The sequence below is a fragment of the Arthrobacter sp. 10N418 genome (assembly GCF_056394725.1).
Genome location: NZ_JBFTIK010000004.1, coordinates 114014 through 169926, shown reverse-complemented (window position 1 = coordinate 169926; position 55913 = coordinate 114014). Strand labels below are relative to the sequence as shown.

Genomic DNA, 55913 nt, shown 5'->3' with positions numbered 1-55913 from the left:
CGAGGTTGAAGCCGGCGACATCCTGGTCGGAAAGGTCACGCCCAAGGGCGAGACCGAGCTGACCCCGGAAGAGCGCCTGCTGCGCGCCATCTTCGGCGAGAAGTCCCGCGAAGTGCGCGACACCTCCCTGAAGGTTCCGCACGGCGAGTCCGGCACCGTCATCGGCGTCCGCGTCTTCGACCGCGACAACGACGACGAGCTGCCCCCGGGCGTCAACCAGCTGGTGCGCGTGTACGTGGCCGCCAAGCGCAAGATCACCGACGGCGACAAGCTCGCCGGCCGTCACGGCAACAAGGGTGTTATCTCCAAGATCCTCCCGATCGAGGACATGCCCTTCCTTGCCGACGGCACCCCCGTTGATATCGTCCTGAACCCGCTGGGTGTTCCGGGCCGTATGAATGTCGGCCAGGTGCTGGAAACGCACCTCGGCTGGGTTGCCAAGACCGGCTGGAAGATCGAAGGCGAGCCCGAGTGGGTCAAGCAGCTGCCGAACCTGCCGCGCGAGAGTGGCTCGACCACTGTTGCAACGCCGGTCTTCGACGGTGCGCGTGAAGAGGAAATCACTGGTCTCCTCGACTCCACCAACGTCACCCGCGACGGTGTCCGCCTGATCAACTCCTCAGGCAAGACCCGCCTGTTCGACGGCCGCTCCGGCGAGCCGTTCCCGGATCCGATCTCGGTCGGCTACATGTACATCCTGAAGCTCCACCACCTGGTGGACGACAAGATCCACGCTCGCTCAACCGGCCCGTACTCCATGATCACGCAGCAGCCGCTGGGTGGTAAGGCACAGTTCGGTGGCCAGCGCTTCGGTGAAATGGAAGTGTGGGCGCTCGAAGCTTACGGCGCGGCTTACACGCTCCAGGAACTCCTCACGATCAAGTCCGATGATATCCACGGTCGTGTGAAGGTCTACGAAGCCATCGTCAAGGGCGAGAACATCCCCGAGCCGGGCGTTCCTGAGTCCTTCAAGGTCTTGATCAAGGAAATGCAGTCGCTGTGCCTGAACGTGGAAGTGCTTTCCACGGACGGAACCACAATTGAAATGCGTGACTCTGATGACGCAGTCTTCACGGCTGCGGAAGAACTGGGCATCGATCTGTCTCGTGCAGAGCCCAGTTCCGTAGAAGAGGTTTAGCAGGTGACGTTCGGGGAAAAGCAAGCGGCCCCGCCGCGCTGCCTTTTCCCCGGGCATCACCTCCCTCTTCCCGTAACCCAAGACTTCAGAATTTAGAGAACAAGAGAGAACAGGGACCATATGTCCAGCGAATCCTCCTTCGGCCTCATGCAGATCGGCCTCGCCACCGCGGAAGACATCCGTGGCTGGTCTTACGGCGAGGTTAAGAAGCCGGAAACCATCAACTACCGCACGCTCAAGCCTGAGAAGGACGGCCTCTTCTGCGAGAAGATCTTCGGCCCGTCCCGCGACTGGGAGTGCTACTGCGGTAAATACAAGCGCGTGCGCTTCAAGGGCATCATCTGCGAGCGGTGTGGCGTTGAGGTCACCCGTGCAAAGGTGCGCCGTGAGCGCATGGGCCACATCGAGCTGGCCGCCCCCGTCACGCACATCTGGTACTTCAAGGGTGTTCCGTCCCGCCTGGGCTACCTCCTTGACCTGGCGCCGAAGGACCTCGAAAAGGTCATCTACTTCGCTGCCTACATGATCACGAGCGTCGACGCCGACAGCCGCCACGAAGAACTGCCCAACCTCCAGGTTGAGCACGACATCGAGAAGAAGCAGCTGATCGACAACCGCGACTCCGACATCGCCACGATCGCCCGCGACCTTGAGAACGAGCTTGCCCGTCTCGAAGGCGAAGGCGCCAAGGCTGCCGACAAGAAGAAGGCCCGCGACTCCGCTGACCGCCAGATGGCGAACGTCCGCAAGCGTGCCGACGCTGAAATCGAGCGCCTCGAGCAGGTCTGGGACCGCTTCAAGAACCTCAAGGTCGCTGACCTTGAAGGTGACGAAGGCCTGTACCGCGAACTGCGCGACCGCTACGGCATGTACTTCGAAGGCTCCATGGGTGCCGAGGCCATCAAGAAGCGTCTTGAGAACTTCGACATGCAGGCCGAGTCGGACATGTTGCGCGACATCATTGCCAACGGCAAGGGCCAGCGCAAGACCCGCGCCCTGAAGCGGCTCAAGGTGGTCAATGCGTTCCTGACGACCAACAACAGCCCGCTCGGCATGGTGCTGGACGCCGTCCCGGTGATCCCGCCGGAACTGCGCCCGATGGTCCAGCTGGACGGCGGCCGCTTCGCGACCTCCGACCTCAACGACCTCTACCGCCGCGTGATCAACCGCAACAACCGCCTCAAGCGACTGCTTGACCTCGGTGCCCCGGAGATCATCGTCAACAACGAGAAGCGCATGCTTCAGGAAGCTGTTGACAGCCTCTTCGACAACGGCCGCCGCGGCCGTCCGGTCACCGGACCGGGCAACCGTCCGCTGAAGTCCCTGAGCGACATGCTCAAGGGCAAGCAAGGCCGTTTCCGCCAGAACCTCCTCGGCAAGCGCGTTGACTACTCGGGCCGTTCGGTCATCGTCGTCGGCCCGCAGCTGAAGCTGCACCAGTGTGGCCTGCCGAAGCAGATGGCCCTGGAGCTCTTCAAGCCGTTCGTGATGAAGCGCCTGGTTGACCTCAACCACGCCCAGAACATCAAGTCGGCCAAGCGGATGGTCGAGCGTTACCGCCCGCAGGTCTGGGACGTCCTCGAAGAGATCATCACCGAGCACCCCGTGCTGCTGAACCGTGCACCCACCCTGCACCGTCTCGGCATCCAGGCGTTCGAACCGCAGCTTGTTGAAGGTAAGGCAATCCAGCTTCACCCGCTGGTTTGTGGCGCCTTCAACGCTGACTTCGACGGCGACCAGATGGCAGTCCACCTGCCGCTGAGCCCCGAAGCTCAGGCTGAGGCACGCATCCTGATGCTGTCCTCGAACAACATCCTGAAGCCCTCTGACGGCCGTCCGGTGACCCTGCCGTCGCAGGATATGATCATCGGCCTCTACCACCTGACCACCAAGCGTGTCGGTTCAGCCGGCGAGGGCCGGATCTTCTCCTCGGTGTCGGAAGCCATCATGGCGTACGACCTGCACGAGCTGCACCTGAACTCCCAGGTCAAGATCCGGCTGAAGGGCTTTGTCCCTTACGCCGGCTGGGAAGCCCCGGAAGGCTACGAGCCGGGTCAGACCGTGCTCGTCCAGACCTCCCTGGGCCAGGTCCTCTTCAACGAGACCCTGCCCGCGGACTACCCCTGGGTTGAGAACGTTGCGGACAAGGGCGAACTGTCGACGATCGTCAACGACCTCGCCGAGCGCTACCCCAAGGTGATCACGGCGGCAACGCTGGACAACCTGAAGGATGCCGGTTTCTACTGGGCCACCCGGTCCGGCGTTACCGTCGCCATCTCCGACATCGAGGTGCCCAAGGACAAGCCGCGGATCCTCGCCGGCTACGAGACCATGGCCGCCAAGATCCAGGGCCAGTACGACAAGGGCCTGATCGACGACGACGAGCGTCGCCAGGAACTCATCGAGATCTGGAACAAGGCAACGAACGAGATCGCCCAGGCGATGCGTGACAGCCTGTCCCCGATGAACACGATCAACCGCATGGTGTCCTCCGGTGCCCGTGGTAACTGGATGCAGGTCCGTCAGATCGCGGGTATCCGTGGCCTCGTGGCCAACCCTAAGGGCGAGATCATCCCGCGTCCGATCAAGTCCTCCTACCGCGAGGGCCTGTCGGTGCTGGAATACTTCATCGCCACGCACGGTGCCCGTAAGGGTCTGGCCGACACCGCGCTGCGTACCGCCAACTCGGGTTACCTGACCCGTCGCCTGGTGGACGTGTCGCAGGACGTCATCGTCCGTGAAGAGGACTGCGGCACCGAGCGCGGCCTCATGACGGCGATCGCTGTGGCTGACGCCAACGGCGAGCTGGTCCTGGACGAGAACGTCGAGAACAGCGCGTACGCCCGTACCCTGGCCGTGGATGTCGTTGACTCCAAGGGCAAGGTCCTGGCAGCAGCCGGCACTGACTGCGGCGACGTTGTCATTGCCGAACTGTTCGCAGCGGGCATCACCGAGGTCAAGGTCCGCTCCGTACTCACCTGTGAGTCCAGCGTCGGCACCTGCGCCCTGTGCTATGGCCGTTCACTGGCCACGGGTAAGACCGTCGACATCGGTGAGGCCGTGGGCATCATCGCCGCACAGTCCATCGGTGAGCCGGGTACCCAGCTGACCATGCGTACGTTCCACACCGGTGGTGCTGTTTCCTCCAGCGGCGGCGACGACATCACCCAGGGTCTGCCCCGTATCCAGGAGCTCTTCGAAGCCCGTACTCCGAAGGGTGTTGCGCCGATTGCTGAAGCAGCCGGCCGCATCGCCATCGAAGAGTCCGAGCGCCAGATGCGCCTGGTCATCACCCCGGACGACGGATCCGAAGAGATCGCCTACCCGGTGCTGCGCCGTTCACGTCTCCTCATCGAAGACGGCGATCACGTCAGCGTCGGACAGAAGCTCATCAACGGTCCGGTCGACCCCAAGCAGGTTCTGCGCATCATGGGCCCCCGTGCCGCGCAGAAGTTCCTGGTGGACGAAGTCCAGGGCGTTTACCGCAGCCAGGGCATCGGTATCCACGACAAGCACGTCGAGGTTATCGTCCGCCAGATGCTGCGCCGCGTCACGGTCATCGAGTCCGGCGAATCGGATCTGCTGCCCGGCGAGCTCGCCGAGCGCAGCCGCTTCGAGGATGCCAACCGCCGTGTTGTCTCCGAGGGCAAGACGCCGGCTTCCGGCCGTCCTGAGCTCATGGGTATCACCAAGGCGTCCCTGGCGACCGAGTCCTGGCTGTCCGCAGCTTCCTTCCAGGAGACCACCCGCGTCCTGACGCAGGCGGCCATGGAAGGCAAGAGCGATCCGCTGCTCGGCCTCAAGGAAAACGTCATCATCGGTAAGCTCATCCCGGCCGGCACGGGTCTCCCGCGCTACACCGAGGTCACCGTGGAGCCCACTGAGGAAGCAAAGGCCAACCTGTTCACCGGCCCCAGCGCATTCAGTGACTTCTCCTACGACAGCCTGGGCGGCGACGGGGCTCCCGAGTTCCACGCCATCCCGCTGGATGACTACGACCTGGGCAGCGACTTCCGCTAACGGGCAGGGCGGGTCCTTAGGTGTGGCGTTCCCCGCCACGTAGGGACCCGGCCGCTCTGCCCTGGCAGTCACAGGCGCCGAAGGAATGGTCCCGCACCGCAAGGTGGGGGACCGTCCCCGTTTAACGCGACGATTGCTCCCCGCCGGCCCCTCGCCTCCCAAGCTCGACCTGGGCACCCGTCGGTTGCTCCGTTGTCGCCCTTTTGAGTACCCACAACGGCGATAACGGAGCAATCGATGGGGAGGAGAGCCCGATTAAGGGCTGGGGGCTGCCCGTGTTAGACTAGAGACTAATTGTTATTGTGGCAGTGGATGAGTGCGCCGGTAGAAGCTGAAAGGCTGAACCAGGACGACGTTTCCGGTTTGCAGGGTTCTTGTGCAACGTATGCCACATTTTCGCATGCCTAGGGGCAATTCGGGACGCAAGTCCTTGAGAACCTGGTGTGCGGCCCGACTATTAAGGCTTCGCCTCAGCTGCTCTGGAGAGATCTTCAAAGCTCGAGCGGCGGGGCGCAGCGACAAGAGAGCGGCTGCCAACGGCCGCTCCGGATAAAACGGAGAACACGAGAGTGCCTACGATTAACCAGCTGGTCCGCAAGGGCCGCACGCCTAAGGTCAAAAAGACCAAGGCTCCCGCACTTAACGGCAGCCCGATGCGCCGCGGTGTTTGCACCCGCGTCTACACCACCACCCCGAAGAAGCCGAACTCGGCTCTGCGTAAGGTTGCACGTGTGCGCCTCAACGGCGGCGTTGAAGTCACCGCTTACATCCCCGGTGTAGGCCACAACCTGCAGGAGCACTCCATTGTGCTCGTACGTGGCGGCCGCGTGAAGGACCTTCCGGGTGTCCGTTACAAGATCGTCCGTGGCGCCCTCGATACCCAGGGTGTCAAGAACCGTAAGCAGGCCCGCAGCCGCTACGGCGCAAAGATGGAGAAGAAGTAATATGCCTCGCAAGGGTCCGGCCCCCAAGCGGCCGCTAGTTCTAGATCCCGTTTACGGCTCCCCGCTGGTCACCCAGCTGATCAACAAGGTGCTGGTTGACGGCAAGAAGTCCACCGCAGAGCGCATCGTTTACGGTGCCCTCGAAGGTGCTCGCGCCAAGTCCGGCGGCGACCCGGTTGCAGCCCTCAAGAAGGCCATGGAGAACGTCAAGCCTTCCCTCGAGGTCCGCTCCCGCCGCGTCGGTGGCGCCACCTACCAGGTCCCGGTTGAGGTCAAGCCGGGCCGCTCCACGGCACTCGCCCTCCGCTGGCTGGTCGGCTACTCCAAGGCCCGCCGCGAGAAGACCATGACCGAACGCCTCCAGAACGAAATCCTGGATGCCTCTAACGGTCTCGGTGCCGCTGTGAAGCGTCGCGAAGACACCCACAAGATGGCCGAGTCCAACAAGGCCTTCGCACACTACCGCTGGTAAAACTTCCCGGACGCCGCCGGCTCTACCGAGCCGGCGGCGAACGTGCAGTCCATCCGAAAGGGAGACACCGTGGCACAGGACGTGCTTACCGACCTTAGCAAGGTCCGCAATATCGGCATCATGGCCCACATCGACGCCGGCAAGACCACTACTACCGAGCGCATTCTGTTCTACACAGGTGTGAACCACAAGATCGGCGAAACGCACGACGGCGCTTCGACGACTGACTGGATGGAACAGGAAAAGGAACGCGGCATCACCATCACGTCTGCCGCCGTGACCTGCTTCTGGGAAAACAACCAGATCAACATCATCGACACCCCCGGCCACGTTGACTTCACGGTTGAGGTTGAGCGCTCCCTGCGCGTCCTCGACGGTGCAGTTGCCGTGTTCGATGGCAAGGAAGGCGTGGAGCCGCAGTCTGAGACTGTCTGGCGCCAGGCTGACAAGTACAACGTCCCGCGCATCTGCTTCGTCAACAAGATGGACAAGCTCGGCGCTGACTTCTACTTCACCGTCGACACCATCATCAGCCGCCTCGGTGCCAAGCCGCTCGTCATGCAGCTGCCGATCGGCGCCGAGAACGACTTCATCGGCGTCGTCGACCTGCTTTACATGCGCGCACTGGTCTGGCCCGGCGACTCCAAGGGTGACGTCACCATGGGTGCCAAGTACGAGATCCAGGAGATCCCGGCTGACCTCAAGGAAAAGGCTGAAGAGTACCGCGCAACGCTCGTTGAGACCGTTGCTGAGTCCTCCGAAGAGCTCATGGAGAAGTACCTCGAAGGTGAAGAAATCACCACCGACGAGCTCAAGGCCGGCATCCGCAAGATGACGATCAACTCCGAGCTCTACCCGGTCTTCTGTGGCTCCGCATTCAAGAACCGCGGCGTCCAGCCGATGCTTGACGCTGTCGTGGACTACCTGCCGAACCCGCTCGACGTCCCGCCGATGATCGGTCACGATCCCCGCGACGAAGAAAAGGAACTGACGCGCAAGCCCTCCGCCGATGAGCCGTTCTCGGCTCTGGCGTTCAAGATTGCCACGCACCCGTTCTTCGGTCAGCTCACCTTCATCCGCGTGTACTCCGGTCACGTGGAAGCAGGCTCCCAGGTGGTCAACTCCACCAAGGGCAAGAAGGAGCGCATCGGCAAGCTGTTCCAGATGCACGCCAACAAGGAAATGCCCGTTGACGGCGCTACCGCCGGCCACATCTACGCAGCGATCGGTCTGAAGGACACCACCACGGGCGACACCCTGTGTGATCCGAGCAACCAGATCGTCCTCGAGTCCATGAGCTTCCCGGAGCCCGTGATCTCTGTTGCGATCGAGCCGAACACCAAGGGTGACCAGGAGAAGCTCTCCACGGCCATCCAGAAGCTCTCCGCTGAGGACCCGACCTTCCAGGTCTCCCTCAACGAGGACACCGGTCAGACCATCATCGCCGGCATGGGCGAGCTCCACCTGGACATCCTGGTGGACCGCATGCGCCGCGAATTCAAGGTCGAGGCAAACGTGGGCAAGCCCCAGGTTGCCTACCGCGAAACCATCAAGCGTGCTGTAGAGCGTCACGACTACACGCACAAGAAGCAGACCGGTGGTTCCGGCCAGTTCGCAAAGATCCAGATCGCGATCGAGCCGCTGGACACGTCCGAGGGCGAGCTGTACGAGTTCTCGAACAAGGTCACCGGTGGGCGTATTCCGCGGGAATACATCCCCTCGGTCGACGCCGGTATCCAGGATGCGCTGAACGACGGCGTCCTCGCCGGCTACCCGGTTGTCGGCATCAAGGCCACGCTGATTGACGGCGCGTACCACGATGTTGACTCTTCGGAAATGGCGTTCAAGATCGCCGGGCGTATGGCTTTCAAGGAAGCCGCACGCAAGGCGAACCCCATCCTGCTCGAACCGCTGATGGATGTCGAGGTCCGCACCCCTGAGGAATACATGGGTGAAGTAATCGGTGACCTCAACTCCCGCCGTGGCCAGATGCAGTCCATGGAAGATGCCCAGGGCGTCAAGGTCATCCGCGCGCACGTCCCGCTGTCCGGCATGTTCGGCTACATCGGTGACCTGCGCTCGAAGACCCAGGGCCGCGCTGTGTATTCCATGACGTTCCACAGCTACGCCGAGGTCCCGAAGGCATTTGCCGACGAGATCATCCAGAAGAACCGCGGCGAGTAGTCCCTAAGGCTATCGCAGCAACAAACTCGGGTGCGTTTCCGATCCCGGAGATTCACCTGGTGTAGATGGCCGGCTTCCGGTCTGACCGAAATCCGGCCATCTGCGCGAACAGGCTCGAGGGACTAGTATTAGTTCCTGAATCTGCAATTTCACCAATCCAAAGCCCCCCAAGTAGACTTACTGAAGTTTCTGCCGCGACAAGCGCGGCCGGAGGGTAAGTCATTTGAAAACGTTCTAGGAGGAACCTGTGGCAAAGGCAAAGTTCGAGCGGACTAAGCCGCACGTTAACATCGGCACCATTGGTCACGTTGACCACGGTAAGACGACGTTGACGGCCGCGATTTCCAAGGTGCTGTACGACAAGTACCCGACACTCAACGAGCAGCGCGACTTCGCGTCCATTGACTCTGCTCCCGAAGAGCGTCAGCGCGGCATTACCATCAACATCTCCCACGTTGAGTACCAGACCGAGAAGCGCCACTACGCACACGTAGACGCCCCCGGTCACGCTGACTACATCAAGAACATGATCACCGGTGCTGCACAGATGGACGGTGCAATCCTCGTGGTTGCCGCCACTGACGGCCCGATGGCTCAGACCCGTGAGCACGTTCTGCTCGCCCGCCAGGTTGGTGTTCCCTACCTGCTGGTCGCACTGAACAAGTCGGACATGGTTGACGACGAAGAGCTCCTCGACCTCGTCGAAATGGAAGTCCGCGAGCTGCTTTCGGCTCAGGGCTTCGACGGCGACAACGCTCCGGTTGTGCGCGTTTCCGGTCTGAAGGCTCTCGAAGGCGACCCGGTTTGGGTCAAGTCCGTCGAGGACCTCATGGAAGCTGTCGACGAGTCCGTTCCGGACCCCGTACGTGACCGTGACAAGCCGTTCCTGATGCCGATCGAAGACGTCTTCACGATCACCGGCCGTGGCACCGTTGTAACGGGCCGCGCCGAGCGTGGAACCCTCGCCATCAACTCCGAGGTCGAGATCGTCGGCATCCGCCCGGTCCAGAAGACCACGGTTACCGGTATCGAGATGTTCCACAAGCAGCTCGACGAAGCATGGGCCGGCGAGAACTGTGGCCTCCTGCTCCGCGGTCTGAAGCGTGACGATGTTGAGCGTGGCCAGGTTGTCGTCAAGCCGGGTTCCATTACCCCGCACACCGACTTCGAGGCTAACGTCTACATCCTCTCCAAGGACGAAGGTGGACGTCACAACCCGTTCTACTCCAACTACCGCCCGCAGTTCTACTTCCGCACCACGGACGTAACCGGCGTTATCACCCTGCCGGAAGGCACGGAAATGGTTATGCCTGGCGACAACACTGAGATGACCGTTGCGCTCATCCAGCCGATCGCTATGGAAGAGGGCCTCGGCTTCGCTATCCGCGAAGGCGGCCGCACCGTTGGTTCGGGACGCGTTACCAAGATCCTCAAGTAATACTTGTCGATCTGTGTTTAGCCCTCTGACCGGACGGGCCGTCTGACGGCCACCGTGAAGATTGGAACAGCCCCGCTGCACTGGCAGCGGGGCTGTTCGCTTTAACTTCCTGCTACCGTTACAGGCAACGAAAGGAGCTCACGATGGGCTGGTTGATTTTCCTGCTGGTGGCCGCCGCCGTGGTCGCCGGCGTGTTGTGGGCGAAGAAGCACTTCCGCCATGAGATCGAGCGCGCCAAACGCATCAACCGCGCGAACAGGAACCAGTAGCCTCCGGGATCTGCGGCACCGAACCCTGCGGTCCCGAACCCTGTCTGGCCGTCCCTGCCCTGGCCGCGGCGGTCCTGCGCGTCAAGCCCGCCGCGCCCGGGCGAGCGCCTGGTACCAGTAGTAGGAGTCCTTGGGCGTGCGCTTGAGGGTCTTGAAGTCCACGTGCACGAGGCCGAAGCGCTGCGAATAACCGGCTGCCCACTCGAAGTTGTCCATGAGGGTCCAGACGTAATAGCCCAGGAGCTCAACGTCCTCGGCAATGCCCCCCGGTGCGGTGGCCTCCAGTGCATGATGGAGGTGGGCCGCCAGGTAGCTGATCCGCTCCGCGTCCGGGATCGGCCCGGCCACGTGCTCGGGTTCCGGAAAGCTTGCACCGCTTTCAGTGATGTACAGCGGCGGCAGCGACCCGGCATAGCGGTCCTTCAACTCGCGGAGCAGGACACCGAGGTGGTCCGGCGCGACCGGCCAGCCGAATCCGGTGGTCCCGTACTCGGGGAAATCTGCGAGATGGAACGGCATCTTCAGCATGGCATCCGCGTTGCCGGCCGGGCTGGCGCCGGTGCCGCGCCCGGTGGCGACCTTCACGGGGTAGTAATAGTTCACGCCGTAGAAGTCGAGGGGCTGGTGGATATCCACCAGGTCCGCATCGGAGATCCTGCCGAGTGAACGGAACCACGGCCTGGCGACGAGCGGCGGCTTCGGATAGCGCCCCAGGAGGATCGGGTCGGCGTAGATCCTGTTCAGCATGAGGTCGAAGACCGTTGCCAGGAGCCGGTCGGTGATGGACCGGGAAGCGGGCCGGACCGGCGCGTGCAGGTTCGTCACGCCCACGGTTCCCGTGACGCCCGCGGCGCGCAGCGCCTGCACGGCCAGGCCATGGCCCAGGAGCTGGTGGTGGACCGAGGGCAGCGCGTCGAACAAGAGGCCGTGGCCGGGTGCATGGACGCCCAGGGCGTAGCCGTTGAGGGTCACCGAGACCGGCTCGTTCAGGGTCACCCACTGCGCCACGCGGTCCCCGAAGCGTTTGCCGGCGGCCGCACAGTACTCGGCGAAGCGTTCCGCGGTGGAACGGTTCATCCAGCCGCCGCGGTGTTCGAGGGGGAGCGGTGTGTCCCAGTGGTACAAAGTGGCCATGGGGGAGATGCCGGCTTCGAGCAGCTGGTCGATCAGCCGGTCGTAGAAGTCCAGGCCCTCCTCGTTGAAGGGGCCCGTGCCGTCGGGCTGAATCCGCGGCCAGGAGAGCGAGAACCGGTAGGAGTCAACGCCGAGGGTCCGCATGAGTTCGATGTCTTCCGGCGCCCGGTTGTAGTGGTCGCAGGCCACGGCGGGGGAGTGCCCGTCCAGGATGCTGCCGGGTTTCTCGGAAAAAGCGTCCCAGCCGGACGGCCCGCGGCCACCCGCCGAGAGGGCGCCTTCGATCTGGAAGGCCGCCGAGGCCACGCCGAGGGTGAAGTTGGGGCTCAGGCGTGCGGCAAGGGCCTGAACTGCTACAGAATCCTGCACAGTCATGTCCCTATCATCCATTCGGGTGTTGCTCAGGGCAATGACCACAGGGCCCGCTGCCGCTGCTGATTCGCTTCTGCCCGTAAATTCCGGCATACTAGATGAGTTGTTCAAGCGCTCTTTCGCGTCCCGATCCGGATAATGCCGGGTGTCAGGGTCCAAGTAAGAGACCAAACATAACCCACTCCCCATGGAACTGCGGACGAGTACGCGTGAAAAGCGCGACACGCCCGACCGCGGGGGTCGGTTACGCCGGCAGGTTGAGGAACCCGGATTCATCCGGATTCAGCTTGTGCGGCGGGTGGTAGTCACGACTTCAAATGCTTCGGCAGCCACACAACGTGTAAGTAAACAGGGCAGCCCCAAACAGGGGAAGCACAGACTGAAAGAGAGTCAGGCGACATGGCGGGACAAAAAATCCGCATCCGGCTGAAGTCATATGACCACGAGGTCATTGACTCTTCAGCACGGAAGATCGTTGAGACGGTCACGCGCGCAGGCGCCACGGTAGTTGGCCCTGTGCCGCTTCCGACGGAGAAGAACATCTACTGCGTCATCCGCTCTCCGCACAAGTACAAGGACAGCCGTGAGCACTTTGAAATGCGTACTCACAAGCGTCTGATCGACATTATCGACCCCACGCCCAAGGCTGTTGATTCGCTCATGCGTCTCGACCTGCCGGCCGACGTGAACATCGAAATCAAGCTGTAGGGAGGTGCTGAGAGACTATGACCGCAACCCGTAACGTAAAGGGCCTGCTGGGCACGAAGCTCGGCATGACCCAGGTCTGGGACGAGAACAACAAGCTCATCCCCGTCACTGTGGTCCAGGCTGACTCGAACGTCATCACGCAGCTGCGCAACGCAGAAACTGATGGCTATGTCGCCGTTCAGATCGGCTACGGCCAGATCGATTCCCGCAAGGTCACCAAGCCGCTGGCTGGTCACTTTGAAAAGGCAGGCGTCACGCCTCGCCGCCACGTCGTAGAACTGCGCACTGCAGATGCTGACTCTTACGAGCTGGGCCAGGAGCTCTCCGTGGAGCTCTTCGAAGCCGGCCAGAAGATCGACGTCGTTGGCACCACCAAGGGTAAGGGCTTCGCCGGTGTTATGAAGCGTCACGGCTTCCACGGCGTTGGAGCTTCCCACGGTGCCCACAAGAACCACCGTAAGCCCGGTTCAATCGGTGGCGCATCCACCCCGAGCCGCGTCTTCAAGGGCATGAAAATGGCCGGCCGCATGGGCGCCGTTCGTCACACCACGCTGAACCTCACGGTCCACGCGGTTGACGTCGAGAAGTCGCTGCTCCTGATCAAGGGCGCCGTCCCCGGCGCCCGCGGCCAGGTCGTACTCGTACGCACCGCCGTGAAGGGAGCCTAGTTCAATGACTAGCACTGTCAAGGTTGACCTGCCTGCAGAGATCTTCGACGTACAGACCAACGTGCCGCTGCTGCACCAGGTCGTCGTTGCCCAGCTCGCTGCTGCTCGCCAGGGTACCCACAAGACCAAGACCCGCGCCGAAGTTTCCGGTGCAGGCCGCAAGCCGTTCAAGCAGAAGGGCACCGGCCGCGCCCGTCAGGGTTCAATCCGTGCTCCTCACATGACCGGTGGTGGCGTTGTCCACGGCCCCACGCCGCGTGACTACAGCCAGCGCACCCCCAAGAAGATGATTGCTGCTGCACTGCGCGGCGCTCTCTCTGACCGCGCCCGTAACGGACGCATCCACGTTGTTGCTGACCTGGTCGCCGGCTCCAAGCCGTCCTCCAAGGAAGCACTGGCAACGCTGCGCGGAATCTCCGAGCGCAAGAACCTGCTCGTCGTCATTGACCGCGCCAACGATGTTGCAGCACTGTCCGTGCGCAACCTCGAGGATGTTCACGTTCTGTACGCAGACCAGCTGAACACCTACGACGTTCTCGTTTCCGACGACGTAGTCTTCACCAAGGCTGCCTACGAAGCATTCGTTGCTGACAAGGCTGCAAAGACCGAGGAGGATGCCAAGTGAGCGCAGCCACCATCAAAGACCCGCGCGACGTCGTGCTTGCACCCGTCGTCTCGGAAAAGAGCTACGGCCTGATCGACGAGGGCAAGTACACCTTCCTGGTGGACCCCCGCTCGAACAAGACCGAGATCAAGCTGGCCGTGGAGAAGATTTTCTCCGTCAAGGTCGAATCGATCAACACCATCAACCGTGCCGGTAAGCGCAAGCGCACCAAATTCGGATGGGGTACCCGCAAGAACACCAAGCGTGCAATTGTGAGCCTCAAAGAAGGCACTATCGACATCTTCGGCGGTCCGCTCTCGTAGCGGAGACCACTTTAACGAGGAAATAAATTATGGGAATCCGTAAATATAAGCCGACTACACCGGGCCGTCGCGGCTCGAGCGTAGCGGACTTCACTGAAATCACGCGGTCGACGCCGGAAAAGTCGTTGGTACGTCCGCTGCCCAAAAAGGGCGGCCGTAACAACTCCGGTAAGATCACGACCCGTCACAAGGGTGGTGGCCACAAGCGCCAGTACCGTCTGATCGACTTCCGTCGCCACGACAAGGACGGCGTCAACGCCCGCGTTGCCGAAATCGAGTACGACCCGAACCGCACGGCTCGCATCGCTCTCCTGCACTACGTTGATGGCACCAAGCGTTACATCATCGCCCCGAACAAGCTGTCCCAGGGCGATTTCGTAGAGGCCGGCGCCGACGCTGACATCAAGCCCGGCAATAACCTGCCGCTGCGAAACATCCCCGTCGGTACCGTAATCCACGCAGTCGAACTGCGTCCGGGCGGCGGCGCCAAGATGGGCCGCTCCGCAGGCGCCTCGATCCAGCTCGTTGCAAAGGAAGGCCGTTTCGCCCAGCTGCGACTGCCTTCCGGCGAAATCCGCAACGTCGACGTGCGCTGCCGTGCATCCATCGGCGAGGTCGGCAATGCCGAGCAGTCGAACATCAACTGGGGCAAGGCCGGCCGTATGCGGTGGAAGGGCGTTCGCCCGACCGTCCGTGGTGTAGCCATGAACCCGGTTGACCACCCGCACGGTGGTGGCGAGGGTAAGACGTCCGGTGGACGTCACCCCGTCAACCCGAACGGTAAGCGCGAAGGCCGCACCCGCCGTCCCAACAAAGAGAGCGACAAGCTTATTGTTCGTCGCCGTCGTACTGGCAAGAACAAGCGATAGGAGCCTGGACACATGCCACGCAGCCTGAAAAAAGGTCCTTTCGTTGACCAGCACCTCTTTGTAAAGGTAGCCAGGGAAAACGAAAAGGGCACCAAGAACGTCATCAAGACCTGGTCCCGCCGTTCGATGATCGTCCCCGACATGCTCGGACACACGATCGCCGTGCACGACGGACGCAAGCACATCCCGGTGTTTGTCACTGAGTCGATGGTCGGGCACAAGCTCGGCGAATTCGCTCCCACGCGGACATTCCGCGGCCATGTCAAGGACGACCGTAAGGGCAAGCGCCGCTAGGCGCCTGCACTTACGTCAAAGACGAGAGAAGGAAAGCAATGGAAGCCAAGGCAATTGCGCGTCACATCCGCGTAACGCCTATGAAGGCCCGGCGCGTCGTCAACCTTGTTCGTGGTAAGCAAGCGAATGAGGCTCTGGCAATTCTGAAGTTTGCCCCGCAGGCAGCTTCAGAGCCGGTATTCAAGGTAGTTCAGTCGGCAATCTCCAACGCCCGGGTCCTCGCGGACCGCGACGGCGTGGCGTTTGACGAAGGTGACCTCATCATCAGCGAAGCGTTTGTTGATGAAGGCCCGACCATGAAGCGGTTCCAGCCGCGTGCCCAGGGTCGTGCATTTCAGATCAAGAAGCGCACGAGCCACATCACCGTGGTAGTCGCTACCCCGGAGAAAGAGGAGGCTCGCTAAGTGGGACAGAAAGTTAACCCGCACGGGTTCCGACTCGGTATCACCACCGATCACGTTTCGCACTGGTTCGCCGACAGCACCAAGGCCGGCCAGCGGTACAAGGACTTCGTCCGCGAAGACATCCGTATCCGTCAGCTCATGTCCACGGGCATGGAGCGCGCCGGTATCGCCAAGGTCGAAATTGAGCGCACCCGTGACCGCGTCCGTGTGGATATCCACACGGCACGTCCGGGCATCGTCATCGGCCGCCGCGGTGCAGAAGCAGACCGCATCCGCGGCGAGCTCGAAAAGCTCACCGGCAAGCAGGTCCAGCTGAACATCCTCGAGGTCAAGAACCCCGAGATGGAAGCACAGCTTGTTGCCCAGGGCGTTGCAGAGCAGCTGACTTCCCGCGTGGCGTTCCGCCGGGCGATGAAGAAGGCCATGCAGTCCGCACAGCGTGCAGGTGCCAAGGGCATCCGTATCGCTTGCTCGGGTCGACTGGGCGGCGCAGAAATGTCCCGCTCGGAGTTCTACCGCGAAGGCCGTGTGCCCCTGCACACCCTGCGTGCGAACATCGACTACGGCTTCTACGAGGCCAAGACCACCTTCGGCCGCATCGGCGTGAAGGTCTGGATCTACAAGGGTGACGTCACCGCCAAGGAACTGGCTCAGCAGGCAGCTGCTGCTCCGTCCCGTGGCCGTGGTGCCAGCGACCGTCCGGGCCGCCCGGGCGGCGCTGACCGTGGTGACCGCCGTCGTCGTACTGACCGTCCGGCCGCCGAAGCAGCTCCTGCTGCAGAGGCTCCGGCCGCTGAAGCTGCTGCTCCTGCAGTAGAAGGAGGACAGGCTTAAATGCTTATCCCACGTCGAGTCAAGCACCGCAAGCAGCACCACCCGGGTCGTTCCGGCGCTGCTACGGGCGGCACCAAGGTCTCGTTCGGTGAGTGGGGTATCCAGGCTCTGAGCCCGGCATACGTCACGAACCGTCAGATCGAATCTGCCCGTATCGCGATGACCCGCCACATCAAGCGTGGTGGCAAGGTCTGGATCAACATCTACCCGGACCGTCCGCTGACGAAGAAGCCTGCCGAAACCCGCATGGGTTCCGGTAAGGGTTCTCCGGAATGGTGGGTCTCTAACGTCAAGCCGGGCCGGGTTCTCTTTGAGATCTCCGGTGTCGAAGAATCGGTTGCTCGCGAGGCACTGCGCCTGGCAATCCACAAGCTCCCGTTGAAAGCACGCATTCTGCGTCGCGAAGGTGGTGAATAGAAATGGCAGTAGGATCCAAGGAACTTGCATCCGCACAGCTGGACGGTTTCGACAACGAGCGACTCGTTGAAGAACTCCGTAAGGCCAAGGAAGAGCTGTTCAACCTGCGTTTCCAGTCCGCCACCGGTCAGCTGGAGAACCACGGTCGTCTGCGCGCGGTAAAGAAGGACATCGCCCGCATCTACACCGTTCTCCGTGAGCGCGAGCTGGGCATTCGTGCCGAGGTTGCCGCACCGGTTGTGGAAGCCAAGGAAGAAAAGAAGTCCAAGAAGTCCGCAGCGAAGAAGGCTGAAAAGCCGGTCGAGGCTGAGACTGAGGAGGACGCCAAGTGAGTGAAAAGGACGAGAACGTGACGGAAACTGTTTCCGGCGCAGCCAAGGCTGACGAGCGCGGTTACCGTAAGACGAAGCGCGGCTATGTCGTCTCGGACAAGATGGAAAAGACCATCGTTGTCCAGGTCGAAGACCGTGTGAAGCACGCCCTCTACGGCAAGGTCATCCGCCGCAACACGAAGATCAAGGCTCACGACGAAGAGAACAGCGCCGGCATCGGCGACCTCGTTCTCCTCGCCGAGACACGCCCGCTGTCCGCTACCAAGCGGTGGCGCCTGGTGGAGATCCTCGAGAAGGCCAAGTAACACCTGTAGCGCCCCCGTTACGGGAGCTGTGCTGAGACCCCCGTTCCCCTTGTGGGAGCGGGGGTTTCCGCGTTCCGGAGCGTATCGGGCGACCGGTGCAGGCCCCCGCTCCGGACGTCCAGGCCGTTGATGCCGGCGGCCGGCCGGGCTGGCGGGGGAGGGCGCCCGACGGCGGCCCGAACGGCTGCCGTGCGCGGCGCCGTCGCCGGTGGTGGCCGCCGTGCGTGAGGCCGCTCTCTGTGGTAGGGCCGATTCTTCCCTGAAGGCCCGGTCGTGCTAAGATTTTGAGTTTGTATGGCGCCTTTTGTGCGCCGTCGTCAACCTCGTAAACAATCGTGCCACGGCATAGTGCCCCCACGCGCCCCGATCCGTCGGAAAACGTCTGGGAAGCAAATGTTTTTGGCACGGGCGTTTAGGCCTGGTCTGGCAAAATCCAGGCAGGTCAAGAGACACCCCGATCAACCGTTCCGCAAGGCTCATTCCGTAGGAAGATTTTCGGTCTGAGAACCAGCGCGACGCAAGGAGTAAATAGTGATTCAGCAGGAGTCGCGACTCAAGGTCGCCGACAACACGGGTGCTAAGGAAATCCTTACCATTCGCGTTCTCGGTGGATCTGGCCGTCGCTACGCAGGCATTGGCGACGTCATCGTCGCTACCGTCAAGGACGCAATTCCGGGCGGCAACGTAAAGAAGGGCGATGTCGTCAAGGCTGTCATCGTCCGTACCAAGAAGGAACGCCGCCGTGCGGATGGTTCCTACATCAAGTTTGACGAGAACGCAGCCGTCATCCTGAAGAACGACGGTGACCCCCGCGGTACCCGTATCTTCGGACCGGTTGGTCGTGAACTTCGCGACAAGAAGTTCATGAAGATCGTTTCTCTGGCTCCGGAGGTGCTCTAGTCCATGGCTAAGATCAAAAAGGGTGACCTCGTTCAGGTCATCACTGGCGCCAAGGCTGAGCGCGGCGGCGACAAAGGCAAGCAGGGCAAGGTTCTGCGCGTATTCCCGGACACCAACCGCGTGTTGGTTGAAGGCATTAACCGCGTAACCAAGCACACCAAGGTCGGTCAGTCGCAGCGCGGCACCAAGACCGGTGGCATCGAGGTCGTCGAGGCCACGATCCACATCTCCAACGTGGCTCTGGTTGACCCGTCCACCAAGAAGCCCACCCGCGTCGGTTTCCGCACCGAGACCGTTGAGCGCGATGGCGTGAAGCGTGAAGTGCGCGTCCGCGTGGCCAAGAGCTCAGGGAAGGACATCTAATGACTGAGACTCTCGAGACTCCGGCAAGCAAGATGGTTCCTCGTCTGAAGACCAAGTACGCCGATTCCATCAAGAACACGCTGACTGAGGAATTCAAGTACCAGAACGTCAACCAGGTTCCCCGTCTGGTCAAGGTCGTTGTGAACATGGGTGTTGGAGATGCCGCCAAGGACTCCAAGCTGATCGACGGCGCTGTCCGCGATCTGACCCTGATCACCGGCCAGAAGCCGCAGGTAACCAAGGCCCGCAAGTCGATCGCACAGTTCAAGCTGCGCGAAGGCATGCCGATCGGTGCACACGCAACTCTGCGTGGGGACCGCATGTGGGAATTCCTGGACCGTCTGGTCACGCTGGCACTGCCGCGTATCCGTGACTTCCGTGGCCTCAGCGGCAAGCAGTTCGATGGCAACGGCAACTACACCTTCGGTCTGACCGAGCAGGTTATGTTCCACGAGATCGACCAGGATTCCATTGACCGCGTTCGCGGCATGGACATCACCGTCGTGACCACTGCCAAGACCGACGACGAAGGCCGCGCGCTGCTCAAGGCGCTTGGCTTCCCGTTCAAGACCGAAGATTAATCTAGCTACGTAAAAGGTCCGTCCGCGCTGTTTGACGAATTCTGTTCGGAAAAACCAGCACGGCGGAAACCGTTATGAGGAAGGGCAAGAGCCCACATGACAATGACAGATCCCGTCGCAGACATGCTTACGCGTCTGCGCAACGCTAACTCGGCATACCACGACTCCGTGACCATGCCGTACAGCAAGCTCAAGGCACGCGTTGCCGACATCCTGAAGGCTGAAGGTTACATCGCCTCCTGGAAAGAAGAAGACGCGGAGGTTGGCAAGAAGCTGACCCTCGAGCTCAAGTTCGGTCCGAACCGCGAGCGTTCAATCGCTGGCGTTCGTCGTATTTCCAAGCCGGGACTGCGCGTTTACGCAAAGTCCACCAACCTGCCGCACGTGCTCGGTGGCCTGGGTGTCGCAATCCTGTCCACCTCTTCCGGCCTCTTGACTGACAAGCAGGCCGGCAAGAAGGGCGTGGGCGGCGAAGTCCTCGCTTACGTCTGGTAACGGGAAAGGAAGAGAATAATGTCACGTATTGGACGTCTCCCCATCACCGTTCCTGCCGGCGTTGAGGTCAAGGTTGACGGCTCTGTCGTCAGCGTCAAGGGTTCCAAAGGCGAGCTGAGCCACACTGTGCCCAGCCCGATCGAGGTTTCCCTGGAAGAAGGCACCCTGACTGTCGCCCGCCCGAACGACGAGCGCGCCTCACGTTCGCTGCACGGCCTGACCCGCACCCTGATCGCCAACATGATCCAGGGTGTTACTGCAGGCTACGAGAAGAAGCTTGAGATTGTCGGTACCGGTTACCGCGTCCAGGCCAAGGGAACTGATCTGGAGTTCGCTCTGGGCTACAGCCACCCGGTCAACGTCTCGGCACCGAACGGCATCACCTTTGCAGTAGAGACCCCGACCAAGCTCTCTGTTTCAGGTATCTCCAAGCAGCAGGTCGGCGAGGTTGCTGCCAACATTCGCAAGCTGCGGAAGCCGGACCCCTACAAGGGCAAGGGCATCCGTTACGCAGGCGAAGTCATCCGCCGCAAGGTCGGAAAGGCTGGTAAGTAACCATGGCGATCGCAATTAACAAGAAGCGTACGAACAAGAGCAAGTCTGCCCAGCGCAGCCGCCGCCAGCTTCGTATCCGCAAGCGCATCTCCGGAACGGCTGTACGTCCTCGTCTGGTCGTCAACCGCTCCGCACGCCACGTATTCGTCCAGGTTGTCGATGACACCAAGGGCCTGACCGTAGCGAGCGCCTCCACATTGGAAGCCGACCTTCGTGCATTCGATGGTGACAAGACCGCCAAGGCCAAGCGCGTTGGCGAATTGGTCGCCGAGCGCGCCAAGGCTGCCGGTATCGAAGCTGTTGTCTTCGACCGCGGTGGTAACAAGTACCACGGCCGGATCGCCGCCGTTGCTGACGGCGCCCGTGAAGGTGGGCTGTCACTGTGACCGAAAATAACGAAAAGGACATTCAGGTGACTGAAGCTGTAGCTGCTCCGGCAACTGAGACCGCTGCGCCTGCTACCACCGACGGCGCCCGTGGTGGCGCTGCTCGTCGTGGCGAGCGTGGCGACCGCGGCCAGGGCCGTGGCGACCGTGGTGGCCGTGGTGGCCGCGATGGTGGCCGCGAAGCCGAAAAGAGCCAGTTCGTAGAGCGCGTCGTAACCATCAACCGTGTTTCCAAGGTCGTCAAGGGTGGTCGTCGCTTCAGCTTCACCGCCCTCGTCGTCGTCGGTGACGGCAACGGTATGGTCGGCGTCGGCTACGGCAAGGCTAAGGAAGTTCCTGCCGCAATCGCGAAGGGCGTCGAAGAGGCCAAGAAGTCATTCTTCCGCGTTCCCCGCATCGGCAGCACCATCCCGCACCGTGTTCAGGGTGAAGCCGCCGCAGGCGTCGTCATGCTGCGTCCGGCTTCTGCCGGTACCGGTGTTATCGCCGGCGGTCCGGTCCGTGCAGTACTGGAGTGCGTGGGCATCCACGACATCCTCTCCAAGTCGCTCGGTTCCTCGAACGCCATCAACATCGTTCACGCGACCGTTGACGCGCTGAAGCGCCTCGAAGAGCCGGCAGCAGTGGCAGCACGCCGCGGCCTCCCGCTCGACGAGATCGCCCCGCCGGCAATGGTGAAGGCGCTTTTGAACCAGAAGGCAGGTGTCTGAGTCATGGCTAAGAACGTGCTTGTCTCCGACGCTAAGTTGGAGATCACTCAGATCAAGTCCGCCATTGGCGGCAAGCAGAACCAGCGCGACACCCTTCGGTCCCTCGGCCTGAAGCGGATCGGACACACTGTTGTCCGCACCGCCGACGCCGTGACCGTCGGAATGCTCAACACGGTTCCGCACCTGGTAAAGGTAGAGGAGGCGAAGTAAATGGCAGAGAAGAACACCGCCGAAAAGGCACAGGGCGCCGCTGCTGAGAAGCAGAACGCACTGAAGGTTCACCACCTGCGTCCCGCCCCGGGTGCCAAGACCGCCAAGACCCGTGTTGGTCGTGGTGAAGGTTCCAAGGGTAAGACCGCTGGTCGCGGTACCAAGGGTACGAAGGCCCGCTACCAGATCAAGGCTGGCTTTGCCGGCGGCCAGCTGCCGCTGCACATGCGCCTGCCGAAGCTGCGCGGCTTCAAGAACCCGTTCCGGGTTGAGTACCAGGTTGTAAACCTGGACAAGCTCAACGAGCTGTTCCCGGAAGGTGGCGCAGTCACCGTGGAGAACCTGGTCGAAAAGGGTGCCGTTCGCAAGAACCAGCCCGTCAAGGTGCTTGGCACCGGCGACATCACCGTCAAGGTTGACGTCACCGTCCACGCATTCTCGGCCAGCGCCGCAGAAAAGATCGCCGCGGCAGGCGGAAGCACCACCGCCCTCTAACGAGGCGGCGGGGCGATTGCCCGTTGCTGTTACTCCCGGTACCAGGGGCCCACGGCCCCCGGTACCGGGAGTTTTTTCATTTTCCGGCCCTTCCGATTGTTCGCAGGGCGCATCCACCCGTTAGACTCGGTTGTTGGGTTTATTTGACCTGTCTCACACGACTTTACTTATTACTCAGGAGGACGCTTGCTTAGCGCATTTGGCCGGGCCTTTCGCACGCCTGATCTGCGACGCAAGTTGTTGTTCACGCTGGGAATCATCACAATCTTCCGCTTGGGTGCCTTCATCCCCTCGCCCGGTGTGAGCTACCAGAATGTCCAGCAATGCTTGCAGAACGGTCAGACCTCGGGCGGGATCTACCAGCTCGTCAACCTGTTCAGCGGCGGTGCATTGCTGCAGGTCTCCATCTTTGCCCTCGGCATCATGCCGTACATCACGGCCAGCATCATCGTCCAGCTCCTCCGGGTGGTCATTCCCCGTTTCCAGGAGCTCTACGATGAGGGCGCCTCGGGCCAGTCGAAGCTGACGCAGTACACCCGCTACCTCACGATCGCCCTCGGCCTGCTGAACGCCACGACGCTCGTTTCCCTGGCCCGGTCCGGCCAGCTGCTGCCGAACTGCCAGCTGCCGATCATCCCGGACGCCAGCATCATCACCACGATCCTGATTGTCATCACCTTGACGGCCGGCACCGGCCTGATCATGTGGATGGGCGAGCTCGTGACGGAAAAGGGCGTCGGCAACGGCATGTCCCTGCTCATCTTCACGTCCATCGCGGCAGGCTTCCCGGGCTCCCTCGGCGCCATCTGGAAGGCCCAGGGACCGGGCACCTTCTTCATGGTCCTGGTCATCGGCCTGCTCACAGTTGCCCTCGTGGTCTTCGTGGAGCAGTCCCAGCGCCGCATTCCGGTGCAGTACGCCAAGCGCATGATCGGACGCCGCACGGTTGGCGGCACCAGCACCTACATCCCCATCAAGGTGAACATGGCCGGCGTCGTGCCCGTCATCTTCGCTTCGTCCATGCTGTACCTGCCCGGGCTGATCGCGCAGTTCAACCAGCCCAAGGCCGGCGAGCAGATGCAGCCGTGGGTCGAGTGGATCAACAACAACATGACCAAGGGTGACCACCCGATCTATATGGCGCTGTATTTCGCCATGATTGTGTTCTTCACCTACTTCTATGTTGCGATTACCTTCAACCCCGAAGAGGTCTCGGACAACATGAAGAAGTACGGCGGCTTCATTCCGGGCATCCGCGCCGGCAAGCCGACCGCGGATTATCTTCAGTACGTCCTATCCCGGATCACCCTGCCCGGCGCCTTCTACTTGGGCTTCGTGGCACTGATCCCGCTGGTTGCACTGGTCCTGATCAACGCGAACCAGAACTTCCCGTTCGGCGGCACCTCGATCCTGATCATGGTGGGCGTCGGCCTGGAGACCGTGAAGCAGATTGATGCGCAGCTACAGCAACGTCACTACGAAGGGCTTTTGCGATGACGAGAATGTTGATTATCGGACCCCCCGGTTCAGGCAAGGGAACGCAGGCGGAACGCATTTCGGAGCGCCTCGGCGTCGTTGCGATCTCCACCGGTGACATCTTCCGTGCCAACGTCAAGGGTGAGACGCCGTTGGGCATCGAAGCCAAGAAGTACATGGACGCGGGCGACTTCGTTCCGGACAGCGTGACCAACAAGATGGTCCGCGACCGCCTCAGCGAGAACGACGTCGAAGCCGGCTTCCTTCTGGACGGATACCCGCGCACCACCGCGCAGGTGGACTACCTCGACGACATCCTTGCCGGCGGCAACCAGAAGCTCGACGTCGTCCTGCAGCTCACGGCCGATGACGAGGAACTCGTCGCGCGGCTATTGGGCCGCGCCAAGGACACCGGACGCAGCGACGACAACGAGGCCGTCATCCGCCACCGGCTTGACCTTTACCACGGCCAGACGGAAGCGGTCGTGGCCAAGTACGCCGACCGTGGCATCCTGACCCGCGTTGATGGCATCGGCGCCATCGACGAGGTCACCGACCGCGTCATGCAGGCCATCAAAGAGGCCCAGGCCGCCTGATCCCGGCCCACGACATTTGAGGCCCCTCCCGGACCACCGGGAGGGGCCTCAGCCATTTCGGCCGCGTGCCTTCCCCAGGGCAGTCGGCCCCACCGAAAGGAAGCTGCAGATGGCATTCGGCCAGCCGCGCATCGAATACAAGACCAACGCCCAGATGCGCACCATGCAGGAGGCCGGGCTGGTCCTCAGCCGCGCCCTCGACGCCGCGGTCGCGGCGGCCGCACCCGGCAAGACCACCCGCGACCTCGACGCGGTGTTCGCCGCCGTGCTCAAGGAGGCGGGCGCCACGTCCAACTTCCTCGGCTACCACGACTTCCCGGCCACGATCTGCACCTCGGTCAATGAAGAGGTTGTGCACGGCATTCCCGGCGACCGCGTGCTGAAGGACGGCGACATCATTTCAATCGACGGCGGTGCGGTCCTTGACGGCTGGCACTCCGATTCCGCAAGGACCGTGATCGTGGGCACCGCCGATCCCGAAGACCAGCGGCTCTCCGAGGTCACCGAGGCGGCCATGTGGCACGGCATCGCAGCCCTCGCCACGGGCAAGTTCGTCGGCGACATCGGCAACGCGGTTGACGACTACGTCTCCTCCGTTCCCGGCAAGCCGCTCGGGATCCTGGAGGACTACGTGGGGCACGGCATTGGTTCGGAGATGCACATGGCGCCTGACGTCCTGAACTACCGCACCAGCCACCGCGGGCCGAAGATCCGTCCGGGACTGTGCCTGGCGATCGAACCCATGCTGGTGCGCGGAAGCATCGAGACGGCCGTCCTGGCGGACGACTGGACCGTGGTCACCACCGACGGCCAGCGGTCCTGCCAGTGGGAGCACTCCGTGGCGGTCCATGAGAAGGGCATCTGGGTGCTCTCAGCGCCCGACGGCGGCGCCGCCAAACTGGCTCCGCTGGGCGTCGTGCCGGTCCCGATTCCCTGACGCGGCACGGCGGCGATGCCCAGATCCGCCTCCGACGCAGAAAATCCCTGGCGCCACCGAATTCCGGTGTCGCCAGGGATTTTCCGTGTCCCCAGGATGCGGGTGGCGCGTCAGCTCTTGAGCTTCGGCTTCACGTCCTTGTTGTAGATGCCCTCAAGGGTCGCCTTGAGGTCCGTCATGGTGGCCTTGACGTCGCCCTGCTGGGTGAGGATCTTGGCCGCAGCCTTCGCCATCTCCTGGTCCGCCCCGGGCAGGAACACGCGCGCGTTGTCCTGGACGTGGGTCACGGGAAGCTGGTCCATCGCCGTCTTGATCTGCGGGGTCTTCGCCAGCACCGCGCTCATGTCCGCCGACATGCGGGTGGGCATGTAACCGGTGGCCGCGGAAAACGCAGCCGTGTTTTCCGGTTCGGTCATGAACTTCAGGAACGTGGCAGCCGCGAGCTGCACTTCCTTGCTCACGCCGCTGGGAATGCCCAGCCCGGCGCCGCCGGTGGGGCAGACGTTGGTTTCCTGCTTCGGGCCGCCGGGCAGGAAGCCAACGCCCACATTGAACTTGGCTGACTTCAGGACGCCTAGCAGGGAACCCGTCGAAGAGATGGTCGTGGAGGTGATGCCGGCGGAGAAGTCGTCGGCCGCTTCCTTGGAGGAGACACCTGCCCAGCCGACCTTGTAGATCGAGTCCTGGGCCCACTGCAGGGCCGCGACAGACTCGGCGGAGTCGCAGTTGATGGTCCACTCATTGGACCAGCTGCCACCCCAGCCCCATAGGTTGTTCTGCAGGGTCCAGCCCGCGTAGCCGGCCAGGGCCGGGTAGATGTACGCGTACTTGGCGCCGGAGCTGGCCTTGAGCTTCGGGGCCCACTCGCCAAACTCCTGCCAGGTCTTGGGGGCACGGTCCGGCAGCCCGGCGGCCTTGAAATGGTCCTTGTTGTAGTAGAACAGCGGGGTGGAACGGCCATAGGGGAGGGCCCACTGCTTGCCGGCGTACTGGTAGTCCGCAACGAGGGACTTCTGGAAGTCGTCCATCTTGACGTCGAGCTGCTTGATCAGGCCGTCAAGGGGGATTATGTTGCCGTTGGTGTAGTAGCGGAACCACCACACGTCGGAGAGCACCACGAGGCCCGGCAGGGCGGACTTCGCTGCCTGGGAGGTCTGGAACTTCTGGGCGATTTCCTCGTAGTTGGCGCCGGCGGTCACGAGGTTGACCTTGATGTCCGGGAACTTCGCCTGGAACTTGTCGATGATGGCCTTTTCGACGTCCTGGGACTGTCCCGGGTGGCTGGTCCAGAAGTCGATTGAGGCGGCCGGTTTGACGCCGGTGAAATCAATATCCGCGGCCTTCGTAGCGTCCGCGGAACCCCCGGTGGAGGGGCCGCCGCATGCCGCCAGGGCTGCCGCGCCCGCGGTGAGGCCGGCCATTCCCAGGAAATGCCTGCGGTCCAGATTCATAGCCATGTGGATCCTCTCAAGATGCTGACTCGTTTAATATCGGTGGAGATAAAACAGGGGGCTGGTCGTGCCGGACACGGCCGGCGGCACCGTCATCCGGTGACGCTGCCCTGGGTCAGGCCCGCCACGATATAGCGCTGCAGGGCGGCGAACACCAGGAGGATGGGGACGATCACGAGCATGGCGCCGGCCATGAGGATGCCCCAGCCGGACCCGTTGCCTTCCGAGTTCTGCAGCAGGGTAAGGCCCACCGGCAGCGTCATGGTCTCGGGGCGGTCTGTGATGATGAGCGGCCAGATGTAGTCGTTCCACTCACTCACTACGGTGACCAGGGCAACCGTCGCGATCGAGGGCACGGATACCGGTGCCACAACCTGCCAGAGACGCCGCCAATGCCCGGCGCCGTCAATCTCGGCAGCCTCAAGGATGGAGCCGGGCAGCGTCATGAAGTGCTGGCGCAGCAGGAAGGTGCCGAACGCGGTGCCCAACCCGGGCAGGATGATCCCCCACAGGGTGTTCTTCCCGCCCATGCCAGCGATCAGGATGTAGTTGGGCAGGATGGATACCTGCGGGGGCACCATGAGGGCCACAAGGATGACGACGAAGATGACGTTCTTGAACGGGAACCGCACGAACACCAGCGCGTAGGCCGTGAGGATGGCCAGGATTACCTTCACGGTGGCACCCACAGTGGTTACGATCAGGCTGTTGAGGAAGAACCTGGCGAACGGCACCGTGGTCATGGCGACGTGGTAGTTCTCCAGGTTCAGGCTTCCGGGCAGGATCTTCAGGTCCGTCGTGACGATCTCTCCGGGCTGCTTGAAAGAGCTCAGGAGCATCCACAGCAAGGGCAGGAAGACCACCAGCGTCGCCAGGATCAGGGGAATGTAGCCGCCCGCGATCGTCTGGACCAGGTTGGCGCGGGAGAACGGGCCGGTACGCCGCGGCGCGCCGGGCCCGCCGTCGGGAGCGGAAGCCGGTCCGGCATTGGCAGCGGGATCCGGGCTGACCGGGGACAGCGTGCTCACGAGTAGTGCACCTTCCGTTCGACGAACCGCAACTGGAGCACGGTGATGATGAGCAGGATGGCGAAGAGCACCACGGAGATGGACGCCGAGTAACCGGCACGGTTGAATGCGCCGAAGGCCTGGAGATAGGCCTCATAGATCAGCGTGCTGGTGCCGTTGCCCAGCGGGGTCATGATCCGGATCAGGTCGAAGGCCTGCAGGGAACTGATCATGGTGGTGATGAGCAGGAAGAATGTGGTGGGCGACAACAGCGGGACGGCCATGTTGACAAACCGGCGGAAGCCGCTGGCGCCGTCGAGGGAAGCCGCTTCCATGACGTCCTGCGGCAGCGACTGCAGGCCGGCCAGGTACACGACCGCGCAGTAGCCCAGGTTCTTCCATACGTAGACGATGATCACCATGGCCAGCGACAGCTGGGGATCGTTGATCCACTGCGGACTTTGCTGTCCGATGCCGCGCAGCAGCCACGAGAGCACACCGTAGCCGGGGTCGAAGATGAAGAGCCAGACGAGGCCGACGCCGACCCCACTGAGCACATACGGTGCAAAGACGGCTGACCGGGCAAAGGTGGTGCCGCGGACCTTGGAGTTCAGCGCCAGGGCAACCAGGAGGCCGAGCACCATCGAGCCGCCGACCGTGACCACCGTAAAGACCGCCGTCGTCCCGAGAACCTCGGGCGCATCGGAGCTCGTGAAGAACGTGATGTAGTTCTCGAATCCGACCACGGTGGCCGACGCGGAGCCCAGGGTCCAGTCCAGGGTGGAGTAGTAGATGTTGTTGATGAGCGGGAGGTAGGTGAAGACCGCTATCAGCGCAAGATTTGGCAGTGCCAGGGCCAGGAAGACGAAGAAGTCCCGGCGGGTCCTGGCGGACCAGCGTGCCCGGCGCCGGGTGGCCGCGGCAGCGTCCACCGTGGCCGGCGGACTGTCTGTAAGTTGTCGAGTCATTCGGGTCTCTAACGGGATCCGGGCCTGCCAGTGGCAGGCGGATGGGCGGGGGATCTACTTCACTTCACCACACACTCGGTGGGCGGAACCCCGCACAAGACCCGGTCGGGGCTTTGTTTTGTCAGGCTTCCCTGCCCGTTAACCAATTGTTCGTTGCAGTATTACATAACGTTTGCCTTTGATGTGGCTTTGGTGCTACGGGCCGCACGCAATTCGCGCCGGAGGGCTCGGCAACACCGGCAATGCAGGCATCAGCCGGGTCCGCGGCGCCGGCGGGCGCACAATGGAGCCATGACTGCGATTACGGATGTAGCCGGCCTTCGCGTGGGGCACGTTCACAAGTTCGACGGCGGGTGGCTGACCGGCGTGACCGTGGTGCTTCCGCCGCCGGGCACGATCGGCTCCGTCGACGTCCGGGGAGGCGGCCCGGGCACCCACGAGACCGATGCGCTGGATCCGACCACGCTGACTTCTGCCGTGGACGCCGTGGTCCTCACCGGCGGGAGCGCCTTCGGCCTGGTCGCGGCACACGGTGCCCAGCGCTGGTGCGAGGAGAGCGGCCGGGGGTTCGCCGTTCCCGGCGGCGTCGTTCCGATCGTTCCGGCCGCCGCGATCTTTGACCTGGGCCGCGGGGGCGATTTTTCCGCCCGCCCGGATGCGGCCATGGGCTATGCGGCCACTGCCGCGGCTGCCGCCCAGGCAGAAGGGCACGACGTCGGGCGCGGCAACGTCGGCGCCGGCACGGGAGCGGCGATCGGCCGGGGCCGGTTCAAGGGAGGAGTGGGCACAGCCTCCATTACATTAGACAACGGGGTGGTGGTCGGTGCCATCGCCGTGGTGAATGCGCTTGGATTGCCTTTTGGCACATCGCCGCAGCGGCCGGAACCCGGCAGCGTGCGTCTAAGCGAGGAACGAGCGAGCGCGCAGAGGGTTGCGGTTGTTGAGGCGAAAGCCGGGAACGGCGGCGTTAGCTCGACAGAGCCACCGGCACTGAACACCACCCTCGTCGTCGTCGCCACGAACGCGGTCCTGGACAAGGCCGAGTGCAAGCGGACGGCGTCGGCGGCCCATGCCGGACTGGCCCGGGCGCTTGATCCGAGCCATACCCTGGCGGACGGGGACACCGTCTTCACCCTGGCGACCTGCACCGTCTCGCTGGACCGCAGCACCGAAGCCGCGCGGCAACTGAGCCTGATCACCCTGCAAAGCGCGGCAGCCGACGTCGTCCGCCTGGCCATCCTGGACGGAATTGCCAGCGCCGAGGCCGTGGTCACGCCGGCGGTGGCCTTAGGTGCGTACGGGGGCTGAGTGCGCTACGATTGCTGGATTTAACAATCGCGCCCGAATGGCGTAATGTTGTCTGTTGGTTGTCTGCCCTGTTGTGCCCTTTTGTGGCCGGGAGGCATCAGCCAATCAATCAAAAACGTCCGCAGTCATGACCGGTGCAAACCGGGAGGCGGCGGCAACAACAGTTAGCGGAGGGTATGGCCAAGAAGGACGGGGTCATTGAGATCGAGGGCGTTGTGACTGAGGCGCTGCCCAATGCGATGTTTCGCGTTGAGCTCACCAACAAGCACATCGTTCTGGCACACATCTCTGGAAAGATGCGCCAGCACTACATCAGGATTCTCCCTGAGGACCGGGTAGTGGTGGAGCTGAGCCCGTACGACCTGACACGTGGTCGTATCGTCTACCGCTACAAGTAAACACTGGGCGGCCAGAGCAACAGCCGAAGGCCGGTCCAGCTGACCAACTGCAACACGCAAAGGAACGCCATGAAGGTCAAGCCGAGCGTCAAGCAGATCTGCGAAAAGTGCAAAGTGATCCGCCGTAATGGCCGGGTCATGGTGATCTGCGAGAACCCGCGCCACAAGCAGCGCCAGGGCTAATTTCCCCTTCGGGAAATCCTGGGTTGCTAACCCACGCAAGTAAATAAAAGGCAGCACAAGCTGATTTGGGACGTATGGGCCCGTACAGCTAACCCCCGGTCGGAGGCTGGGGCCGCACGGACCGTGCGGGTGTACTGCCTACGACCTCCGGTTTATTCAAGGAGCACTGCCTCTATGGCTCGTCTCGCTGGCGTAGACATTCCCCGCGAAAAGCGGTTGGAAATTGCGCTTACTTACATCTACGGCGTGGGCAAGACCCGTGCACACGAAACCCTGGCTGCCACCGGCATCAGCGCGGACGTTCGGGTCAAGGACCTGACGGACGCACAGCTGGTTGAGCTGCGTGACTACATTGAAGGCAACTACAAGGTTGAGGGTGACCTTCGCCGCGAGGTAGCCGCTGACATCCGCCGCAAGGTTGAGATCGGCAGCTACGAAGGTATTCGCCACCGCAAGGGCCTGCCAGTGCGCGGACAGCGTACGAAGACGAACGCGCGTACCCGCAAGGGCCCGAAGCGCACCGTCGCAGGCAAGAAGAAGGCCCGTTAATCCCTGAGGGATTAACTCGGCCTACCCCCGATAACTTTCTGTAGGAGAAAAAATGCCCCCGAAGACTCGTGGCGCGGTTCGCAAGCCGCGTAAGAAGGACAAGAAGAATATCGCGCTGGGCCAGGCGCACATCAAGAGCACCTTTAACAACACCATCGTTTCCATCACGGATCCGAACGGTGCTGTCATCTCCTGGGCTTCGTCCGGTGAGGTTGGCTTCAAGGGCTCGCGCAAGTCCACCCCGTTCGCTGCCCAGATGGCTGCCGAGGCCGCCGCGAAGCGTGCACAGGAGCACGGCATGCGCAAGGTTGACGTGTTCGTCAAGGGACCGGGTTCCGGACGCGAGACCGCCATCCGCTCACTGCAGGCCGCTGGCCTCGAGGTTGGATCCATCCAGGATGTAACCCCCAGCGCCCACAACGGCTGCCGTCCGCCCAAGCGCCGCCGCGTCTAAGGCTTTCCAGCGCTCAGGAGCTTGCCCGGACCCTCACGGGTCCGGGCAGGCCCGGCCGCGTTAAGACTTTAGACCGATCTTTCCACCACCTGTGTTGCGTCATATAGCGGATGCTCGCCGAAAGGAAACCTAAGTGCTCATTGCACAGCGCCCCACCCTCTCCGAAGAGGTCGTCTCCGAAAACCGCTCCCGGTTCATCATTGAACCGCTTGAGCCGGGCTTCGGGTACACCCTCGGAAACTCCCTCCGCCGTACCCTGCTCTCCTCCATCCCCGGTGCCTCTGTAACGAGCATCCGGATCGATGGCGTGCTGCACGAGTTCACCACGGTCCCGGGTGTCAAGGAAGATGTCACTGAGATCATCCTGAACATCAAGAACCTGTCGGTTTCCTCCGAGCACGACGAGCCGGTTGTTGCGTACCTGCGCAAGCAGGGCCCGGGAGTCGTCACCGCCGCGGACATCGCTCCGCCGGCCGGCGTCGAATTCCACAACCCGGATCTGCACATTGCCACGCTGAATTCGAAGGGCAAGTTCGAACTCGAACTGACCATCGAGCGAGGCCGCGGCTACGTTTCGGCAGCTCAGAACAAGTCCGGCGACTCCGAGATCGGCCGCATCCCGGTCGACTCGATCTACTCGCCGGTCCTGAAGGTTACTTTCCGCGTGGAAGCTACCCGTGTTGAGCAGCGCACTGACTTCGACAAGCTGATTGTCGACGTCGAGACCAAGCAGGCCATCGCCCCGCGCGATGCTGTTGCTTCGGCAGGTACCACCCTGGTGGAACTGTTCGGTCTGGCTCGCGAGCTGAACACCGCAGCTGAAGGTATCGAGATTGGCCCGTCGCCGACGGACGCTGCCCTGGCAGCCGACATGGCACTGCCGATCGAGGATCTGGACCTCACCGTCCGTTCCTACAACTGCCTCAAGCGTGAGGGCATCCACACCGTGGGTGAACTCGTTGCCCGCTCCGAGGCTGACCTCATGGATATCCGTAACTTCGGTGCGAAGTCCATTGACGAGGTCAAGGCAAAGCTGGTGGAACTGGGGCTGTCCCTCAAGGACTCCCCTCCCGGATTCGACCTCGCAGCACGTGCCGCAGCCATCGAAGAGGACGACGCCGCTTTCAGCGACGACGAGCTCTAACAAACAGATCTTGGCCGGCGGGCCCGATGCACCCTGGCGTGCGCAACCCACCGGCTTCCACATGAGGAGAAACTATTATGCCTACACCCGCTAAGGGTCCGCGCCTCGGAGGCGGAGCGGCTCACGAGCGTCTTATGCTCGCGAACCTGTCCGCCGCGCTCTTCGAGCACAAGCGGATCACCACCACGGTGACCAAGGCCAAGCGACTGAAGCCTTACGCTGAGCGCCTGGTGACCTTCGCCAAGCGTGGCGACCTGGCTTCCCGCCGCCGTGTACTCGGCCTGATCAGCGACAAGGGCATCGTCCACGAGCTGTTCACCGATATTGCACAGGCAGTGGAGAACCGCAACGGCGGTTACACCCGCATCACCAAGATCGGCAACCGCAAGGGCGACAACGCTCCCATGGCTGTCATCGAACTGGTTCTCGAGCCGGTTTCCGCCAAGCAGGCCGTGGTAGCCGAGGCTACTTCCGCTGCACAGCGGGACGCTGAGAAGAAGGACGCCGGGAAGGCCGAGGCAGCTCCGGTTGCCGAGACCGAAGAGGCTCCTGAGGCTGAGGTCGTTGAGACTGAAGCTGCAGCTACCGAAGAGGCTCCGGCCGCCGAGGAAGCAGCCGCCTCCTCGGAGAAGGACGCGAAGTAGTTCGCTGATTTCTTCGCATAGACTTAAGTCTATGAACGAGCCAAAACCCGCTGCCCCCGTCATGGGGGGCGGCGGGTTTTTGCGTATCCGGTTGGATCTGGGCTACGACGGCGGCCCCTTCAGCGGGTGGGCCGTCCAGCCTGGCCTGCGCACTGTCCAGGGCACGCTGGAGCAGGCCCTTGAGCTGCTCATCCGGCGCCCGGTCCGGGTCACCGTGGCGGGCCGGACAGATGCGGGCGTACACGCCCGCGGCCAGGTGGTGCATCTGAACCTCACGCAGGCCGAGTGGCTGGGCCTGAACCGCGGCGCCGAGCTGGATCCCGCCGTCGCCCTGCTCCGCCGCGTGCGCGGCGCCCTGAGCCGCGGGCTCGGGCAACTCAGCGGAGCCATCGAAGTCCACGACGTCACTGTGGCTCCGGAGGGCTTCGACGCGCGTTTTTCCGCGCTCTGGCGCCGCTACTCCTACCGGATCGCGGACGGTCCCGCGCTCTGGGACCCGCTGGGCCGCTACTCGACGCTCTGGCACAAAGCCCCGCTGGACGTTGGGCTGCTCAACGAGGGCGCCTCGCAGCTGCTGGGGCTGCAGGATTTCCGCTCCTACTGCAAGCCGCGGGAGGGCGCGACCACCATCAGGGAGCTGCAGCGCTTCGAATTCGCCCGCGGAACCGACGGCGTCATTGTCGCCACGGTGCAGGCTGACGCGTTCTGCCACAACATGGTGCGCTCCCTCGTGGGCTCGGCGCTCTTCGTGGGGGAGGGCCTGGAATCCCCGGAATGGATGCTGGAACGGCTGCTTGCCCGGCAGCGGGACGCCAAGTCGGTGCTGGCTGCCCCGCATCCGCTGGTGCTGGAGGAAGTGGCCTACCCGTCGGAAAGCGGAATGCTGGCCCGGGCAGAGCTGACTAGGGCCATGCGCGCGTAAGACCGACGGAATCCAGAACTTTCGTGAAGGCGCCGCGGAACTTCCCCACATTCGACGGCGCGAAACCGCCACTCGGCGGCGGTTCGGCCCAACACGCCGGCCGGGACCTCCGTGGGTGGGGAATCCCCGGCCCATTAGAAGGCGGCCGGGGGACCCCCGGCGGGAAGCTCGACGGTGAACGTGCTGCCGCGGCCCGGAAGCGTGGTGCAGGAGATCGTCCCGCCGTGGCGTTCCACGATGGCCTTGGTGATCGACAATCCGAGTCCTGCCCCCGGGATTGCCCCGTCCCGGACCACGGGACTCCGGAAGAACCGGGTGAATACCCGCTCTGCGTCTGCTGCGGTCATGCCCATGCCGGTGTCCTGGACGTGAAGCCGTATCCGGCCGTCCTCAGTGCTCCCCGAGACCCGGACAGAACCGCCGTCCGGCGAGTACTTGATGGCGTTGGAAACGAGGTTGTCCAGTGCCTGGCCGATACGGAGCGGATCAACGTGGGCCCACAGGGGCGCAGGGATTTCCGCCGACAGCGAGACCAGCGACGACTGGGCATGTGCCTGCGCGGAACTCAGGGTGGCTTCCACCAGGCTGGCCAGGTCGGTGCGGCGGGGATGAACGTGGACGGCCGAGGTCGCGGTCATCAGGAGGTCGGAGACCAGGGCAAGCAGCCGCTCGGCATTGCGTTGCGCGACTTCGATGCGGCGGACGGCCGGGGTCGGAAGGTCCTCCACGTCCGCGAGGACCAGGTCCAGGTTGCCAATGATTGAGGTCAACGGCGTGCGGAACTCATGTGAGACCGTGGACACCACATCATCCTTCGCGGCCAGGGCATCGGCCATGCCTGTGACCTCGTTGAACACCACCACCGCCCCACGGAAGCCGCCGTCGTCGTTCCTCAGCGCCCGGGCGGCGGTCGAAACCACCCGGCTGCCCGGCGCCGCCCCGAAGCAGACCAGATAGTCGGCAAATGATTCGCCGTCCAGCGCACGCCGCAGCGGACGCCGATCGAGCGCAAGCGGCGTCCTCTTGTCCTGCCCCATCAACGCCAGTTGACCCTCCTCCGGCACCCGGAGACTGCGGGGAGGCGCCGCTGATGCCTCAAGCCGGGCCTGCCAGGAGTTCGTCAGCAGGCGGCGGCCATCGGCGTCTACCGCCACGATGCCGACGTCGACGGTGTCCAGAACCGCGTCGAGGAGCTGAACACGATCCCTGCTGTCCGCGAGCAGGGCTTGTAGCTCAGCTTCCTTGGATTCGATTCGGCGGATCATGAGGGTCAGCAGGGCCGCATACAGGCCCAGCCCGACGAGGCCGAGGACGCTGTGGAGGACGCCAGGCCGCCAGCCTGCGGGCGCCGCAGTCACCGCAGCCGCAACCACGAGCGTCAGCGGGAGCTGGCTCGCCAGAACCCGGGCGCGCGGACTTAAAGCCTTGACGAACCGGCCTGCACCCCAGACCCTCAATTCTTCACCCACTGAAGCCGCGCCCCTTTCTTGCTGCTCCAGTTTTACACCCGGTGTCACATAACCGTGACACAAATCCAAGTTTTGTGGCGTCTGTTGCTGCGCCGCAACGTTTTTTGCCCTCGTCCGTGGGTATTCTGACAGTGCCGGTTGGGGGCCGACGAGATCAACGCTGCCTGCGCATCCGCGGTAGGCCGCGGAGCTTGCCAGATGTGAGGGGGGCCATGACTGACATGGGAGTCGCCGTCGTCGTTGAAGACGACGAAGATGTTCGGAACCTAGTCGAAGCCGTGTTGAGCCAGGCCGGGTTCGAGGTCCACTCCGCCTCGGGAGGGCGGGAAGGGGTGGACGTCGTCCGGCGCGAGGCGGCCAGCGTCGTCACCCTGGATGTGGGTCTTCCGGACATTGACGGGTTCGAGGTGCTCCGCCGCATCCGGCAGTTCAGCGATGCGTACGTCGTCATGCTGACGGCTCGAACCGACGAGCTCGATACGCTCACGGCATTCCATACCGGGGCGGATGACTTCCTGGCCAAGCCGTTCAGGCCGCGCGAACTGCGTGCCCGGGTCGGAGCGATGATGAGGCGGCCGCGGCAGGATGTCTTGTCCGCCGTGCCGTCCGCCCCGGCTCCTGCCACCGCCATGCTGCCGGCGTCCACCGCGCCCGAAGACTCTGTGTTCCGCCACAACGGCCTGGAACTGAACCCGGAGACCCGCTCCGTGGCGGTTGACGGCGTCCCCGCCAGCCTGACCCGCAGCGAGTTCGATCTCCTGCACGCGCTGCTCAAGGCTGCAGGCGCCGTCCGGTCAAAGACCGATCTGGTCCGGGTGGTGCGCGGTGAGTACTACCGGGTGGATGCATACATCAGCGAATCCGATGAGCGCGCAGTCGAAGTGCACATCGGAAACCTCCGCCGGAAGCTGCGCGAGGACCCGTTGCAGCCGCGCTGGCTCCAGACCGTCCGCGGCGTGGGATACCGGCTGGCGCCGGCACGATAGCGGCCTGCGACCGTGCCCTTGAATGAGGGCCGGTCAATCTCGGGGCCGGTCAGTCCCTTGCGTCAGCTGTCCCGGAAGACGTAGCTGAATTGAAGCTCGTCCATGGTTTCGCCGCCGCGCTCGGCTACGTCCCCAAGGAGCGAGCGTGCATGCTCCAAGTCGCCGGCACGGATGGCCATTTCCAGCTCTCCGGCGAGCTGGGCAAGACGGAGGCCGCCGACCATCTCAGACGATGTCCGGACGCTCAGCACGGCGTCCAGCGAGGCCGCCTCGTCACGGCGCTCAAGGGCCGACGCCAGCGAACGGTACCTCTGCTCCCACATTTTGGCGTAGTCCCGGGCGAATCCCTTGGCTACGGCCGGGCTCTCCAGCTGGACGCTGAGGTCCTGCAGCGCAGCGGGGTCCACGAGAGGCGCAACGCCCGGAGCGGCAGCCGAGGCAGAGACGGGCACGGGCTGCCCGGCGCCGCGCGCAGCGTCACAGGGGGCGAATGCCGTGCCCGCGTTGCCGTCGTCGGGGGCTGCGGCTAGTAAAGACATGTGACCACGCTACTTCCTGTCAGGGGCCCCTGCCGTGCACTCCGGGCTTTCCTGCGGAAACCCTGTGGCTTTCCGGGCGGGAGCCGTTAGTGGCCCGGAAAGACGTACCGCGAGCCGTCAGCCGGGAATCCGGATCAGGCGGGAGTTCGAGCTGATCGCGTTGATCGCCGAGACAAAGATCGGACCGAGGTCCGCTCCGTTTGAGGCGCAGAAGAAGTAATCTCCGTCGGAGTTCTCCGCAGCCGCCAGCGCCGGCGTCGAACAATCATTGCTGGCAGTGCTTGGGACTCCCGGGGACTTCTCAGAGGCGGCAGCAGCGAGAACGTCGCGCACAAACATGGGGCTGCTTCCGCATCGGGCGGAAGTCGCTGCGTTGTAGGCAACAGTGACGACCAGGATTCCTCTCGCCTTGGCGTCCGCCGCGACTGCCTTCAAATTGTTGCAGGCGACCGCCCCGTCTGAGTTCTGGAGGTCGCCGGCGATGTCCACCGAGGTGGATCCTCCGGTGCCGGTCTCGTTCGGTTGTCCATCCGTCTCCAGGACGATGGCCTTATGGGGGGTTCCTGCACGCGCCGGCAGGCTCACCAAGTTGTTGGGATCCAGACCAAGCAGATACCGTGCCGCGGCCTTCATGGGTGACGCCAGGTACGTGCCAATCCCCGAGTGAGTCAGGCATTGCACACCCTGGACGAGCGCGCTGCCGTTGTTCAGCGCCGGCGGCGTGCCTGAAGTCGTGTAATCGTTGGAGAACGGGACAGGAATCCATGGGCCACTCGTAGCCGAGCCCGACGGGGCGGTGACACAGCCGGACGTGCCAGCGCTGCGGCCGATGGTGCCAAGTGCTACGTACTGCTGGTCCTTGGTCATCGTCTTGAGCGTGGTTTGAATTGCTGTCTGCATGCTGGCGAGGTCGGCGGTACTCATACTGCCGGTGCGGTCCGCGACCAGGGCGACATCCATGGGGTTCGGGGTCTGGGTGCCACAGGAGCCTTTGCAGGCATCCGAGGCCATCGTGCCAGTGCTACCGGTATTAATCCCGATCACGGGAGCGAACCGGAACGCGACGTCTTTGTCGTCGCTTACTGTGATCGAATTACAGGAGGTTCCGGCCCCAGGGATGCAGGGGATGGCGCAGATAGTCTCGCTGCACCTGGCCCCGGTAATCGCTCCGGGGTTGCAAACGCTCGGGATCTGGCTGCTGAGGACGGTCCGGCCCGCGCCTGTTGAAGCCACCACGCACCAGAAGGTGACCGTAGGGGACGCTGCGGGGTCGTTGGCCCGGGCGAATGACATCGCGGCGTTGCGGGCGGCCACCGGATCACCAGGGAGCGACGCTGCGCCGGCTAGCGCTGCGGCGTCCAGCGCGTTGCTCAGGTGCTGGCGCTCGTACACCAGCGAGCCGACATCGAGGGCCATCGCAAGGGCTCCGAAGAGCACCGGAATCGTCAGAGCGAAGATGACTGCAGCCGCTCCACGCTCCCGGGACGCCTTGCCGGGCTTGTTCTTTTCCTTCAAGTGCTCCCGGTTACGTAGCCGCTTCACGAGCGATCCTGGTGTCAAGGCGTGCATGATCCTCCGGTCCAACGCTGTGCACCCGAGGCCAAAGCCGCCGGGCCCTCCATTTTCATTACGGCTTTGGCCTCGAAGACGCCGCCGAGTACCCACGAATAGAAACCGGTCAGGGAGGACTCGGGGTAGCGCAGGCAAACGACCATGACTCCCGGAGCCCCGGCTGACGTGTCGACGGTGAACTGAACCTGGAGTTGGCTGCTGTCCAGCGAACCCGCTGCATGGTTGGCGGACGCAATGACGTCACCTTGCGTCACTCCCTGCCTTGCACTTTCGCGGGCCGCCCCCTGCAGGCTGACGCTTTGACCTAAGGCCATCCCAAAGTCGATCACGCCGAGGAGCATGGACAGGAGCAAGGGCAGGATCAAGGCAAATTCCACCGCCGTCGCACCGCGCTGCCGGTCATCCCGAACCTCTCGATGTCTTGTCTTGGACCCCAGCATCTGATGCTCCTTTCAATCCGAAAGTGATTCCTGAACGGCGTGCCGGTTGGATGCGTTCATCAGCGGCCCGAAAATGTGGCGATGGTGTTGATGACGGCGGGACCAAGGATGACGATAAACAGCGGCGGGAAGATAAAGAGAAGCAGCGGAAATACCACCGCGACGGGAAGTTTCATAGCTTTTTCCTCTGCCCGAAGACGTCGCCTGATCCGCATCTGATCCGCCTGGGGTTTCAATACCCGCGCCACGGAAAGCCCCTGTACATCAGCCTGGATGATTGCGCTCACGAAGCTCTTCAACTCCGGAACCGAGGACCGCGCGGCCATGGCTTTGTAGGCGTCACGGCGGGTACTCCCGGCCTGGATGTCCTGCAGCGTCCGCACCATCTCTTCCGCGACGGGACCCGAACCGTTCGCCCCCACCCGGGACATGGCGACCTCGAACCCCAGGCCTGCCTCGACCGAGATCAGCAGTTGGTCCATGACATTGGGCAGATCCAGCCGTAATCTCGCCTGGCGTTTCGTGCCGCTGTTGTACACGAGCAGGTCGGGCAGGGCGTAGCAGGCCGCCGTGAGGGCCACAGACATCAGGCCTCCCTGCGGGCTTTTTGCCCCACCGAAAAGAACGGCGAGCAAGGCACCGCCAAGGGCCGCCAGCGGTTTCAGCGTCAGGAGGCGGTCCAGCGGCATTGAGGCCGGCCGTCCCGCCTTCCCGAGCATCTGGTCCAGATGGTGCACGTAGGCCGTCGGTGTCAGCTTGCGGGCCAGGAGGACCAGCCCGTGGGGACCGGCCTCTGTATCACCGGGCCGCGGGGTCGAAGCAGCCGCGAGCCTGGATTGGATCAAACGGCCGGCGGCCCTGTCGACGCCAATCAGTGACCAGGCAAAGTAGGTCAAAGGAAGGATGATGCTTGCGATCAGCAGCCAGACTGTGGTGGTCAATGTGCTCAGCTCCTTAGAATGCGATCTTGACCATGCGGCTGATCCAGAAGGATCCGATGGCCATCATGACCACGCTGGCTGCGATGAGGACCCAGCCCAGCACCGTCGAGGTCAGGACCGACATGTATCCCGGATTGACGATGTTGATGAAGAGTGCGACGAAGAACGGCAACGCAATCAGGATGTATGCCGAGAACTTTCCTTCCGCCGCCAATGCACGGATTTGGCCCTTGATCTGTGCCCTTTCGCGAACGGTGTCTGCAACGTGGTCGAGGACCCCGGCCAAGTCGCCGCCAACTTCCCGGTTGATCTCGATTGCCTGGCTGAGCCACTGGAAGTCCTCGCACTGAAATTTCTGGCCTACCTCGGCCATGGACTCTGAAAGCGGACGGCCGACCCTGTCCTCGTTGACGATCCGGGCGAGTTCCTCACCCATCGGAGCCGACATCTCGACGCTGGCGCTTCGCATGCTCTGGGCGATGCTGTGGCCGGCGCGCAGGCTGCCGGAGAGGGACATCAGCATGTCGCTGAGCTGGGCCTCGAAGGCGGCGCGGCGGCGGCCGGTTCTGAATGAGATAAGCGCCCTGGCGGCCACCGGACTCATACCGGCGAACACGACGGCCAGAAGCCAGCCCTGAAGCACGAAGCCCGCCAGGCCCAGAATGAAGGCGGCAACCAGGACCAGGACGGCGAATTCGGCGGGCTGGAGTTTCAGGCCCGCCCCACCGAGCGCATCGCGACCAAAAGGGCCGCTGCTCTTGTGTCCGACGCGACGCTCCATGGCCGCGACCGTGACGCCGCTCAACCTCGAAATCATCGAGGAGTTGGACTCCGCCGGCGGCCTTCTCCGGTCGACGTGGATGTCGGTGTACCGGGGCCGGAATGCCACAAAAAGGGCAAGGGCCACGGCGAGCAGAATGAGCACGGCACCTGCAAGCAAAACAGAATCCTGGGGCACGGGTCTCACCGTCCCGACTTGTGGGGCGCGGGGAAGAAGATTTCGACGGGAACGCTGATTCCAAGGTCGGCGAATCGTTCCACGAAGCGCGGGCGGACACCTGTGGGAACGGGTTTGCCGATGAACCGACCATCCTGGTCAATGCCGGCCGCGTAGTCGAAGACGAAAGCGTCCTGCAATGTCACGACGTCCCCCTCCATGCCCAGGACTTCGGTGATGTGGGTGACCCGGCGCGTCCCGTCTTTCAGCCTGCTCAGCTGAACGATCAGGTGGACTGCGCTGGCGATTTGTTCGCGGATGGCCCGCAGTGGAAGATCCATCCCAGCCATGAGAACGAGGGTCTCCATGCGGGCTATTGCATCCCGGGGCGAGTTTGAGTGGACTGTGGAGATGGAACCGTCATGGCCGGTGTTCATGGCTTGGAGCATGTCCAGGGCTTCTCCGCCGCGGACTTCGCCAACCACGATCCTGTCCGGCCGCATGCGCAGGGAATTCCGCACGAGTTCGCGGATGCCAACGGCGCCCCGGCCTTCAACGTTTTCCGGCCGGCTTTCCAGACGGACCACGTGCTCCTGCTGCAGTTGAAGCTCCACAGCGTCTTCGATGGTGACGATGCGTTCGTCGTCAGGAATGAACGAGGACAGAACGTTGAGCAGTGTGGTCTTTCCCGTGCCGGTACCGCCGGAGACGATGATGTTCAGGCGTGCCTGGACACATGCGTGGAGCAACTGTGCCATGGCCGGTGAAATGGAGTCGAACCTGATCAGGTCCTCGACGGTCAGTGGTACGGCGGAGAACTTTCGAATTGTTAACGATGGACCGTCCACGGCGAGGGGCGGGATCACGGCATTGACCCGTGAGCCGTCCTGCAGCCGGGCATCGACCAGCGGCGAGGACTCGTCAATTCGACGCCCAACCCTTGAAACAATCCTCTCGATGACCCTGCGCAGGTGGGCATCTGAGGTGAACGATGTCCCGGTCAAGTGCAGCCGGCCGCCGCGTTCGACGTAGATCCGCTCAGCGCCGTTGACCATGATTTCCGTGACGAGCGGGTCGTCCAGAAGCCGCTGGAGCGGCCCGAGACCCAGGATTTCGTCAACGATCTCGCGGACCAGGCGCCGTCGTTCCTCGGGTGTCAGGGGAACCTGTTCGTCATCGATGAACGCTCCAAGGGCCTCGCGGACCATGCGCCGTACATCACCTTCATCGAGGCTGCTGTCAGTGATCCGGCTGCCAAGGCGGGCCGTCAGTTCTTCGGCCGCGCGCTTCTTGATCCCGGCCAGGGCGTCCGACGTGGCAGTTTGGGGTGCTTTGGCCAGGGTTCCCAAGAGCTGGCCGCTGGCGGGTTCGGCTGTCGGGGAAACGGAAACCGGGGGGGCACCGGCCGGATTGACCGCCTCCGCCGGGCTCGCCGTGGTCATTCGGGCGGCTTGAAGTCGATCAACGAGACTCATGGCTTTTCGTCCCTTCGGTGCGCGTTCTTACTGGCGGGTGTTGACGAATTCGGGCCGAAAAGCGCTATCAGGTTCCTCAACCCTTTCAGGGCAGGATCCCGCCGGTTTTCCTGGAGCAGTGGTACCCCGGCGTTGGTTGAAAACGGCAATGTGCGGGACCACGGCAGGATGATGTCGACTGGCAGCCCAACTGTGGCTTCCACGTCCTGGACAGTTAGTCCGCTGCGCTTGTCGGCGAAGTTGAGGACAATCGTGTTGGACGGGGGCATCAGATCAAGTTGCCGCAGCACCTCCAGTCCGTGGTTGAGGCCACGGATGCTGGGAATGTCCATCCCGCAAACCCAGACGCCGTCTGTAGCCAGTTCCAGGACCGCCAGGACCTCTTCCCCGAGACCCGGCGCCGTATCCAAAATGACGTAAGGGAATTCCAGCGAGAGCTGGTTGATGAGGGTCGTCACGTGCGCGGGCTTGATGAGGTCCGCTTCCGCCGGCCGCCGTGGCGCACACATGGCATAGGCCCCCGACGGATGCCGGCTAAGGAAGGCCTTGAGCACCATTGCGTCACTCGACGCTGCACCCGTCACTGCGTCATTGATGGTGTACTGGGGCTCCAGGCCCAGCCCCGAGGCTACGTCGCCGAATTGAAGGTCGAGATCGACAATGACCGCACCCATCGGGGCCAGTTTGGCCAGTCCAATGGCCAGGTTGGTGGCAACGGTGGTCTTCCCGACTCCTCCCTTCGGGGACATCACGGAGATGACCCGCCCGCGGACGCCTTTCTGGCCCGCCTCGTCGAAGGCAAGCTGCTTGCGGCTCCTGGACGTTTCGGCAGCGCGTTCCAACGCGGCACGCAGCCGTCCTGCCTCCGTGTCCGGCGGCAGGACATCGCGGATGCCGGACCGCATGGCGGCCAGCATGAGCTCCGGTGCCGCATTTGCCACCAGCACGAGCACCATATCCGGGAACGCGTGCTCGAGGCCTGCCGCCATGACCAGCATCTGTTCTGTCCTGATGTCGGGGCCAAAAACCATCACATCGACGGCCCCGCCCAGGTTTCGGGCCAGCAAGTGGTCCGGGCTGCCGCCCGCGGCTTCAGATGCAAGGACCTGAACCTCGTGCGCGTTTCCCAGGGCCGTGGCGACGTGGCGCTCGAACTCCGCTGATGAGGTCAGGACCAGGAAGCGGCTCATTGGAAGATCCCGTTGGTAGTGACGGCCGTGCGTACGCTGGCCGGAGTTTTCAATGTCTGCTTGGTCAACCAGATATTGCCGACGCGGGCACTGAGAATGATTTTTGCCGAGTCGGTCGAATTGCGGGCCAGGGTGACGAACGACGAGCCGCTTGGGACGGCTGAGGTCCCTTTGTCTCCGCTTCCACCACTGGGCGCGGCCTGCTGGACAGCCGTAACGAGTACTTTGTCGAAAACCAGTTGGGTGCTGGCCTGCTGGGGCGACGCCGGGTCTGTTTGAGTGACGTACAGCCCCACCAGGTCTCCTGCACGGAGGGTGCCGCCGACTACGCTTTCCGGCGGCAGGAGGATCGTGACTTCCTGCATTCCATCAGGAACTTCAACGGCTCCCGGAGTGGTTTGTTGTGACGGGTCGACCAGGCGGCTCGCAAGCACCTGTTCCCCGGGTTCCAGCGCAACGGACGTGACCTGCCCGCCGGAACCGTCAAGCGATGTCAGGGCGCCGTCGGCTTTCGCCGCTCCCGGGACGGACCGGACCCGAACATGGGATGCCAGGTCTTCCACCCTGGTTCCGGCCGGAACCGGCGTGTCGACGACGACAACATCAACAGGATCGAGCGATTCCTGTGCGCGGCGGTCGGCATTTGACACGTAGTTAACCAGCATCAAAGTGCCGGCGATTGCCAGTACGAGCGCAGCTAGCCCTGCGAATAAACGCGATTTCATGATTGTTTCCTCACCTCTTCGTACAGCTCAACAATGCGCGGACGCACGTTGTGGCGTCAGGCTGGATGTGGTTCCCGGGCCGGGAACGACTCTGCCGGCTGTCCCTCATATGGCGGACAGCCGGCAGGGCAGCGGGCGGTGAGGCTGCTTATCGGACCGTGGTGAGCTGGGTCGTGACGTTGGTGAAGACAGTTTTGAGGCTGGTGCCGAAGAGGGCGACCGCGCCGATGATGACGACTGCGATCAGCGCCACCATGATTCCGTATTCAACGGCGGTGGCGCCTTTCTCTTCACCAGTGAACTTGTCCTTTACGCCGGCGACGAAAGCAATCATTGAGACCATGAGACCAGTCATTTCAATTTCCTTTTCAAGAGTTAGCGAATAAAGAACGAATTTCCAGCAAATCCCCTTTGCTTATTCGCTGGAGTTCCGTTGGGACAACATTTGCACGGCCGTTATCAGCGGCGCAACGAAGGGGGATACTCGACTTTTTGGAAGGGAAATGAGGCACCACCTGCCCCTAAATAGGACGTGTACTCAGTTTCCAAGTAGGAGGAGGGCTCGACTACTTGGTTTCGTAAGCCGTCTTACTGAATTCGCACCCGCGAATGGCGCAGGCCCACCTAGGGCAGCAGCAGGACGACGGCCAGTCCCGCAGCCAGCATCGAGGGCCCGTAGGGCACTTCCTTCGGCTTGTTTCCGCGGTTTTTGAGGATGAGAAGCAGGGAAACGACGCCACCCGCGACGAACCCCAGGGCTCCGCCGTAAAACAAGTGCGTCCAGCCTAAGTACCCCAAGTACAGGCCAAGCGGCGCTGCAAGCTTGACATCTCCCATTCCGAGGCCGTTTCGGCTGGTCAGCGCCATAAAGAGATACAAAACGAACAAAATTGACGCGCCGGCCATCCCCCGCAGCAGGTTTCCGGGCTCCCCTGACACCCCCGCGGCTGCCCCCAGCAGAACCAGCCCGGCCCCGAGTAGGGGCAGGACTATCCGGTCGGGCAGCAGGTGGTGGAGCAGGTCGATCCGCGCCAGCTGGACGCCGGCCACGGCCAGCGCGAGATATGCGGGAAGCTCGGGCGAGGGACCGAAGCGCCAGGCAAGGAGGGAGGAGAGCGCTAAGGTGGCAGCCGCCGTCGTGGTCCTGCTGCGTACCGTCAAAGCTCCGTCGATGCGGGGGAGGGTGCGCCGTAGGAGAAGTTCGGCCATCAGGGACAGGCATGCGCCAAAGAAGCCCACACCGGCTATGAAGAATGCCCCCGGAAGAGTTCCGGCCGGCGCCGCGAAGAGCAGTGAGACGGTGCCGGCGGCGGCGGGATCGGACACGGTTCCTCCTTAGGATGCGACAGGCCGGCACAGGACGGCATGCGAAACAGCGGGCACGCAGGATGCATCCGGACACCCCATTTTGACCCAGGCGCCCGCAGTCCGCTATTCTTGGTAGTCGTTGTGCGTGTCCTTCTCGATGATGCGTGCCCGCTTGAGAATCCGGTTGCAGGATGACTACTCAACGTGCACATTCGGGACAACAGGATTACTGGTTACATAGAGCCCTCACCTCTGTTCCGGTAGCGCATAGATAGTAGGTGCACCTTCGTGTGGCACCTAAAACAAGAACGCCAGAACAAGAACGAGGCAAACACCGTGCGTACGTACACCCCGAAGCCCGGCGATATCAACCGCCAGTGGCACGTCATTGACGCCACAGACGTTGTCCTTGGTCGTCTCGCCAGCCAGACCGCAATCCTGCTGCGCGGCAAGCACAAGGCCACCTTTGCGTCCCACATGGACATGGGCGACTTCGTCATCATCATCAACGCTGAAAAGGTTGCCCTCACCGGCGCCAAGCTGGAGCAGAAGCGCGCTTACCGCCACTCCGGTTACCCGGGCGGCCTGACCTCCGTCAACTACGCGGAGCTGCTGGAATCCAACCCGGTCCGCGCCGTGGAGAAGGCCATCAAGGGCATGCTCCCCAAGAACTCCCTCGCTGCACAGCAGCTGGGCAAGCTGAAGGTGTACCGCGGTGCAGAGCACCCCCACGCCGCACAGCAGCCCAAGACTTTCGAAATCACCCAGGTCGCCCAGTAGTCCTGGCCACCAACCAACTTTTAATCAAGGAGAATCGTGGCTCAGAACGAAGAACTGACCACCGAGGCCGTTGCGGCCGAGGAAAACCTGACCAGCTACACCTCGGAAAGCGGTCCTGCGGAAGCAGAAGCGCCGAAGAAGGAACGCCCGGCACTCACCGTCGCCGGCGCAGCAGTTGGCCGTCGCAAGGAAGCCGTCGCACGCGTTCGCATCGTGCCCGGCACCGGCAAGTGGACCATCAACGGCCGCGAACTGGCCAACTACTTCCCGAACAAGCTGCACCAGCAGGACGTCAACGAGCCCTTCAAGATCCTCGATCTTGATGGCGCCTACGACGTCATTGCCCGCATCCACGGTGGTGGCATTTCCGGCCAGGCCGGTGCCCTGCGCCTCGGCATCGCCCGTTCACTGAACGAGATCGACACCGAGAACAACCGCGCCACCCTGAAGAAGGCCGGTTACCTGCGCCGTGACGCCCGCGTCATCGAGCGCAAGAAGGCCGGCCTCAAGAAGGCCCGCAAGGCTCAGCAGTACTCCAAGCGCTAAAAATGCGCCTACCCAATCGTCGGCCGCTGACGCGACCGGCGGTTGGGGCCCTCGGCGCTTTTTAGCGCTCGGATCCCCAAGCGCTAATTCTGCTTCCGAAAGCCCGTTCCGCCCTTTGTGGCGGGGCGGGTTTTCGCCGTTTAACCTTCGAAGTTTGGCGAGGTCAAACCCGGATTACGGACTGCATCCCGGCCCGACTCCTGGCCTGCCGGCACAAGGAGGCCCGGCTTTGGCCGCCCATCGACTAAACTTGACCCGATGTCTAGATTATTTGGAACAGATGGAGTCCGGGGCCTGGCGAACGGCCTGCTGACGGCCGAGCTGGCGTTGCAGCTGGCGCAGGCTGCCGCCGTCGTGCTTGGCCATGACCGCAACACCAACGGGACCCGGCCGCGCGCCGTGGTTGCCAGGGACCCGCGCGCCAGCGGAGAGTTCCTCGCGGCCGCCGTGGAAGCCGGCCTGTCCAGCTCCGGGATCGACGTCTACGACGCCGGCGTGCTGCCCACCCCGGCCGCCGCGTACCTCGTCGCCGACCTCGACGCTGACTTCGGCGTCATGATCTCCGCGTCCCACAACCCCGCGCCGGACAACGGCATCAAGTTCTTTGCCCGCGGCGGGCAGAAACTCCCCGACGACGTCGAGGACTCCATTGAGGAGCAGCTCGGCAAGGAACCGCACCGGCCCGTCGGCGGCGAGGTCGGACGGATCCAGCGTTTCTCCGACGCCGAGGACCGTTACATCGTGCACCTGCTCGGGACGCTTCCGCACCGCTTGGACGGCCTGAAAGTAGTCCTCGACTGTGCCCACGGCGCAGCCAGCGGGTGCTCCCCGCAGGTGTTCAAGGACGCCGGCGCCGACGTCATCGTGATCGGCGCCGAACCGGACGGACTGAACATCAACGAGGGCGTCGGCTCAACGCACCTTGGCCCGCTCAAGCGCGCCGTCCTGGAACAGGGTGCGGACCTTGGCATTGCCCACGACGGCGACGCCGACCGCTGCCTGGCCGTGGACCACGAGGGCAACGAGGTCGACGGCGACGAGATCATGGCCATCCTCGCTGTGGCCCTCAAGGCATCCGGCAAACTCAAGGACGATGTCCTGGTGGCCACCGTGATGAGCAACCTTGGACTAAAGATTGCCCTCCGCGAGGCCGGAATCAGCCTGCGCGAAACGGGCGTGGGCGACCGCTATGTGCTGGAGGAAATGCGCGACGGCGGCTTCAACCTCGGCGGCGAACAGTCCGGACACGTGATCTTTGCCGACCACGCCACGACCGGCGACGGCGTCCTGACAGGACTGCAGCTTGCTGCCCAGGTCGCCCTCACCGGCCGGCCCCTGAAGGAACTCGCGAAAGTCATGACCAAGCTTCCCCAGGTGCTCATCAACGTCAAAGGCGTGGACCGCACCCGGGTGAAGGGCGACGAGGCCGTGGCGGAGGCTGTGGCCATCGCCGAAACCGAACTCGGTGACACGGGCCGCGTGCTGCTTCGCCCCTCCGGGACCGAACCCGTGGTGCGTGTGATGGTCGAAGCCGGAGACCACGACACTGCCCAGGATGTGGCGGAACGCCTCGCCCAGGTGGTCCGGACCGAGCTCGCGCTGGCGCTCGTTTCGGACTAGCGTTCCGCACGGACCCCCAGGCCCACGCAGCAGGAAAAGCGGCCCGCCTCCATCGGAGGCGGGCCGCTTTTCCCTTAGTTTTTCCTGTCCGTAAAGTCGCAGCTCAGGGACGGGACTGTTGGAGCGAGTCACGGATTTCGGTCAGCAGGGCGATTTGCGGATCCTCCGCGGCTTCTTCCTTGACGTCCTGGTTGATGCCGAGGCGGCGGTTGCGCCGTTCAATCAAGTGGTTCATCGGCATCACGACCACGAAATAGATGGCGGCTGCGATCAGGAGGAAGTTGACGATCGCCGTCAACAAGACGCCAAACTTAATATCGTTTCCATTGAGGGTTACGACGGCAAAGCGGTCGAAGTTGGGCGAACCAACCAGGCCGGCGATGAACGGCATGAGGACGCTCTGGACTAGTGCCGTTACGACGGCACCGAAAGCGGCGCCGATAACGACTGCGACGGCAAGGTCTACGACGTTGCCCTTGAGGATGAAGTTCTTGAACCCGGTCAGCATGCGGCCCAATGTATCCCACCTGTGCGCAGAGCCATATGACGGCAGCGTTAATTTTCGTATTGCGACGGAAGAGCCCGGGTACGCCGGTTGTCCGCGAGTCCGCCCAGTTTCCCCACATATCCCCGGTCCGGCCGGGGTGTCGGCCGATTACGCCGGAGTGTCCCGTCGTCCTGGTGGCAAAAGTGGTGAAAGTCCGCGCGGACCTGCGCTACAGGTAGGCCGGCGCGGCCTCCAGGCCGAAGTACTCCTCCAAGGTCCCGATTCCGCGGTTTGTCATATCCGTCGCCGCCTCGGTGCCGATGTAACGCAGATGCCAGGGCTCGTAGTAGTAGCCGGTGATCCCGTGGAGGTTCCACGGGTAGCGGACCACGAACCCGAAGCGGTGGGCATTCGCCTCGGCCCATACCGCCGCCGGCTGCTCCGCGAAGCAGGGCTGGAAACTGCAGGCCCCGCCGCCGTCGCCGATGTCGAAGGACCAGCCCGTCTGGTGCTCCGAATAGCCCGGTCGGGCCGAAGCAGTGTCGGCCTCGGCCTGCCCCCGGGTGTTCACGTAGTTGCCGTACGTGCTGGTCTGCGTCGCGTAGGAGCGGTATCCGCTGGCCAGGGTCAGTCTCACGCCGTCCGCGGCTGCGGCCGCGAACATCTTCTCCGCTGCTGCCGCCGTGGTGCTGTTCAACAGCGACGCTTCGCCGGACGTTGCCAGCCGGATGGCCGGGCGGACGAGGTCCGGCGGCACGAAGTCGGCGGGGGAGAGCGCCCGGTGCTTGTTGACCACCACCCACGGGCTGGTGGGGTCGGTATGTGAATGCTGTGGCCCGGGGGCGGTCGCCGACGGCGCCGCTCCTGGCGGGGCGCTGGCAGGCGCCGGTCCAGGCGTCGCCCCCGCGGTCGCCCCCGGCGTCGTGCCCGGGACAGGGGACGCGGATGCGGACGGTGACGGGGCGGCGGTGGAGGGTGAGGACGCGGCCGGGCCGGGGGCGGACGACGGCGGCGGGGGAGTGGCCGGCGTGCACGCTGTAAGGGCGGCCAGGCCGGCCCCGGCTGCGAGGAAACGGCTGAAGGCCCGCCGGCTGGGGGCCTCGGGCGGGGCCGTCCGCCGTTCCGCCTGCCCTGAAGGTCCCTCCGCCTGCCGCCTGCCGGCACCGTCGTGGCACATGTGTGCTACACCTTCCTCAGCAACATCCGCCGGATGGAGTGATCCGCATCCTTGGTCAGGACCAGCTGTGCGCGGCCCCTGGTCGGGAGGACGTTCTCCTCCAGGTTGGGTTCGTTGATGCGCTTCCAGATGTCGCGGGCGGTCTGTTCTGCCTCGGCATCGGAGAGGGTGGCGTAGCGGTGGAAGTAGGATTCCGGCTGCGCAAAGGCCGTGGTCCGCAGCTTGCGGAAACGGTCGACGTACCACTCCTCGATATAGGAGGTCTTGGCATCAACGTAGATCGAGAAGTCGAAGAAATCGCTCAGTGCCAGGCCCTGCCGGCCGTCCTGGCGCGGCCGCGCGGGGGCCAGGACGTTCAATCCCTCAACAATGAGCACGTCCGGGCGGCGGACGACCACTTCCCTGCCCGGCACGATGTCATACGTCACGTGGGAGTACCAGGGAGCCCGGACTTCCTCCGCGCCGCCTTTGATTTCGCTCACAAACCGCAGCAGCGCGCGGCGGTCGTAGGACTCCGGAAAACCCTTGCGTTCGAGCAGTTGCCGGCGTTTGAGTTCAGCCAGCGGATAGAGGAAGCCGTCCGTGGTAATAAGTTCCACATTCGGCGTGCCCGGCCAGCGCCGGAGCATCTCCCGGAGCACACGCGCGATTGTTGACTTGCCCACGGCCACCGAACCGGCGACGCCGATCACGAACGGCGTGCGCTGGGTCTGCTCGCCGAGGAAGGTAGTGGTTGCCGCATGAAGCTGGCCGGCGGCCTCCACATAGAGGTGCAGGAGCCGGGACAGGGGAAGGTAGACCTCGCGCACTTCCTTCATGTCGAGGGGATCGCCCAGGCCCCGCAGGCGGACCACGTCCTCTTCATTGAGGGGCTGCTCCATCTGGGCAGCGAGCCGGGACCAGGTCTGCCGGTCCAGCTCTACGAACGGGGAGACGCCGTCGCCGTTCGCTTCATTGCGTTGCAAAGTCACCCTAGAGATTCTGCCCTTCGCACCGCCGAGAGCGAAATGGACAGGCCGGGGGCAGCCCTGCCGGGATGGGGGCGCGGCGGGGCCCGGAGCGGGCCGCAGCGCGTCAAACCGGGCTGGTTCGACGCCCTCCGTCCGGGAAACCCGCTAGGCTTAGAACCATGTGTGGAATCGTTGGATATGTGGGCCACTCAGCTGGCCGGGTAAATACTGGACACAATGCCTTGGATGTCGTCCTTGAAGGATTGCGGCGCCTGGAGTACCGCGGCTACGACTCCGCCGGAATCGCGGTCGTGGCTGACGGGACGATTTCGTCCCGCAAGAAGTCCGGCAAACTCAGCAACCTGATCGCGGAGCTGGAGGTCAACCCCCTGCCCGCGTCCCTGACCGGCATCGGCCACACCCGCTGGGCCACCCACGGCGGCCCGACCGACCAGAACGCGCACCCGCACCTGTCCGACGACGGCAAGCTGGCGCTGATCCACAACGGCATCATTGAAAACTTTGCAGAACTCAAGCTCGAGCTGCTGCGCAAGGGCGTAACGTTCCGCTCCGAGACGGACACCGAAGTGGCGGCCGCGCTGCTGGGAGACATCTACCGGAACCAGCTGGGCGGGGACAGCTCCAAGGGCGGCCTGACCAAGGCCATGCAGCTTGCCTGCCAGCGGCTCGAGGGCGCCTTCACGCTGCTCGCCGTGCACGCCGACCAGCCGGACGTCGTGGTGGCAGCCCGCCGCAACTCCCCGCTCGTTGTCGGCCTGGGCGAGGGCGAGAACTTCCTCGGCTCCGACGTCTCGGGCTTCATTGACTACACCCGCCGGGCGGTGGAGCTGGGCCAGGACCAGATCGTCACCATCACGGCAGACTCTGTGGAGATCACGGACTTCTACGGTGCCCCGGCCGAAGGCAAGGAATACCACGTCAACTGGGATCCGGCCTCTGCGGAGAAGGGCGGCTTCCCGTCCTTCATGGAGAAGGAGATCCACGACCAGCCCGATGCCGTGCTCCAGACCCTCCTGGGCCGGTCCGACATCCACGGCAAACTGACGCTTGATGAGCTCCGGATCGATCCAGAGCTGCTCAAGAGCGTGGACAAGATCATCGTCCTGGCCTGCGGAACGTCCGCTTACGCCGGCCAGGTGGCGAAGTACGCCATCGAGCACTGGTGCCGGATCCCCACGGAGGTCGAGCTCTCGCACGAATTCCGTTACCGCGACCCGATCGTCGACGCGAACACCTTGATCGTGTCCATCTCCCAGTCCGGCGAGACCATGGACACCCTCATGGCCGTCCGGTACGCCAAGGAGCAGGGCGCCAAGACGGTCTCGATCTGCAACACCAACGGCTCCACCATCCCGCGCGAATCCGATGCCGTTCTCTACACGCACGCCGGACCCGAGATCGCGGTCGCCTCCACCAAGGCGTTCCTGGCACAGATCACGGCCGCCTACCTCCTGGGCCTGTATTTGGCACAGCTGCGCGGAAACAAGTTCCAGGGCGAGATCAAGGACATCCTGGCGGACCTGGGCAAGATTCCGGCCAAGATCCAGCAGATCCTCGACAACGAAGGCCAGATCAAAGAACTCGGCACGGCTATGGCCAACGCCAAGTCCGTGCTGTTCCTGGGCCGCCATGTCGGCTTCCCGGTGGCCATGGAAGGCGCGCTCAAACTCAAGGAACTCGCCTACATCCACGCCGAAGGCTTCGCGGCCGGTGAACTCAAGCACGGCCCGATCGCGCTGATCGAAGAAGGACAGCCCGTCTTCGTCGTCGTCCCCTCACCCCGGGGCCGCGACTCGCTGCACGCCAAGGTCGTCTCGAACATCCAGGAAGTCCGGGCGCGCGGCGCCAACACCATCGTGATCGCCGAAGAGGGCGACGAGGCCGTCAAGGCCTACGCCGAGCACGTCTTCTACATTCCGGAGACGCCCACGCTGCTGGCACCGTTGCTCAGCACGGTCCCGCTGCAGATCTTCGCCCTCGCACTTGCCTCCGCCAAGGGTTACGACGTGGATCAGCCTCGTAACCTGGCCAAGAGCGTGACCGTAGAATAACGCCATGATCGTTGGCATTGGCGTAGACGTCGTAGACATAGAACGGTTCGGCCGGCAGCTGGAGCGCACCCCCGGGCTGCGGGACAGGCTGTTCGTCCCTGCAGAGCGCGAACTGAACACGCGGTCCTTGGCAGCCCGCTTCGCGGCCAAGGAAGCCGTAGCCAAGGTGCTGGGGGCCCCGGCCGGCATGAACTGGCAGGACTGCTGGATCGGCCTGGACCAGAACGGCCCCACCATCCAGGTCAAGGGCACCGTGCTGGCTGTGGCGGAATCGAAGGGCGTCAAGCGGTGGCACCTTTCAATGAGCCACGACGGCGGCATCGCCACCGCGACCGTCCTCGCCGAAGGCTGAACAGGACGCAGCCTGGCAAAACCCGCCCTGAAGAGCACCGGATTTCCCGCAGCGACTGCACCGCGAATGGACTGAAACCATGATCAGCGCCTACACCGGAACCCAGATACGGCAAGCCGAGAAGCCATTTCTCGACGACGCCCTCGGTTCCGGTGCGGGCGCTGTTCTCATGCAGCGGGCCGCCTACGGCCTCGCCAACACCGTGATCGGCGAGCTGCGCCGCCGCGGCCGGCGCGTCTACGGCTCCAGCGTCGCAGTGCTGGCGGGCAAGGGCAACAACGGCGGCGACGGACTCTTCGCGGCTGCGCTGCTGGCCGGGCGCGGCATGCGGGCCACAGCGGTGCTGACCGCAGATGTCGCACACGACGCCGGGCTCGCCGCGTTCCGGAGGTCCGGCGGGCACGCCGTGGCCCTGGCGGCGGACAATGTCGCGGAGCTGGCGGCGGTTGCCGCAGGCGCCGACGTCGTGATTGACGCGATCCTTGGAACAGGAGCCCAGGGCGGGCTGCGCGGGCCGGCCGCCGCGTTGGTTGAGGCTCTGGCGGGCACCAGGCCGGCACTGGTGGTGGCCTGCGACATTCCAAGCGGGGTCGACGCGGACACGGGGGAGGCGCACGCGCCCGTGCTGGGCGCCGACGTGACCGTGACCTTCGGCGCCGCCAAAGCAGGCCTCCTCGCCGACCCCGGTGCTGGCTTCGCCGGCAGTGTGCGGGTCATCCCGATCGGGATCGCGGCCGCCCTGCCGGAGCCCGCGCTGCGCCGGCTCGAAGCGGAGGACCTCTCCCGCTTCCTGCCGCACCCCGCCCGACGTTCCCACAAATACTCCCGCGGCGTCCTCGGCGTGGTCGCAGGCTCGCAGCGGTACCCCGGTGCGGCGGTGCTGGCCTGCAAAGGCGCCCTGGCCGCCGGCGTCGGGATGGTGCGCTACCTAGGCCCGCCGGCCGTCGCGCACCTGGTCCGGCAGTCCTGCCCCGAAGTGGTCTGCGGCCCGGAAGGCGCCGCGGAGACCCACGTCCAGGCCTGGCTCCTGGGTCCCGGCATTGACGAGGGCGCCCACGATCAGCTCCAGCGCGTCCGCGACGCCGCGGCCGCCGGGCTTCCCACGGTGGCCGACGCCGGCGCGCTGGCCGCCCTGCCGCACGTCCTGGCCCCCCACGTTGTCCTGACACCGCACGCCGGCGAACTCGCCGCCCTTCTGGCGAGGTACGGTGCCGTGCCGGGACGGGACGCGGTGGAGGATGCCACGCTCGCCGCGGCCCGGGAGGGAGCCGCGCTGACCGGGGCCACTGTCCTGCTCAAAGGTGCCACGACCCTCGTCGCGGCCCCGTCCGGGGCCGTCTTTAGCCAGGCCGACGCCACGCCGTGGATGGCCGCGGCCGGCAGCGGGGACGTCCTCGCCGGCATCCTGGGGGCGCTGCTGGCACAGCTTTCCGGAAACGACGAGATTTTCGGTGACCACGGAATTGCCCCGGAGGAGCGGTGGGCGGGAATCGCAGCCATGGCCGCTAGCCTGCACGGCCGTGCCGGCAGCCGGGCCTCCGGCGGGGGACCGCTGACGGCCACCGACATTGCCCATGCCGTTCCCGGGGTGATGCGGGAAGTGTAACGAAGAGCTCCGGAACCGCCCCGAGAGGGATGCTAACCCTACTTACAAGTAGTCTGTCTAGAGATTGTCCGCACGCACGAGGAGTACACATGGAAGTCTGGCCCGGATCGGCTTACCCGCTGGGAGCCACTTTTGACGGCACTGGCACCAACTTTGCCCTGTTCAGCGAACTCGCAGACAGGGTGGAACTTTGTCTCCTGGCAGACGATCTCACCGAAACCCGGATCGAGCTCACCGAGGTGGACGGCTACGTGTGGCACTGCTACCTGCCGCAGATCCA

Annotated in this window: 64 protein-coding genes (2 of these 64 running past the window's edge); 46 read left to right on the top strand and 18 right to left on the bottom strand. The window is 63.7% G+C overall.

The features are described 5' to 3' along the window. The 7 genes from rpoB to AC1DCZ_RS04870 form a co-directional block, all read left to right on the top strand. Window positions 1-1138, top strand: the 3' portion of a protein-coding gene (gene rpoB / locus AC1DCZ_RS04900) for a DNA-directed RNA polymerase subunit beta (RefSeq protein ID WP_476894022.1). It extends 2381 nt beyond the left edge of the window; only the last 1138 of its 3519 coding nucleotides appear in the window; its start codon lies off the left edge, out of view; its stop codon occupies window positions 1136-1138. Window positions 1139-1258: 120 nt separating this feature from the next. Continuing rightward, window positions 1259-5158 (top strand): DNA-directed RNA polymerase subunit beta', encoded by a 3900-nt coding sequence (locus AC1DCZ_RS04895; RefSeq protein WP_476894023.1) that lies wholly within the window; start codon window positions 1259-1261, stop codon window positions 5156-5158. A 569-nt stretch (window positions 5159-5727) separates the two neighbouring features. Continuing rightward, window positions 5728-6102, top strand: coding sequence for a 30S ribosomal protein S12 (gene rpsL / locus AC1DCZ_RS04890; RefSeq protein ID WP_011692814.1), 375 nt, complete (start codon window positions 5728-5730; stop codon window positions 6100-6102). 1 nt (window position 6103) lies between these two features. Beyond that, entirely contained in the window at window positions 6104-6574 is a 471-nt protein-coding gene (gene rpsG / locus AC1DCZ_RS04885) for a 30S ribosomal protein S7 (RefSeq protein ID WP_011692813.1), read from the top strand. A 69-nt stretch (window positions 6575-6643) separates the two neighbouring features. Next, window positions 6644-8758, top strand: a complete 2115-nt coding sequence (gene fusA, locus AC1DCZ_RS04880) for an elongation factor G (RefSeq protein WP_476894024.1) — start codon at window positions 6644-6646, stop codon at window positions 8756-8758. A 247-nt stretch (window positions 8759-9005) separates the two neighbouring features. Then, window positions 9006-10196 (top strand): elongation factor Tu, encoded by a 1191-nt coding sequence (tuf, locus tag AC1DCZ_RS04875; RefSeq protein ID WP_024366002.1) that lies wholly within the window; start codon window positions 9006-9008, stop codon window positions 10194-10196. A 143-nt stretch (window positions 10197-10339) separates the two neighbouring features. After that, entirely contained in the window at window positions 10340-10465 is a 126-nt protein-coding gene (locus AC1DCZ_RS04870) for a hypothetical protein (RefSeq protein WP_476973595.1), read from the top strand. Between the two features lie 81 nt (window positions 10466-10546). Here the strand turns inward: AC1DCZ_RS04870 and AC1DCZ_RS04865 are convergent, their stop codons facing one another. After that, the gene (locus tag AC1DCZ_RS04865) at window positions 10547-11974 is read right to left on the bottom strand and encodes a GH1 family beta-glucosidase (protein ID WP_476973594.1); all 1428 of its coding nucleotides are present in this window, start codon (window positions 11972-11974) and stop codon (window positions 10547-10549) included. A gap of 396 nt (window positions 11975-12370) precedes the next feature. Here AC1DCZ_RS04865 and rpsJ point away from each other — a divergent pair, with 396 nt between their 5' ends. The 23 genes from rpsJ (at window position 12371) to map (ending at window position 25433) form a co-directional block, all read left to right on the top strand. After that, window positions 12371-12679, top strand: a complete 309-nt coding sequence (gene rpsJ, locus AC1DCZ_RS04860) for a 30S ribosomal protein S10 (protein ID WP_024366135.1) — start codon at window positions 12371-12373, stop codon at window positions 12677-12679. Window positions 12680-12696: 17 nt separating this feature from the next. Beyond that, window positions 12697-13347: a 50S ribosomal protein L3 gene (gene rplC, locus AC1DCZ_RS04855; RefSeq protein ID WP_264354707.1), complete on the top strand. Its 651-nt coding sequence runs from the start codon at window positions 12697-12699 to the stop codon at window positions 13345-13347. 4 nt (window positions 13348-13351) lie between these two features. After that, the gene (rplD, locus tag AC1DCZ_RS04850; protein ID WP_476894027.1) at window positions 13352-13972 is read left to right on the top strand and encodes a 50S ribosomal protein L4; all 621 of its coding nucleotides are present in this window, start codon (window positions 13352-13354) and stop codon (window positions 13970-13972) included. Next, complete coding sequence (gene rplW, locus AC1DCZ_RS04845; protein WP_018773664.1) at window positions 13969-14274, top strand: 50S ribosomal protein L23; 306 nt, start codon at window positions 13969-13971, stop codon at window positions 14272-14274. Before rplD ends, rplW begins: the two co-directional genes overlap by 4 nt. Window positions 14275-14303: 29 nt before the next feature. After that, window positions 14304-15143 carry a 50S ribosomal protein L2 gene (rplB, locus tag AC1DCZ_RS04840; RefSeq protein ID WP_476894028.1) on the top strand — a complete coding sequence of 280 codons (840 nt, stop codon included), beginning with the start codon at window positions 14304-14306 and terminating at the stop codon, window positions 15141-15143. Between the two features lie 12 nt (window positions 15144-15155). Continuing rightward, a complete protein-coding gene (rpsS, locus tag AC1DCZ_RS04835; RefSeq protein WP_018773666.1) occupies window positions 15156-15437 on the top strand; it encodes a 30S ribosomal protein S19 in 282 nt (93 codons plus the stop codon). 38 nt (window positions 15438-15475) lie between these two features. Beyond that, a complete protein-coding gene (gene rplV / locus AC1DCZ_RS04830) occupies window positions 15476-15841 on the top strand; it encodes a 50S ribosomal protein L22 (RefSeq protein ID WP_003803798.1) in 366 nt (121 codons plus the stop codon). Continuing rightward, on the top strand, window positions 15842-16675 hold the full coding sequence (gene rpsC, locus AC1DCZ_RS04825; RefSeq protein WP_354169337.1) for a 30S ribosomal protein S3: 834 nt from the start codon (window positions 15842-15844) through the stop codon (window positions 16673-16675). After that, entirely contained in the window at window positions 16676-17092 is a 417-nt protein-coding gene (gene rplP / locus AC1DCZ_RS04820; protein ID WP_123257072.1) for a 50S ribosomal protein L16, read from the top strand. A 2-nt stretch (window positions 17093-17094) separates the two neighbouring features. Next, complete coding sequence (gene rpmC / locus AC1DCZ_RS04815; protein ID WP_476894029.1) at window positions 17095-17424, top strand: 50S ribosomal protein L29; 330 nt, start codon at window positions 17095-17097, stop codon at window positions 17422-17424. Continuing rightward, a complete protein-coding gene (rpsQ, locus tag AC1DCZ_RS04810; RefSeq protein WP_476894030.1) occupies window positions 17421-17729 on the top strand; it encodes a 30S ribosomal protein S17 in 309 nt (102 codons plus the stop codon). The genes rpmC and rpsQ overlap by 4 nt, the downstream gene beginning before the upstream one ends. Window positions 17730-18260: 531 nt before the next feature. Then, window positions 18261-18629 carry a 50S ribosomal protein L14 gene (rplN, locus tag AC1DCZ_RS04805; RefSeq protein ID WP_003803789.1) on the top strand — a complete coding sequence of 123 codons (369 nt, stop codon included), beginning with the start codon at window positions 18261-18263 and terminating at the stop codon, window positions 18627-18629. A gap of 3 nt (window positions 18630-18632) precedes the next feature. Continuing rightward, the gene (gene rplX / locus AC1DCZ_RS04800; RefSeq protein ID WP_476894031.1) at window positions 18633-18992 is read left to right on the top strand and encodes a 50S ribosomal protein L24; all 360 of its coding nucleotides are present in this window, start codon (window positions 18633-18635) and stop codon (window positions 18990-18992) included. After that, on the top strand, window positions 18992-19573 hold the full coding sequence (gene rplE, locus AC1DCZ_RS04795) for a 50S ribosomal protein L5 (protein WP_476894032.1): 582 nt from the start codon (window positions 18992-18994) through the stop codon (window positions 19571-19573). Before rplX ends, rplE begins: the two co-directional genes overlap by 1 nt. Before the next feature lie 96 nt (window positions 19574-19669). Continuing rightward, a complete protein-coding gene (rpsH, locus tag AC1DCZ_RS04790) occupies window positions 19670-20068 on the top strand; it encodes a 30S ribosomal protein S8 (RefSeq protein WP_018773673.1) in 399 nt (132 codons plus the stop codon). A gap of 18 nt (window positions 20069-20086) precedes the next feature. Continuing rightward, complete coding sequence (rplF, locus tag AC1DCZ_RS04785; RefSeq protein WP_476894033.1) at window positions 20087-20623, top strand: 50S ribosomal protein L6; 537 nt, start codon at window positions 20087-20089, stop codon at window positions 20621-20623. Between the two features lie 2 nt (window positions 20624-20625). Next, window positions 20626-21009 (top strand): 50S ribosomal protein L18, encoded by a 384-nt coding sequence (gene rplR / locus AC1DCZ_RS04780; protein ID WP_091251989.1) that lies wholly within the window; start codon window positions 20626-20628, stop codon window positions 21007-21009. A gap of 26 nt (window positions 21010-21035) precedes the next feature. Then, window positions 21036-21719: a 30S ribosomal protein S5 gene (gene rpsE, locus AC1DCZ_RS04775; RefSeq protein ID WP_301226746.1), complete on the top strand. Its 684-nt coding sequence runs from the start codon at window positions 21036-21038 to the stop codon at window positions 21717-21719. Between the two features lie 3 nt (window positions 21720-21722). After that, the gene (gene rpmD, locus AC1DCZ_RS04770; RefSeq protein WP_018773676.1) at window positions 21723-21929 is read left to right on the top strand and encodes a 50S ribosomal protein L30; all 207 of its coding nucleotides are present in this window, start codon (window positions 21723-21725) and stop codon (window positions 21927-21929) included. Then, the gene (gene rplO / locus AC1DCZ_RS04765; protein ID WP_011692793.1) at window positions 21930-22424 is read left to right on the top strand and encodes a 50S ribosomal protein L15; all 495 of its coding nucleotides are present in this window, start codon (window positions 21930-21932) and stop codon (window positions 22422-22424) included. It begins immediately after the preceding gene. A gap of 186 nt (window positions 22425-22610) precedes the next feature. Further along, complete coding sequence (gene secY / locus AC1DCZ_RS04760) at window positions 22611-23921, top strand: preprotein translocase subunit SecY (RefSeq protein WP_476894034.1); 1311 nt, start codon at window positions 22611-22613, stop codon at window positions 23919-23921. Between the two features lie 5 nt (window positions 23922-23926). After that, on the top strand, window positions 23927-24496 hold the full coding sequence (locus tag AC1DCZ_RS04755) for an adenylate kinase (RefSeq protein WP_476894219.1): 570 nt from the start codon (window positions 23927-23929) through the stop codon (window positions 24494-24496). Window positions 24497-24605: 109 nt separating this feature from the next. Then, window positions 24606-25433 (top strand): type I methionyl aminopeptidase, encoded by an 828-nt coding sequence (map, locus tag AC1DCZ_RS04750; RefSeq protein WP_476973593.1) that lies wholly within the window; start codon window positions 24606-24608, stop codon window positions 25431-25433. 110 nt (window positions 25434-25543) lie between these two features. Here the strand turns inward: map and AC1DCZ_RS04745 are convergent, their stop codons facing one another. The 3 genes from AC1DCZ_RS04745 to AC1DCZ_RS04735 form a co-directional block, all read right to left on the bottom strand. Continuing rightward, complete coding sequence (locus AC1DCZ_RS04745; protein ID WP_476973592.1) at window positions 25544-26890, bottom strand: ABC transporter substrate-binding protein; 1347 nt, start codon at window positions 26888-26890, stop codon at window positions 25544-25546. Between the two features lie 86 nt (window positions 26891-26976). After that, window positions 26977-27912: a carbohydrate ABC transporter permease gene (locus AC1DCZ_RS04740; RefSeq protein WP_476973591.1), complete on the bottom strand. Its 936-nt coding sequence runs from the start codon at window positions 27910-27912 to the stop codon at window positions 26977-26979. After that, entirely contained in the window at window positions 27909-28859 is a 951-nt protein-coding gene (locus tag AC1DCZ_RS04735; protein ID WP_476973590.1) for a carbohydrate ABC transporter permease, read from the bottom strand. Before AC1DCZ_RS04735 ends, AC1DCZ_RS04740 begins: the two co-directional genes overlap by 4 nt. A gap of 291 nt (window positions 28860-29150) precedes the next feature. Here AC1DCZ_RS04735 and AC1DCZ_RS04730 point away from each other — a divergent pair, with 291 nt between their 5' ends. From AC1DCZ_RS04730 to truA, 8 genes are all read left to right on the top strand, one after another. After that, window positions 29151-30167, top strand: coding sequence for a P1 family peptidase (locus AC1DCZ_RS04730; RefSeq protein ID WP_476973589.1), 1017 nt, complete (start codon window positions 29151-29153; stop codon window positions 30165-30167). A gap of 176 nt (window positions 30168-30343) precedes the next feature. Then, on the top strand, window positions 30344-30565 hold the full coding sequence (gene infA / locus AC1DCZ_RS04725) for a translation initiation factor IF-1 (RefSeq protein WP_009358723.1): 222 nt from the start codon (window positions 30344-30346) through the stop codon (window positions 30563-30565). Between the two features lie 69 nt (window positions 30566-30634). Then, window positions 30635-30748, top strand: coding sequence for a 50S ribosomal protein L36 (gene rpmJ, locus AC1DCZ_RS04720; protein WP_009358722.1), 114 nt, complete (start codon window positions 30635-30637; stop codon window positions 30746-30748). A gap of 174 nt (window positions 30749-30922) precedes the next feature. Further along, window positions 30923-31297, top strand: coding sequence for a 30S ribosomal protein S13 (rpsM, locus tag AC1DCZ_RS04715; RefSeq protein WP_028275004.1), 375 nt, complete (start codon window positions 30923-30925; stop codon window positions 31295-31297). Between the two features lie 52 nt (window positions 31298-31349). Further along, complete coding sequence (gene rpsK / locus AC1DCZ_RS04710) at window positions 31350-31751, top strand: 30S ribosomal protein S11 (RefSeq protein ID WP_018773682.1); 402 nt, start codon at window positions 31350-31352, stop codon at window positions 31749-31751. A gap of 133 nt (window positions 31752-31884) precedes the next feature. After that, on the top strand, window positions 31885-32895 hold the full coding sequence (locus AC1DCZ_RS04705) for a DNA-directed RNA polymerase subunit alpha (protein ID WP_018773683.1): 1011 nt from the start codon (window positions 31885-31887) through the stop codon (window positions 32893-32895). Between the two features lie 77 nt (window positions 32896-32972). Next, complete coding sequence (rplQ, locus tag AC1DCZ_RS04700; protein WP_476973588.1) at window positions 32973-33539, top strand: 50S ribosomal protein L17; 567 nt, start codon at window positions 32973-32975, stop codon at window positions 33537-33539. A gap of 31 nt (window positions 33540-33570) precedes the next feature. After that, entirely contained in the window at window positions 33571-34461 is an 891-nt protein-coding gene (truA, locus tag AC1DCZ_RS04695; RefSeq protein ID WP_476973587.1) for a tRNA pseudouridine(38-40) synthase TruA, read from the top strand. Between the two features lie 134 nt (window positions 34462-34595). On the opposite strand, the gene AC1DCZ_RS04690 is transcribed toward truA, so the two are convergent. Then, entirely contained in the window at window positions 34596-35930 is a 1335-nt protein-coding gene (locus AC1DCZ_RS04690; protein WP_476973586.1) for a sensor histidine kinase, read from the bottom strand. 212 nt (window positions 35931-36142) lie between these two features. Here AC1DCZ_RS04690 and AC1DCZ_RS04685 point away from each other — a divergent pair, with 212 nt between their 5' ends. Then, window positions 36143-36916, top strand: a complete 774-nt coding sequence (locus AC1DCZ_RS04685) for a response regulator transcription factor (RefSeq protein ID WP_476973585.1) — start codon at window positions 36143-36145, stop codon at window positions 36914-36916. 62 nt (window positions 36917-36978) lie between these two features. On the opposite strand, the gene AC1DCZ_RS04680 is transcribed toward AC1DCZ_RS04685, so the two are convergent. The 10 genes from AC1DCZ_RS04680 to AC1DCZ_RS04635 form a co-directional block, all read right to left on the bottom strand. Beyond that, window positions 36979-37455 carry an Hpt domain-containing protein gene (locus AC1DCZ_RS04680; RefSeq protein ID WP_476973584.1) on the bottom strand — a complete coding sequence of 159 codons (477 nt, stop codon included), beginning with the start codon at window positions 37453-37455 and terminating at the stop codon, window positions 36979-36981. A gap of 117 nt (window positions 37456-37572) precedes the next feature. Then, window positions 37573-38997 (bottom strand): pilus assembly protein TadG-related protein, encoded by a 1425-nt coding sequence (locus AC1DCZ_RS04675; RefSeq protein ID WP_476973583.1) that lies wholly within the window; start codon window positions 38995-38997, stop codon window positions 37573-37575. Between the two features lie 14 nt (window positions 38998-39011). After that, window positions 39012-39467 carry a TadE/TadG family type IV pilus assembly protein gene (locus AC1DCZ_RS04670; protein ID WP_476973582.1) on the bottom strand — a complete coding sequence of 152 codons (456 nt, stop codon included), beginning with the start codon at window positions 39465-39467 and terminating at the stop codon, window positions 39012-39014. A 59-nt stretch (window positions 39468-39526) separates the two neighbouring features. After that, complete coding sequence (locus AC1DCZ_RS04665; RefSeq protein ID WP_476973581.1) at window positions 39527-40408, bottom strand: type II secretion system F family protein; 882 nt, start codon at window positions 40406-40408, stop codon at window positions 39527-39529. A gap of 13 nt (window positions 40409-40421) precedes the next feature. Further along, window positions 40422-41348 carry a type II secretion system F family protein gene (locus AC1DCZ_RS04660; RefSeq protein ID WP_476973580.1) on the bottom strand — a complete coding sequence of 309 codons (927 nt, stop codon included), beginning with the start codon at window positions 41346-41348 and terminating at the stop codon, window positions 40422-40424. Window positions 41349-41371: 23 nt separating this feature from the next. Continuing rightward, complete coding sequence (locus AC1DCZ_RS04655; RefSeq protein WP_476973579.1) at window positions 41372-42820, bottom strand: CpaF family protein; 1449 nt, start codon at window positions 42818-42820, stop codon at window positions 41372-41374. Next, entirely contained in the window at window positions 42817-44010 is a 1194-nt protein-coding gene (locus tag AC1DCZ_RS04650; RefSeq protein WP_476973578.1) for a CpaE/TadZ family protein, read from the bottom strand. The genes AC1DCZ_RS04655 and AC1DCZ_RS04650 overlap by 4 nt, the downstream gene beginning before the upstream one ends. Further along, window positions 44007-44735, bottom strand: a complete 729-nt coding sequence (gene cpaB, locus AC1DCZ_RS04645; protein ID WP_476973577.1) for a Flp pilus assembly protein CpaB — start codon at window positions 44733-44735, stop codon at window positions 44007-44009. The genes AC1DCZ_RS04650 and cpaB overlap by 4 nt, the downstream gene beginning before the upstream one ends. A gap of 148 nt (window positions 44736-44883) precedes the next feature. Next, window positions 44884-45090 (bottom strand): Flp family type IVb pilin, encoded by a 207-nt coding sequence (locus tag AC1DCZ_RS04640; protein ID WP_476973576.1) that lies wholly within the window; start codon window positions 45088-45090, stop codon window positions 44884-44886. 269 nt (window positions 45091-45359) lie between these two features. Beyond that, the gene (locus tag AC1DCZ_RS04635) at window positions 45360-46061 is read right to left on the bottom strand and encodes a prepilin peptidase (protein ID WP_476973575.1); all 702 of its coding nucleotides are present in this window, start codon (window positions 46059-46061) and stop codon (window positions 45360-45362) included. Between the two features lie 318 nt (window positions 46062-46379). Between AC1DCZ_RS04635 and rplM the strand changes: the two genes are divergently transcribed. From rplM to glmM, 3 genes are all read left to right on the top strand, one after another. After that, on the top strand, window positions 46380-46823 hold the full coding sequence (gene rplM, locus AC1DCZ_RS04630; protein WP_015937805.1) for a 50S ribosomal protein L13: 444 nt from the start codon (window positions 46380-46382) through the stop codon (window positions 46821-46823). A 36-nt stretch (window positions 46824-46859) separates the two neighbouring features. Continuing rightward, the gene (gene rpsI, locus AC1DCZ_RS04625; RefSeq protein WP_476894054.1) at window positions 46860-47369 is read left to right on the top strand and encodes a 30S ribosomal protein S9; all 510 of its coding nucleotides are present in this window, start codon (window positions 46860-46862) and stop codon (window positions 47367-47369) included. Between the two features lie 258 nt (window positions 47370-47627). Then, the gene (gene glmM / locus AC1DCZ_RS04620) at window positions 47628-48989 is read left to right on the top strand and encodes a phosphoglucosamine mutase (protein WP_476973574.1); all 1362 of its coding nucleotides are present in this window, start codon (window positions 47628-47630) and stop codon (window positions 48987-48989) included. 103 nt (window positions 48990-49092) lie between these two features. On the opposite strand, the gene mscL is transcribed toward glmM, so the two are convergent. The 3 genes from mscL to coaA all read right to left on the bottom strand — a co-directional run bounded on the left by mscL (window position 49093) and on the right by coaA (window position 51624). After that, window positions 49093-49497 (bottom strand): large conductance mechanosensitive channel protein MscL, encoded by a 405-nt coding sequence (gene mscL, locus AC1DCZ_RS04615; RefSeq protein WP_476973573.1) that lies wholly within the window; start codon window positions 49495-49497, stop codon window positions 49093-49095. A 208-nt stretch (window positions 49498-49705) separates the two neighbouring features. After that, window positions 49706-50272 (bottom strand): M15 family metallopeptidase, encoded by a 567-nt coding sequence (locus AC1DCZ_RS04610; protein WP_476973572.1) that lies wholly within the window; start codon window positions 50270-50272, stop codon window positions 49706-49708. Window positions 50273-50658: 386 nt separating this feature from the next. Next, window positions 50659-51624, bottom strand: a complete 966-nt coding sequence (gene coaA / locus AC1DCZ_RS04605) for a type I pantothenate kinase (RefSeq protein WP_476973571.1) — start codon at window positions 51622-51624, stop codon at window positions 50659-50661. Between the two features lie 158 nt (window positions 51625-51782). On the opposite strand from coaA, the gene glmS reads away from it, so the two are divergent. The 4 genes from glmS to glgX all read left to right on the top strand — a co-directional run. After that, window positions 51783-53675: a glutamine--fructose-6-phosphate transaminase (isomerizing) gene (glmS, locus tag AC1DCZ_RS04600; RefSeq protein WP_476973570.1), complete on the top strand. Its 1893-nt coding sequence runs from the start codon at window positions 51783-51785 to the stop codon at window positions 53673-53675. Window positions 53676-53679: 4 nt separating this feature from the next. Then, window positions 53680-54027: a holo-ACP synthase gene (locus AC1DCZ_RS04595; RefSeq protein ID WP_011692749.1), complete on the top strand. Its 348-nt coding sequence runs from the start codon at window positions 53680-53682 to the stop codon at window positions 54025-54027. A 79-nt stretch (window positions 54028-54106) separates the two neighbouring features. Next, window positions 54107-55633 (top strand): NAD(P)H-hydrate epimerase, encoded by a 1527-nt coding sequence (locus AC1DCZ_RS04590; RefSeq protein ID WP_476973569.1) that lies wholly within the window; start codon window positions 54107-54109, stop codon window positions 55631-55633. Between the two features lie 89 nt (window positions 55634-55722). Next, window positions 55723-55913, top strand: the start of a protein-coding gene (gene glgX, locus AC1DCZ_RS04585; protein ID WP_476973568.1) for a glycogen debranching protein GlgX. The gene runs 2191 nt beyond the window's last position; the window shows 191 of its 2382 coding nt (coding positions 1-191); its start codon is at window positions 55723-55725; the stop codon falls past the right edge of the window.

Excerpts from the sequence above, each read along its gene's own strand:
- rplE (WP_476894032.1), top strand. The coding sequence starts at position 18,992 with ATGACTGAGACTCTCGAGACTCCGGCAAGCAAGATGGTTCCTCGTCTG.
- rpsS (WP_018773666.1), top strand. The coding sequence starts at position 15,156 with ATGCCACGCAGCCTGAAAAAAGGTCCTTTCGTTGACCAGCACCTCTTT.
- AC1DCZ_RS04685 (WP_476973585.1), top strand. The coding sequence starts at position 36,143 with ATGACTGACATGGGAGTCGCCGTCGTCGTTGAAGACGACGAAGATGTT.
- rplP (WP_123257072.1), top strand. The coding sequence starts at position 16,676 with ATGCTTATCCCACGTCGAGTCAAGCACCGCAAGCAGCACCACCCGGGT.
- map (WP_476973593.1), top strand. The coding sequence starts at position 24,606 with ATGGCATTCGGCCAGCCGCGCATCGAATACAAGACCAACGCCCAGATG.
- AC1DCZ_RS04655 (WP_476973579.1), bottom strand. The coding sequence starts at position 42,820 with ATGAGTCTCGTTGATCGACTTCAAGCCGCCCGAATGACCACGGCGAGC.
- AC1DCZ_RS04595 (WP_011692749.1), top strand. The coding sequence starts at position 53,680 with ATGATCGTTGGCATTGGCGTAGACGTCGTAGACATAGAACGGTTCGGC.
- infA (WP_009358723.1), top strand. The coding sequence starts at position 30,344 with ATGGCCAAGAAGGACGGGGTCATTGAGATCGAGGGCGTTGTGACTGAG.
- AC1DCZ_RS04650 (WP_476973578.1), bottom strand. The coding sequence starts at position 44,010 with ATGAGCCGCTTCCTGGTCCTGACCTCATCAGCGGAGTTCGAGCGCCAC.
- rpmJ (WP_009358722.1), top strand. The coding sequence starts at position 30,635 with ATGAAGGTCAAGCCGAGCGTCAAGCAGATCTGCGAAAAGTGCAAAGTG.
- rplD (WP_476894027.1), top strand. The coding sequence starts at position 13,352 with ATGACTAGCACTGTCAAGGTTGACCTGCCTGCAGAGATCTTCGACGTA.
- rplO (WP_011692793.1), top strand. The coding sequence starts at position 21,930 with ATGGCAGAGAAGAACACCGCCGAAAAGGCACAGGGCGCCGCTGCTGAG.
- AC1DCZ_RS04670 (WP_476973582.1), bottom strand. The coding sequence starts at position 39,467 with ATGCTGGGGTCCAAGACAAGACATCGAGAGGTTCGGGATGACCGGCAG.
- truA (WP_476973587.1), top strand. The coding sequence starts at position 33,571 with ATGAACGAGCCAAAACCCGCTGCCCCCGTCATGGGGGGCGGCGGGTTT.
- rpsM (WP_028275004.1), top strand. The coding sequence starts at position 30,923 with ATGGCTCGTCTCGCTGGCGTAGACATTCCCCGCGAAAAGCGGTTGGAA.
- AC1DCZ_RS04730 (WP_476973589.1), top strand. The coding sequence starts at position 29,151 with ATGACTGCGATTACGGATGTAGCCGGCCTTCGCGTGGGGCACGTTCAC.
- AC1DCZ_RS04745 (WP_476973592.1), bottom strand. The coding sequence starts at position 26,890 with ATGGCTATGAATCTGGACCGCAGGCATTTCCTGGGAATGGCCGGCCTC.
- rplF (WP_476894033.1), top strand. The coding sequence starts at position 20,087 with ATGTCACGTATTGGACGTCTCCCCATCACCGTTCCTGCCGGCGTTGAG.
- rpsG (WP_011692813.1), top strand. The coding sequence starts at position 6,104 with ATGCCTCGCAAGGGTCCGGCCCCCAAGCGGCCGCTAGTTCTAGATCCC.
- rpsH (WP_018773673.1), top strand. The coding sequence starts at position 19,670 with ATGACAATGACAGATCCCGTCGCAGACATGCTTACGCGTCTGCGCAAC.
- AC1DCZ_RS04590 (WP_476973569.1), top strand. The coding sequence starts at position 54,107 with ATGATCAGCGCCTACACCGGAACCCAGATACGGCAAGCCGAGAAGCCA.
- rpsJ (WP_024366135.1), top strand. The coding sequence starts at position 12,371 with ATGGCGGGACAAAAAATCCGCATCCGGCTGAAGTCATATGACCACGAG.
- glmM (WP_476973574.1), top strand. The coding sequence starts at position 47,628 with ATGTCTAGATTATTTGGAACAGATGGAGTCCGGGGCCTGGCGAACGGC.
- rplX (WP_476894031.1), top strand. The coding sequence starts at position 18,633 with ATGGCTAAGATCAAAAAGGGTGACCTCGTTCAGGTCATCACTGGCGCC.
- AC1DCZ_RS04680 (WP_476973584.1), bottom strand. The coding sequence starts at position 37,455 with ATGTCTTTACTAGCCGCAGCCCCCGACGACGGCAACGCGGGCACGGCA.
- AC1DCZ_RS04735 (WP_476973590.1), bottom strand. The coding sequence starts at position 28,859 with ATGACTCGACAACTTACAGACAGTCCGCCGGCCACGGTGGACGCTGCC.
- rpmD (WP_018773676.1), top strand. The coding sequence starts at position 21,723 with ATGGCTAAGAACGTGCTTGTCTCCGACGCTAAGTTGGAGATCACTCAG.
- rpsK (WP_018773682.1), top strand. The coding sequence starts at position 31,350 with ATGCCCCCGAAGACTCGTGGCGCGGTTCGCAAGCCGCGTAAGAAGGAC.
- glmS (WP_476973570.1), top strand. The coding sequence starts at position 51,783 with ATGTGTGGAATCGTTGGATATGTGGGCCACTCAGCTGGCCGGGTAAAT.
- rpmC (WP_476894029.1), top strand. The coding sequence starts at position 17,095 with ATGGCAGTAGGATCCAAGGAACTTGCATCCGCACAGCTGGACGGTTTC.
- AC1DCZ_RS04755 (WP_476894219.1), top strand. The coding sequence starts at position 23,927 with ATGTTGATTATCGGACCCCCCGGTTCAGGCAAGGGAACGCAGGCGGAA.
- mscL (WP_476973573.1), bottom strand. The coding sequence starts at position 49,497 with ATGCTGACCGGGTTCAAGAACTTCATCCTCAAGGGCAACGTCGTAGAC.
- cpaB (WP_476973577.1), bottom strand. The coding sequence starts at position 44,735 with ATGAAATCGCGTTTATTCGCAGGGCTAGCTGCGCTCGTACTGGCAATC.
- AC1DCZ_RS04865 (WP_476973594.1), bottom strand. The coding sequence starts at position 11,974 with ATGACTGTGCAGGATTCTGTAGCAGTTCAGGCCCTTGCCGCACGCCTG.
- rplB (WP_476894028.1), top strand. The coding sequence starts at position 14,304 with ATGGGAATCCGTAAATATAAGCCGACTACACCGGGCCGTCGCGGCTCG.
- rplC (WP_264354707.1), top strand. The coding sequence starts at position 12,697 with ATGACCGCAACCCGTAACGTAAAGGGCCTGCTGGGCACGAAGCTCGGC.
- AC1DCZ_RS04895 (WP_476894023.1), top strand. The coding sequence starts at position 1,259 with ATGTCCAGCGAATCCTCCTTCGGCCTCATGCAGATCGGCCTCGCCACC.
- rplR (WP_091251989.1), top strand. The coding sequence starts at position 20,626 with ATGGCGATCGCAATTAACAAGAAGCGTACGAACAAGAGCAAGTCTGCC.
- rplV (WP_003803798.1), top strand. The coding sequence starts at position 15,476 with ATGGAAGCCAAGGCAATTGCGCGTCACATCCGCGTAACGCCTATGAAG.
- AC1DCZ_RS04640 (WP_476973576.1), bottom strand. The coding sequence starts at position 45,090 with ATGACTGGTCTCATGGTCTCAATGATTGCTTTCGTCGCCGGCGTAAAG.
- AC1DCZ_RS04870 (WP_476973595.1), top strand. The coding sequence starts at position 10,340 with ATGGGCTGGTTGATTTTCCTGCTGGTGGCCGCCGCCGTGGTCGCCGGC.
- rplQ (WP_476973588.1), top strand. The coding sequence starts at position 32,973 with ATGCCTACACCCGCTAAGGGTCCGCGCCTCGGAGGCGGAGCGGCTCAC.